This is a genomic window from Pseudomonas sp. LB-090624, from assembly GCF_003205205.1.
GTDB lineage: Bacteria > Pseudomonadota > Gammaproteobacteria > Pseudomonadales > Pseudomonadaceae > Aquipseudomonas.
Window position 1 is genome coordinate 284,869 of sequence record NZ_QJRL01000002.1, and the last position, 56,029, is coordinate 340,897.

Here is a 56,029-nt window from a genome sequence, read left to right on the forward strand (position 1 = left end):
GTAGCTGTCGACCGAAGATATCCTCTGCAAGTTTTGCGACTTCGATCAAGGCGTCGAGATTGACGCCAGTTTCAATACCCATCTCCTCACACATGAATACGAGGTCTTCGGTGCAGATGTTCCCTGCAGCACCGCGATGGCCTGCGAATGGGCAGCCACCCAGCCCCGCACAGGAACTGTCGTATTTCGCAACGCCCAGCTTCAGCGCGGCGTACACATTCGCCAAACCTGTCCCCCGAGTGTCGTGAAGGTGGAGACCTAACGCCAGGTCGGGCCACTTCTCGCGAATGGCGCCAATCGTCCTTTCCATCATCAATGGATTTGCCCAGCCAACGGTGTCAGCAAGGTACACACCCTTGAGCTGTACATCGGCTTCGGTCGCCAGATCCAGCACCTCTCCCACCATTCGGACAACCTGGGGGATGGGCATATAGCCTTCGTAGTTGCACCCGAAAGCAGTCATGACGTAGCCCCACTCAACCGGAACACCATGCTCTGCGTACGACTTCAGCCAAGCGCGCTGCTCATCGAGCGTCTGCTCGATGTTCTTGTTGGTGTTGTTGACTGAAAACGCTTCGGACGCAGTTACCCGGATCGCGCCGATGATATCGAGCTGAGATTTGTAAGCACGCTCTAGCCCTTGCTGGTTCAGCCAGAGACCGGTGTAGCGCACGCCAGGCTTCTTGTTGATGGCAGCCGCCAGCTCATCAGCGTCCGCCATCCCTGGAACGCGCTTCGGATTGACGAAAGAAACGCAGTCAATCTGCTTCAGGCCCGTCTCAGCGAGCGCTTCAATCAGCTCAGTCTTCCGATGCAGTGGGATAGGATTGGCTTCGATCTGGAACCCTTCACGGGGCCCCTCTTCGTTGATCAAGATTTTCTTTGGCAGGTCGCTCATTTGTTTACTCCAGATTCTGACCAGCGTGTACGCCTTCCAGGAACTTGTTCGGGCGAAGGAAGAAGGAAAGCACCAGCGCCCCATTGGGCGATCGCGCCAGATGCTGATTACCGCGAGGACGCCAAACGAAGTCGCCTGCGACCACCTCACCCTCGTCATCTACGATGCTGCCTTCCAGCACGTAGGTCTGCTCCACCTCGACATGCTCATGCAAAGGAAGCCTGGTGCCAGGCGCCCAACGGAATAATGCAGTGAGCAGGCCGCTTTCCTTATCCTGCAATAGAATTTTCATGTCGATGCCAGGTGTTGGCGTAGGCTTCCAAGGGAGTGATTCAACGTTGATATAGCGCGACGCCAGTTCAGCGAGACCTTCAATGCCCGGCACGTTGGGTGTGGTAACAGCCATGACGATCTCCTCTTAAGCTTGTTGTTCTGCGGCGACAGCGAACAGGCTTTCGCTGTGCTCATCAATGAAGCGAGTGTGAACCTTTGCTTCGAGATACGCAGGTTCAGCCAACACGCGGAGCAGGAACTGACGATTGGTTTTCAGGCCGGAAATCTTGAGCTCGGAAAGTGCTTTTTTGAGGCGAGAAACTGCCTCTGCACGGTCTTTCCCATGAGCAATTATTTTCATGATCATCGGGTCGTAGAAAGGCGTGATTCGATCACCGGCTACGAACCCGCCATCAATCCGAACGCCCTCGACCTGAGGCATCTCGAGCGCTTCGATCAGGCCTGGAGCAGGCATGAATTTCTTCTCAGGAGACTCCGCGTAGAGACGGGCCTCAATGGCGTGCCCATTGCGCTGGATCGATTGCTGCGTCAACTCAGCCTCCACGCCCTCCCCCAGCGCATGACGAATTTGAGCTTCAACCAGGTCTACCCCAGTCACAGCCTCCGTGACAGGGTGCTCTACTTGAATACGCGTATTCATCTCAAGGAAGAAATACGATTTCGATTTGTCGTCGTAGAGAAACTCTACGGTACCGGCACCATCGTATCGGCAGAGTTTGGCGAGGTTTACGGCAGCTTCCGCCATGTGCGCCAGGACATCCGACGGCACGTTCGGCGCGGGAGACTCTTCAAGCACCTTTTGGTAGCGGCGCTGGATCGAACAATCGCGCTCAAAGAGGTGCACAGCCTCACCATTGCCAAAGCCAAACACCTGCACTTCGATGTGGCGAGCACTTTCAATCAGCTTTTCCAGGAAGACAGTCCCATCGCCGAAAGCACGCTCGGCCATTCGCTGTGTTGCAGCGACCGCCTCAACCAGGTCAGCAGGCGAATGAACAGGCTTGAGCCCGATACCGCCACCACCCGCTGAAGCTTTGACCAAGAGTGGGTAACCCACCACTCTGGCGGCATTGATCAGCGCCTCAGGATCTTCGGCAGTCACGTTTTCCGCGGCGGGTTGCACAGGAACACCCGCTTTGATGGCCAGGTGACGGGAGCGCTGCTTGTCCCCCATTGCCTTGATCACCTCAGCGGTGGGGCCAATGAAGGTAATGCCGGCAGCAGCGCAAGCGTCGGAGAAGTCGGTGTTTTCAGACAAGAAGCCATAGCCGGGGTGTACCAGTGTTACACCGTTCTCTTTGGCAACTCGCAACACCTTCTCCGCATCTAGATAGCTTTCCGCCGCTTTGGACGGGCCAATCAGAAACGCCTCATCAGCAGCCTTCACGTGCTGAGATTCGGCATCTGCTTCGGAATACACCGCAACGGTAGGAATTCCGAGAGCCTTGGCGGAGCGAATCACCCGGCATGCGATCTCGCCGCGATTCGCGATCAGTAGTTTTTGTTCTGTCACGATCATCTCCTAAAACTAACAGTTGTAAGTCACTAGCATCGATACGTCCGTCTCTGCTTGCGTCCCGCTATCTCTGGGCAACGCGACCATAAGCTGAAAAACGACGACCAGGCTTGTGCTGGAAACAAAGCCTAGCTATATTCTCGAAAACTAACAACGGTTAGTAAAACAAAAAGGAGAATCCCTTGAGCACAACGCAGCTCCTGGTCGAGCGCCAAGGCCCCCGCGCCACCATCATCCTGAGCAATCCTGCCAAGCGAAATGCGATCGCCACCGCAACTGCCAGGAACCTGGTCGACACGTTGATACAGCTGGATGGTGAGCAGGACATCCGAGTCATTGTCATCACGGGTGAAGGCGAGTGCTTCTCCTCTGGCGGTGACCTCGACGAATTCCTTTCGACTGTCGATGCAGGTGGTACCCAGCTGTGGGAAACCGGCGAACCTTGGCAGCGCCTTTTCAGCGTAATTCCGACCCTGAGTAAGCCGGTGATTGCCCGCGTCGTTGGCCCAGCCATGGCTGGAGCGTGCGGCCTGGTCGCTGCGTGCGACTTTGCGTATTGCACCGAAGGCGCCAAGTTCGGCTCTCCGGAAGTGAAGATTGGCCTCTTCCCGCTTTTCATCCTTCCGGCGCTTCTAGGTCGGCTGGGAGAGCGCCACGCCCTGGATCTGGCCCTCACCGGCCGCACCATCGATGCCCAGGAGGCCTACCGCATGGGCCTCGTCAATCACGTTGCGACGGCTGATGAAATCGACACGCTGGTAGACCAGCTGGTGAAAACCTTCACACATCTGGAGCCCGCCACTGTCCGTCGGGGCAAGCACGCGTTCAACAAAATCTCGTCCGTCGGCCTGATTGAAGGCTTGGAACTGGCCCGCGGCCTGCGTCCTGCCTTCATGTGCTCCGAAGAGCTTCGTCGCGGTATCGAGAAATTTTTTGCCAAGAAAGAGGTGAAGGCATGAGCGGCTACGAAAACGTAAAAGAACTGCAACGTCGCGTCGAAATTGCACGCGCCGGCGGTTCAGACAAAGCAAAAGAAAAACACCAGGCTCAAGGTAAGATCCTGGTCCGCGACCGTCTCAACATGCTCTTCGACAACGGTGAGTACCTTGAGGACGGTTTGCTTGTCGGCGCATCTCGCGGAATGCCTGGCGACGCCGTGGTAACTGCAATTGGCAAGATCAACGGCCAAGAAGTCGCTGTCATTGCAAACGACATGACTGTCAAAGCGGGCACTTGGGGCTACCACACCTTCCGTAAAATCGTTCGCATGCAAGAAATTGCTGTGGATGCCAAGATGCCAATCATCTACCTCGTGGACAGTGCTGGCGCTCGTATCGACAGTCAGTTCGATTGCTACCTCGGACGGATCGCATGGGGCAACATTTTCTACACGCAAGTGCAAATCTCGGGGGTAGTACCCCAGGTCTGCGTCATGTTCGGCCCCTCTCCCGCGGGTTCTGCCTATGTACCAGCGTTGTGCGACCTGGTCATCATGGTCGACAAACAGGCAACTGCTTACCTGGGTTCTCCGCGGCTGGCTGAAGCGGCAATCGGCGAGAAGGTAACCGAAGAGCAAATGGGCGGTGCTCGTATGCACTGCGCCATGAGCGGGCTCGGCGACTACCTGGCGCAAAATGAAGAAGAAGCACTCAAGGCAGCTGCTGACTACCTTCGCTTCTTCCCAAGCCACAACAGCCAGCTTCCTCCTCTGCGTGAGCCGAAACAGCCCGCGTCCAAACGTTCGATCACCGAAATCGTCCCCGCAGACCAGAACCGTCCGTTTGAGGTGAGGGAGCTCGTTGAATCGCTTGTGGACGAAGACTCGATCTTTGAAGTGAAGGCGCTCTTTGCCAAAGAGATCTACACCGCGTTCGCTTACCTGGGCGGCCGCCCTGTCGGGATTATCGCGAACAACTCGAAGAACAAAGGCGGTGTTCTGTTCAACGACAGCGCAGACAAAGCTACCCGTTTCATCTGGGCGTGCAACGCCTTCAACATTCCACTGCTTTTCCTGCAGGACATCAGTGGCTACATGATCGGTAGCGCCGTAGAAAAAGCGGGGATCATCCGTCACGGCGCCAAGCTGCTGCATGCCGTGTGTGAGGCGAAGGTGCCGCGCATCTCCGTCATGGTTCGCAAAGGTTACGGCGGTGGCTACCTGGGTATGTCGGGTGGTCCGACCATGCCTGACGCACAGCTCGCCTTGCCGGGTGCAATGCCGGCTCTGATGGGCCCAGAGGCTGCCATCAACGCCATCCACTACAACGAGATCCAGGCCCTGGAAGGTGAAGCGCGAGCTGCGTTCATCGATGAGAAGCAGAAGGCCTACGCCAAGGACATCAACGCGTTCGATCCTGCGGATCAATTCTCCTTCGAAGCGGTTATCGATCCAGACGATCTGCGTGACGAGCTGATCAAGCGCTTTGCCTTGTACAGCCGCCGTGAAATTCCTCGCATCGATCGCCGCAACGGCATCTACCCGGTTTAACCCCAGACAATTAGAAAGGATTTAGCTGATGAGCGAAATCAAAGCACCCATGGCCGGCAACATTTGGAAGATCAACGTTCAGGTTGGGCAGGAGATCAACTTCGGCGATGAAGTCATCATCATGGAATCGATGAAGATGGAGATACCGGTAGAGGCCGATGACTCGGGCGTCGTCAAAGAAATCAAGGTCGTAGAAAACGACACCGTCGACGACGGGCACGTTCTCATTGTCCTGGGTTAATCCTGAGAGATTTTGTCCATGAAAATTGCATCCTTCATCTATGACGGGCGCAGTTCGTACGGTGTCGTTGATGGCGACACCGTTTCGGACGCCGGCGCAGTGCTCGGTCAATGTTATTCCGATTTGCGCTCCGTTCTAGCGTCCAGCAACGGCCTGGATGAACTCGCTGCGCTGCGCGATGCGCCGACGCTGAGCGTAGACCAGGTCCAGTGGCTGCCAGTCATCCCAAACCCCGACAAGGTGCTGTGTGTTGGCCTGAACTACCTGAAGCATATAGTCGAGACTGGCCGCGAAGTACCAAAGCACCCCACCCTGTTCACTCGATTCGCGAGTGCCCAGGTTGGTCATGATCAGCCACTCATCCAACCCAAGGCCTCTGCTGCTTTCGACTTTGAGGGCGAGTTGGCGATCGTAATCGGCAAATCGGGTCGGCACATCTCGAAAGAGAATGCGCTTCAGCACGTCGCTGGTTACAGCCTCTTCAACGACGGATCCATTCGTGATTGGCAGCGCCACACCCTGCAGTTCACAGCAGGTAAGAATTTTGTCGGGAGCGGTAGCTTTGGCCCTTGGCTCGTCACCCAGGATGAAATCACCGATATCGACAGCCTCGTCCTGGAAACGCGCCTGAACGGCGAGGTGGTTCAGCGTGAAGGCCTTGATGATCTGCTGTTCAAGATTCCTGAGTTGATTGAATACATCTCAACCTTCACCGAGCTTCTGCCGGGAGATGTGATCGCAACTGGAACCCCCGGTGGCGTGGGTGCATTCCGTACCCCGCCATTGTGGATGAAACCTGGTGATGTTGTTGAAGTTGAAGTGGAGGGAATCGGAACACTCAAAAATACCGTAAATGCTGAGTAATACTTGAATGGTGGAAGGCGTCCACGCGCGCCTTTCATTCGAAGTCCGCACAATAACAACACTGGACTCACCATGAAATCGACGATCGACGCCTCCAGCTGGCGCCTTGCTGAAGCTACCGCAATCAATCGTGTGCTGTTTCGAAAAATAGCACTGCGGGTTATCCCTCTGATCTTTGTCGCCTACATCTTCGCCTTCCTTGATCGGGTGAACATCGGCTATGCGAAGCTTCAGATGCTCCCCGACCTAGGCTTGACCGAAAGCCAATACGGCTTCGCGGCGGGCATCTTTTTATTGGCTACGCGCTGTTCGAGATCCCAAGCAATCTACTGCTAGACAAGATAGGCGCCCGCAAAACCATGACGAGAATCATGGTGCTCTGGGGCCTTGCATCGGCCGCCACCATGCTTGTCACGACCGCACAGCAGCTCTATATCTTACGGTTGCTGCTTGGCATCTTTGAAGCTGGATTCTTCCCCGGCGTGATTCTCTATCTGAGCTACTGGTTCCCAAGCTATATGCGCGGTCGAGTCACCGGCACGCTTCTGCTTGCCACACTTGTTGCGCCCATCCTGGGTGGCCCAATCTCCGGCATCATCATGGAGTCAATGAATGGTGTTTCGGGCTTGGCGGGATGGCGGTGGCTGTTCTTGCTTGAAGCTGTACCCATCATCTTCATCGGGATCGCCTGCTTCCTGTTGCTTTGCGATAAGCCCGAACAGGCGCACTGGCTCAGCACCGATGAGAAGGCTCTGCATCAAGAGCTGATGGCTCATGACAAGGCAACGCTCGACCCGGATGCGGTCAACCCACACAGTGGCCAGGCGATATTCAGCGCGCTCATCGACCCGAAAGTCTATGTGCTGGCATTCCTCTATTTCAGCTCCGCTCTCGGTACCTACGCGTTCAATTTCTGGCTGCCGACCACGATCCAAAAGCTCGGTGTTTCCAGCATCACCCACATTTCGCTCTACGCAATGATCCCCTTCACCTGCGCCGCCCTTGGGATGATGTTGATCGGTCGCAGCTCTGACCTGCGACGCGAGCGACGCATGCATTACTGCATCAGTATCTTGTTCGGGGCAGCAATGCTGTCCCTCTCTACCCTCTCTACTTCCCTCCCCCTGTCCCTCGCCTTGTTGGGTGGAGCAGCGTTCGGGTTCAGTGGGGCAATCATCGTCTGCTGGGCAATTCCAGCGACATACCTTAAAGGCAAAAGTGCGCCGGCAGGGATTGCATTGGTCAGCTCGTTGGGCTCGCTCTGCGGTTTCGCTGCACCTTCGATCATTGGTCTTGCGCGCGAATTGACTGGAAAGGATCACGCGGGCATGTATGCGATCAGCCTGATCATGGTGATCGCAGCGCTCTGCATGCTCACGCTCATGCCTAAGCATGCCCTTGCGGTCGGTAAACCTGACTGACTGATTTCCTTTCCAGCGGCCGGGAAGGCACGTGGCCCCGGCTCCTTCGCAATCAATAAGCCCAGGAGATTAGGATGTTTTTGAACCTATCCGAAGAAGAGCAGCTGTACTGCGATGCCGTGGAAGGCACGCTCAACAGGGTGGCTCCCGTTGAGCGTGTACAGAAGCTGGATAATGCCAAGAAATTTGATTTCGACCTGCATAAAGCACTGGCTGAGCTTGGCGTCTGGGGCGTGGGTATCGACGAAGACTTGGGGGGCTCCGGGGGAACGCCCAAGCTTCAGGTTCTGACCCTGGAGGCGCTAGGCCGCAGGGCCACCTCCATGGCAGTCTTCGGCGTCGTTCAGTTCATGGCTACGCGACTGCTCAGCCAATACGGGACGCCACAGCAGCAAGATCAATACCTGGCGAGACTTTGCGCTGGCGAGATCAAAGCATCGTTCTGCCTGACTGAAGAAAGTGGTGGCACTGACATCCTGCAGGCAATGCGCACCAAGGCCAAGCGAGTTGATGACGGTTGGCGACTCACCGGTGGCAAATATTGGATCAGTGGCGCGATCCACGCTGACCTGCTCATTGTCCTCGCTCGCACCGGCGACCACCGCTCGCGCGGCGTAACCATGTTCCTCGTCGATAAGTCAGCACCTGGCGTTTCGGCCTCAGAGATCAATACCTTCGCTATCAACAGCTACGACACCTGCTCTGTTGCCTTCGACGACGTAAAGCTCTCGGATGACGCAGTGCTGGGCGAAGTCGATCAGGGTTTTATCCAAGTGTTGAGCACGCTCAACGCTGAGCGGCTGAACGCCGCTGCAGTTGCCGTTGGAATTGGTCGAGGCGCTCAGCAGCTGGCAGTTGAGTACGCCAAGGATCGCAAAGCGTTCGGGCGACCTATCGGTCAGTTCCAGGCGCTACAGCATCGCCTGGTGTATGCCGGCGTCGCGCTGGAGCAGGCATGGCTCACGACCCAAATGGCTGCGATTGCAGAGGAGCAAGGCCATCAGAATATCGAAATTTCCAGCGCCGTCGCCAAGCTTGCCGCCAGTAAAGCTGCCAACGAAGCGGTCAGGGTTGGCATGGAGTCGATGGGGGGAGCTGGGTTTGATCTGGAATATCCGATGCAACGCTACTATCGCGATATTCGCCTCTACTCTTTTGCGCCACTGACCGACGACATGCTTGCAAACCTGCTGGGTGAGCGCTGGCTTGAGTTGCCTCGATCATTTTGAAATCAAAACCTCGCGATGGGTACTAGAGCGTCGTTATGACAGCTTCAATGCCGCAGGCATGCGTGCATGCCTGCGTAATAGTACACACGCGCACACGAATGAATGAGCAACCTCAAACGACAATTCGTGGCCATAAAACTCTCACAAACATGCGTTACCTCCCCAAACAACAACAATAAGGAAGGTACATAAAATGTCACGCCATTGCGCAATGCTGATGGGCGCTCTCTGCATCTCCTCATTTCAGGCAAATGCAGCGGAAAACCCATTCTTTGATGACGCAAGACTCCGGCTTACCCATAAGAATTTTTTCTTCCACCGAGATTTTCGTAACGGCAGTTCAAGTGCAACCGGCACAAACGCCTTCAAGCCCGTTAACGAAAGAAATGGTTACGCACAGGAGTGGGCCCAAGGCTTTCTTCTGGATTATCAGTCCGGTTTTACACCCGGAGCAATCGGTATTGGGGTAGATGCCAATGCCATCTTAGGCCTCAAGCTGAGTGCAGGAGGCGGTACGGCAGGCTTGCGACTGCTACCCATCGACGGCGATGGCAAGCCTGGCGATGAATATTCCAGGGTGGGTGCCGCGCTAAAGCTTCGTGCATCAAAAAGCACGCTGAAGTATGGCGAACAGATGCCAATGACACCTGTACTGGCGGTGAACACTGTTCGGCTATTCCCCAGCGCCGCCACGGGCCTTCAGTTGAACGTCAACGAATTTGACAACTTCACTGTGGAGGCAGGCCACTACACGAGACAGACCGGCGTGGACGCCTCCAACAGCGACGACAAATTTACGACTGACTACGCCCTCAAGCGTGGAGGGACTGCCATCACCTACGACTCGGCTAGTTTTATTGGCGGCCGATACCAGCAAGATAATTTATCGTTAGCTCTCTATGCAGGTCAGTTGGAAGAGGCTTGGCACCAATACTACGGCAACGGTAAGTACGCTTACGCCATTGATGAAGGCCAAAGAATCGCTTTCGACTTCAACATTTACCGTACCTTAAACTATGGCAAAAGCATCGCGGGCCCCATCAACAACACGTCCTGGTCATTTTCCAGTGCCTACACTACCGGCGGCCATACATTCTCAGTCATTCACCAGCGGGTCAACGGTGACGAACCCTTGGACTGGATCGGCTTTGGCACCATGGGCGGAACCATTACCATCGGAAATGCGGTCCAGTACGCGACGTTCACCGAGGCCAATGAGCGGTCCTGGCAACTGAGATACGACTTCGACTTCGCAGCCCTAGGCATACCGGGGCTTAGCTTCATGACGAGATATGTCAGGGGGGATGGTATGAACAACGCGCACAGTCATAATCCCTTCTACACCGCTCGCCACGTGTACGACAACGACAAGGATAACAAGCATTGGGAGAGAAATTTCGATATCAAGTACGTGATCCAGTCTGGGCCGGCGCGCGATTTATCATTTCGTCTCAGGCAATCCACTCACCGGGCTACCAGCGGTTACAGGTACCTCGACATCGATGAGGTCAGGCTGATTACCGAATTTCCATTGAATATTTTCTAAGCTCGGGCGCCGTAGGCGCCCAGGCCATAAGGGATCTCAGGAAGCACGTCTTCAAGTTGAATTGATGGCGCCTGTGACCCCTTAGCGGGTGAACCCGCGCCCACCGGGCCGGCCTATTCACCCCTCGTCCCGCATACTCACACACAACTCCAGAAACCGCGCCGCCGCCCGCGACGGCGTCGCCGCATGCGGCATCAGGATGGAAAACCGCCTGACCAACCCGTGCGGCAATACCTGCAAACGGTGCAGAGCCCCATCCTCATGGCGGATCGACATCGCCGAGACAAAACCGATTCCCATCCCGGCCCGCACCGCCTCCTTCACGCCTTCCACCCCGGCGATCTCCAAGGCCACCCGCATCGCCACGCCATCACGGGCAAACGCGCGTTCGACGATTTGCCGCACCCCCGAACCGCTCTCGCGCAGCACCAATGGGTAGGCCCCCAGCGATGCCAGCGTGTGCTGGCCCTTGTCAGCCAGTGGATGGCCACTCGGCACAATCGCCACGATCTCGTCCTCGCGCCATGCCGTCAACGCCGTACCCAACGGCAACTCCTGGCCAGGCGGGCCTTCGATCAGGGCGATATCGACACCGTTCAGGGCAGCGACTATCTCCGCCGTGTTGCCCTGCGTGGTGGTAACCAGCACGTCCGGATAACGCCCATGAAAATCAGCGATCAGATAAGGCAACAGGTAGCTGGCCGGGGTGGTACTGGCGCCGATGCGCAAAGTGCCACGCTCCAGCCCCTGCATGGCCTCGCGCAGCGCTTGGGCCTGACGGAAGGTTTCACGCAGGCGTTCGGCATGCGCCAGCAACTGCTCGCCAGCCGCCGTCAGCCGCACGCCGCGGCCGGCACGTTGGTAAAGGGGCTCGCCAAACGCTTCCTGCAGCAGCTTGAGCTGGCCGGACACTGCCGGCTGCGACAGGTGCAGGGCCTGAGCCGCATGGCTGATGTTGCCGTGCTCGGCAACCGTGGCGAAAGTTATCAGTTGTTCCGGGGTCATGATGAGAAAATATCAGCTATTCGGATATTTGCCATTTTAAATTACGATTTTTTATAAGCTTATAACCGTATTAACGTAGCCCTTGTCGAAACACCTTTCCGGAGGACTCACATGGCCACGGTTCCGTCCAACCCTGCTTATGCCCCTACCCTTTCTACCAAAGGGCGGCTCAATGGCATTCTGTTCGTCGCGCTGTTCGCGCTGGCGGTCACGCAACTGGCGGCCATGCCCGCTATCGCCAACCTCGGCATCAGCCCGCTGATCGTCGGTATCGTTGCCGGTGCACTGTATGGCAACGCGCTGCGTGACGGCGTACCGGCAAGCTGGGCGGCAGGTATCAACTTTTCGGCTCGCGGCCTGTTGCGCATCGCCGTGGCGTTCTTTGGCCTGCGGGTAAGCCTGCAGGAAATTGCCGAAGTCGGCTGGTCGGGGCTGATCGTGTCGCTGCTGGTGGTTGGCAGCACCCTGCTGATCGGCCTGTGGTGCGGCATGAAAGTGTTCAAACTGGACCGCGACACCGCCTTGCTGACTGCCGCGGGCAGCGCCATCTGTGGTGCCGCCGCCGTCCTGGCCTTCGAATCGGCGCTGCGCAGCGCCCCGCACAAAAGCGCCATGGCAGTGGGTAGCGTGGTGTTGTTCGGCACTTTGTCGATGTTCCTCTACCCCCTGGCGATCAACGCCGGCTGGCTGCACCTGGACACCATGGGCGCCGGGCTGCTGCTGGGCGGCACCCTTCATGAAGTCGCACAGGTGGTCGGCGCCGCCAGTAACGTCAGCCCCGAGGCCACGCATATCGCCACCATCGTCAAGATGACCCGGGTCATGCTGCTGGTGCCGGTGTTGCTGCTGGTGGGCCTGTGGATCAGCCGTTCGCGCCAGGCCGGCCAGGCGCAGGGCAACGGGCGCATCGCCATGCCCTGGTTCGCCTTCGGCTTCCTCGCCCTGGTGCTGGTGAATTCGCTGCAGGTATTGCCTGGCAGCGTGACCCAGGCGGTCAACAGCCTGGACACCTTTGCCCTGACCATGGCCATGACGGCCCTGGGCATGGAGACCCGTTTCAGCCAGATCCGCCAGGCCGGGCCACGGGCGCTGGCTACCGGGGCACTTCTCAACCTGTGGCTGATGGGTGGTGGCCTGGCGATTACGCTGGGGGTACAGAACCTGTTGGGCTGACTCGATCCCAAGGTTTTTTACAGCCCCCCTCGTTGCCGTCCACTTTTCTAGGTATGGTGTTGTCAAAGAAGGATGTTTTACCCGCACAGGAAAGACTTAGATGCCTCAACGCCATGTCATCAATGCATCCGTCAGCCCCAAAGGCAGCCTGGAGACGCTGTCACAACGTGAAGTGCAGCAATTGAGTGAAGTCGGTACCGGTAGCCTTTACACCCTGTTCCGCCAGTGCGCCCTGGCCATCCTCAACACCGGCGCTCATGTCGACAATGCCAAAACCATTCTCGAGGCCTATCAGGACTTCGAGGTGCGTATCCACCAACAGGACCGAGGCGTACGCCTGGAGCTGCTGAATGCCCCGGCTGACGCGTTTGTCGATGGCGAGATGATCGCCAGCACCCGCGAGATGCTGTTCAGCGCCCTGCGCGACATCGTCTACACCGAAAGCGAACTGGCCAGCCAGCGCATCGACCTGGAAAGCTCCCAGGGCATCACCGACTACGTATTCCACCTGCTGCGCAACGCCCGCACCCTGCGCCCCGGTGTGGAGCCGAAGATGGTGGTGTGTTGGGGCGGCCACTCGATCAGCAGCGAAGAGTACCAATACACCAAGAAGGTCGGCCACGAGCTGGGCCTGCGCAAGCTGGACGTGTGCACCGGCTGCGGCCCGGGTGTGATGAAAGGCCCGATGAAGGGCGCCACCATCGCCCATGCCAAGCAGCGCATGCACGGGAGCCGCTACCTGGGCCTGACCGAGCCGGGCATCATCGCTGCCGAGGCACCCAACCCGATCGTCAACGAACTGGTGATCCTGCCGGACATCGAGAAGCGCCTGGAAGCCTTCGTGCGTGTCGGCCACGGCATCATCATCTTCCCCGGCGGTGCCGGTACGGCGGAGGAGTTCCTCTACCTGCTGGGCATCCTCATGCACCCGGACAACCGCGACGTGCCGTTCCCGGTGGTGCTCACCGGCCCGCGCAGTGCCGAGCCTTACCTGCAACAGCTGCACGCTTTCGTTGGCGCCACCCTGGGAGAGGCGGCACACCGCCTGTACGAGATCATCATCGACGACCCGACGGAAGTCGCCCGGCGCATGGTCGAAGGGCTGAAGGCGGTGAAGCAGTTCCGCCGCGAGCGCAATGATGCCTTCCACTTCAACTGGCTGCTGAAGATCGAGGAGAGCTTCCAGCGCCCATTCGACCCGACTCACCAGGCCATGGCTGAACTGGACCTGCGTCGAGAGCTGCCTGCGCATGAGCTGGCGGCCAACCTGCGCCGGGCGTTTTCCGGGATTGTTGCCGGTAACGTCAAGGACAAGGGGATCCGCCTGATCGAGGAGCACGGCCCTTATCAAATCCACGGCGACAGTGCCGTGCTCGACCCGCTGGGCCGGCTGCTGCAGGCGTTCGTCGACCAGCACCGGATGAAGTTGCCGGGTGGGGCGGCCTATGTGCCCTGTTATCAAGTCGCAACCTGACCCATCTCGTCCAAGGTCTTGATCGTCGCGCTTTCAGTAGGCCTGTGTTCGGCCTACTGAAGTCGCATTCCGTATCGCTAGGGCTACCGCACCCTTGGCAGCCAGGGCGAAGGCGAAAAGTGCAGGTCACTGGCCCAGGTCGGCCATCGGGCGCTCGACAAAGCGGATACTGTTCCGCCCGCCCCGCTTGGACTGATACAACGCCACATCGCCCTGCTCGATCAAGGCAGCCAGGCTCGCCGGTGGCTGGTCGAACAGGTTGGCACCGATACTCAAGGTAACCGCCTGGGGTGTAGGCACAGTCTTGCCAGCATACTGATGAAACTGCTCGCGCAGCACCCCACCCAGTTCCATCACCCGCTCACTGCTGGCCCCACTCAGCAGGATGACGAACTCGTCCCCGCCCAAGCGCGCCGCCAGCGACCGCTCCGGCAGCACCGTGCGAATCATCTCGCTCAGTGCAATGAGCAAACGGTCCCCGGCAATATGCCCATGCAGGTCGTTGACCAGCTTGAAGTTGTCGATATCGATCAGCAGCAATGCCCCAGGCTGCACCGGGCTGACGTCCTTGAAGAAATGCGTCGCCCGCACCTCCAGCGCTCGCCGGTTGTAAAGCGCGGTCAGCGGGTCGCGCGCCGCCAGCCGGGCAATCCGTTCTTCACGTCGGTAACGCACGGTACCGGTCATCGACAGGGCAATCAGCATGATTGCCATCGCCCCTTCCACGAGCGAAACCTGAATGATCAGCCCACCAAAGGTCGCCAGGTCAATCAAGGTGCCCGGGGTGATCGCAATGATTGCCTTCACCACATAGAACAGACCATGAATCAACAACACATAGCGCAACTGCACCGCGCCAACGCTCAGCGACTTGCCATGCGGCCGCAGCAGCAAACTGGCCTTTAGCGTCAACGCCGCGACCAGCAATGAGTTGACCATCAGCATCACCTTCGACCACTGCGGCCCTACGGGCAACAGCAGCAAGGCGAACCAGACCACCACGATCATCAGCCAGGACCGCGACAAGCGCTCCTGGGTAAAGCGCAGCACACCCATCAGGAAAAACCCGTGTGCCACCACCAACAAGCCATTGGCAAACCAGATACCGATGAACAGCAAACCGATCCCGCGCAACAAAGCCAGGATGCAACCGACAGTAATTGTGGCGAAGCCCGCGCTCCAGAACAGCAGCGAGGGTTCGCGGACACTGCGCCATTCAATCGCCAGGTACAGGGCAGCTGCTGCCGCCAGGGCGACCGAAATGGTCAGCATCGTGGGTGGATCTAGCGCCATATACGCTTTGGCCTATCTGGTTAACGAGGAAAAGGCGCGATTGTATGCGCTCGTGATGACTTTTCGGAGAGGCCGTGGTCGGCTGCCTGCAAATGATAGCTGAGCTTCAAGGTTGCCCTGCCAGCATAGATATCATATTGCTATCACTGCTTGCTGGGTAGCCAACCTGACGATCAGTCACCCTTCATGGCGCTTACCCAAAACAGCTGCATTGAACTGCCGCCCCGACAGGAAGCTGATCAGTTGCCGGCCGTGTGAACTCAGGCGCTCCCAATCACGGAAGCACAAGCGTAGCTCCAATGTTGCCCAGGTTTCCGCCAGGGCCACCCTGCGCACCGGTAATTCCTGTTCGGCGCGCACGGCGGCGGTTTCTGGCAGCATCGCCACGCCTGCACGCTGTGCCACCAGCTGTGCGATGGCTTCGAAGCTGGGGGCGCGCACCCGCACCTTCAGCGGCATGGCCAGGTTCATCGCCAGCTCCTCGACAAAACGCTGCATCGGCCGCGCGGACGGCAGGCAGATGAACGCATAGCCCAGGGCATCAATCAGGCGTAGCTGTTCGCGCCCGGCCAGTGGATGGTCGGCGGGTACCAGCATCACCAGCCGCTCGGTGCGAAACGGCAGCGACACCACACCCCCGCTAGGCAGAATGCCGTCGTACACGCCAATCTCGCACTCGTTGGCCAGCACTACCCGCAGCACGTCCACACTCTTGTGCTCCATCAATTGCAGGTCGACTTCCGGGTAATCCGCCAGAAACGGCCCCAGGATCGCCGGCAACAGTGTGCTGTTGGACACCGTGGAGGCCGCCAGGCGCAACGTGATGCGCTGCTCGCCAACCAGTTGCTGCAAGGTTTCCTGCAATTTCTGCGCCTCGCCCAGCACGTTGCGCGCGCCCTCCAGCACCAGGCGACCGGACGGCGTGAGCTGCATGCCATCGGCCATGCGGGTGAACAACATCAGGCCACAGCGCTCTTCAAGCAAGCGCAGGCGATTACTGGCAGCCGACACGGCCACCGGGAAGGTGGCAGCTGCCTTGCTCAGGCTACCCGTGGCGGCAATGGCAAGCAGCAGACGCAGATCAGTCAGGTCGAATGGCATGCCTTTCTCCAAAACAGAAAGCCCTATTCGCTAAAAAGCGATTCTAGCGCGACAGCCTTCTGTTCAGAATAAGCCATGCCTTTTTTACTGCCACAGGTACCCCATGGACGCACTCCGCAGCTTGATTCACCGCCAGTTGCAAAGCGGCGCCCTTTACGCCGTGCTGGCAGCCTTGGGTTTCAGCTTCAAGGCCATCTTCGTCAAGCTGGCCTACGCGGCCGGGCCGGTCGACGCCATCAGCCTGCTGGCCCTGCGCATGGGCCTGGCGCTGCCGCTGTTCGCCTGGCTGGTATGGGCCAGCCGTAGCCAGGGCAGCACCCCGCTCAACCTCGGTGATGGCTTGCGCGTCGCCTTGCTGGGGTTGCTGGGCTATTACCTGGCCAGCCTGTTCGACTTCTATGGATTGCAGTACATCAGCGCCGGGCTGGAGCGGCTGATCCTGTTCACCTATCCAACCTTGGTTCTGGTGTTCCAGGCTGTCGCCTTGCGCGAACGGCCAAGCCTACGCACCTTGTCGGCGATGGGCCTGTGCTACCTGGGGCTGGGCATTGCCTTTGTCCACGACGTCAGCGTGGCCGGGGTTGGGCAGCAAGTGCTGCTGGGCTCGCTGTGGGTGTTCGCCAGTGCGGTGACTTACGCGCTGTACTACGCCGGCACCGGGATGATGCTCAAGCGCATGAACTCGATGCGCCTGGCCGGGCTATGCGGTACAGCGTCCGCACTGATGGTGCTTGCACACTACCTGCTGGTGGCGCCGCTTGGGCACTTGTGGCTGTTGCCGGCAGCGGTCTGGGCCAATGCCGGGTTGATGGCGATTTTCTCCACCGTGTTGCCCGTCTACTGGGTGGCGCTGGCTATCCAGCGCCTGGGGCCGACCCACACGGCGGCGGTGGGCAATCTCGGGCCGGTACTCACCGTGCTGGCATCGTGGGCACTGCTGAGTGAAGAGATTTCGCTGTACCAGATCATCGGGCTGGCGGTGGTACTGTTTGCCGTATCGCGGCTCAAGACCAAAGGCAAGCAACAAGCCGAGGTGGCACCCACCAAAGGTGCCACGGCCTGATGCCTCGGCTGGCTGCACTGGCCTTCGCTTGCCGGCGACGGGCCCTATGCAGGTGACGTCACAACACCCGCTTGATCAGCGGCTCTAGCCGGCTGTAGCGCAAACGCCGCAAGAATTTGCGCACCTCCTTGGGGTGCTCTGCCTTCTCGCCAAGCGCCTCAGCCGAAGCGATCGGCGGCGCAAAGCGGCGCAAATCATTCAGTTCCGCCTCGCGTGGCGCCAGCCACTGCCCTTGCGGGTCATCGATCAGCAGGCCGTTTTCCAGGTCCAGATTAAAGCCCCGCGGGTTGAGGTTGTTGCCGGTCAGCAGTGAATAGCGCTGGTCGACCCACACGCCCTTGGCATGGAAGGTATGCCCGGGATCGTTCCAGATCCGTACCTGCAGCTGGCCACTGGCAATCGCGGCATGCCGCCGCCGAACGAAGGCGCGCAGGTTGTCCTCGTACAGGTAGGGCAGCGCACCGCTGGCGCTGAACGGTTCGCCCGGGGCGATGTAGAAATCGTTGGCCGTACGATCACCGACGATCAACTCCACCCGAACACCTCGTGCCAAGGCATGCTCGAGTTCACGCATGACAACCCGTGGCGGGTTGAAATACGGCGTGCTGATGATGATCTGCCCATGCGCCGCCGCCAGCAAGGCGCAGAGCGCCCGGTTCAGTGGGTTGCCCCTGCCCACCCCTAGCAACGGAATCACCCGCAGGCCCTGCCCTGCCACGCTGGCCGGCGCCTCATAAGCCATGCGCCGCAACCGCGCGCGCAAGCGCCGAATGTCACCACGCAGGCTACGGGTGGAGGGTGGTGCGGGCAGGTCAAGGCGCGGTGTGGCGGTGTGATGCAGCAAGCGCTGCACCAACGCGACCATGGCATCAGCCAGTGCCGGTGACTGGAAAAGGTGATAGCGGTCCAGGCGATAACGGTCGAAGCGGTGCAGGTACACGTTATTCAGGCTGGCACCGGTGTAGATCACGCAGTCGTCGATAATGCTGCCCTTCAGGTGCAGCACCCCGAACAGCTCGCGGGTCTGCACAGGGACGCCATGAATGGCGATGTCCAGCCCACGCAATTGGCGCTGGGCCTGGTACCAGGCAGCGTTGCCCGGCTGGCGCCCGGCGCCGAGCAGGCCACGGCGGGCACGAAACCAATCGACCACGATGGTGATCTGCAAGCCTGGCCGCGCGGCCTTGGCCTGGTACAGGGCATCCAGCACCTCTTGGCCAGCCTCGTCTTCTTGCAGGTAAAGGGCGACGATGACGATGCGCCGGGTGGCCGTACGGATACGTTCAAGCAGGCAGGCGCGGTAGGCCTTGGCATCCGGCAGCACCTGGATCGACTCGGGCGCGATGGGGTAGCCTGGCAGGCCTGCCAGCAAGGATTCGGGGTTCACTGACGATCACCTTCTCTGTGCAATCACTGTCGGCTCTACCAATTGGCGGAGCCATTCCTGGCCGCTGTACCCGGGGTGTAAGATCGACCCGGCAACGACCCATAACAAAAAGAACCACGCGAGGCCCTGTTTTCTCACTGCCCCTGACAAACCATGCCTCAGCTTGCACAGGAACAGCGCAATGGTCCACCCCGCTTCTGCAAACCTATCGCCCTCTAGTGTAAAGAGTTGTTCAGTAAAGACCTTCGGCTTCCTGATTTTGCCCAATTTCACCACCATCGGCCTGGCATCAGCAGTAGAAACCTGCGCATGGCCAACCTGGCCGCACGCAAGCCGCTGTTTCGCAGTGTGCTGATCGCGGCGGACGACGCCCCGGTGGTGGCCAGCAACGGCATGCGCGTGCTGCCCGACTACAGCATTGCCGACGCCCCGGCGCTGGATGCCCTGCTGGTGGTCGGTGCCAACCCGATCGACCGCGGCCGTGGCAACCGCCCGCTGATCGATTGGCTACGCCAACTGGCTCGGCAGCGCTTGCCCTTGGGCGGCATCTGCACCGGCAGCTACTTACTGGCCAAGGCCGAGCTGCTCAAGGGCTACCGCTGCACCATCCACTGGGAAGACCTGCCAGCGCTGCAGGCGCACTTCCCTGGCATCGTCATCTCCAGCCAGCTGTTCGAACTGGACCGCGACCGTTACACCTGCTCGGGCGGGGTAGCGGCAATGGACATGATGCTGCAACTGGTGGCCCGCGAACCCGGCGGCCAGGACATCGCGGCCAAGGCCGCCGAACTGCTGCTGTGTGACCGTGTGCGTGGCGAACGTGAGCGCCAGCGGGTGCCGCTGCGCACCCTGCTCGGCAGCGGCCAGCCCAAGCTGAGCCAAGTGGTGGCAATCATGGAGGCCAACCTGGAAGAGCCGCTGGCGCTGGAGGAACTGGCCAGCCTCAACGAAGTGACGGTGCGCCAGCTCGAGCGGCTGTTCCACAAGTACCTGCAGCGCACGCCCAGCCAGTATTACCTGGAACTGCGCCTGTCCCGGGCGCGGGAACTGCTGCTGCGCAGCGATGTGCAGGTGCGCGAGGTGGCGCTAGCCTGCGGGTTCAGCTCGCCCGCGCATTTTTCCAAGAGCTACAGCCGGTTCTTCGGCTTGTCGCCCTTGGGGGAGCGGCGGCAGGCCTCGCTCCACTGACCCGGGTCAGCTAACGGCTTCGTTGGCCTTTTCGCGAGCACGCCCGCGCAAAGGCCAGCACAGCTCAATCAATCTTCAAGGGCCGAGTGCGCCGTCTCTCGGCACATCAGCATGGCCACCAGCGCCACCAGTGCCGCCGCCAGCAAATACCCGGCCGGCGCCAGTTTGCTGCCGGTCACCTGGATCAGCCAGGTGGCAATGAACGGTGCCGTCCCGCCAAACAACGCATTGGCCACATTGAAACTCAGGGCGAAGCCGCTGAAACGCACCCGGGTCGGGAAGATTTCTGCCAGCAGGCACGGCAAGGTTCCGTCGTTCATCGCCAGCATCGCCCCGAACAATAGCTGGATCGCCAGGATCACCAGCAGCGGCTGCCCATCCAGCAGGCGGAACAGCGGCACCGTCAAGCCCAGGAATAGCAGCGAGGCCACTACCAGCATGGTCTTGCGCCCGAACTGGTCGGACAGCCGCCCCATCAGGAAGATCAACCCGATGTAGGTGGCCAGCGACACGGTCGAAGCAATGAACGAATCGCGCTCGCTCATGCCCATTTCACTGGACAGGTAGGTCGGCATGTAGCTCAGCAGCAGGTAGAACGCCACCGCGTTCAGGCAAGTAACGCCAATGCCGATGGCCAGGCTGCGCCGGTGCTGCCCCAGCAACTCACGCAGCGGCGTCGGGGCCAGGCCGGCTTTGTTTTCCAGCCGTTGCTCCATCTCCAGGAACTTGGGTGTGTCCTGCAGGCTCATGCGGATATAACGCCCCACCAGGCCGAACGGCGCCGCCAGCAAAAACGGCAGGCGCCAGCCCCATTCGTGCAAGGCTTCAGTGCTGAGCAGTTCGTGCAACAGGGCGACGAACGCCGCACCGAACAGCAAACCCGCCGCCGTACTGGCCGGCACAATGCTGGTGTACAAGCCCCGCCGGCCGGGCGGCGCGTATTCGGCCAGGAACGCTGCGGCCCCGGCATATTCGCCCGATGCGGAAAACCCCTGCACCAGGCGAATCACCAGCAGCAGGCACGGCGCCCACAGGCCGATTTGGGCATGGCCAGGAAGCAGGCCAATGCAAAATGTAGAGACCGACATGATCAAGATCGACCACGATAGTGCGTTGCGGCGGCCATGGCGGTCGCCGAAATGGCCCCAGACAATGCCCCCCAGCGGCCGCACTAGGAACGACAGGGCGAACACCGCAAAGGTTGCCAGCAGGCCAGTGGTCTTATCGGTTTGTGGGAAGAAGATGGCGGCGATGATGGTGGCGAGATAGCCGTAGGCGGCGTAGTCGAACCATTCGACGAAGTTGCCCATGAAACTGGCCCGGGCGGCCTTGCGCAGGGCCTGGCGTTCAGCGTTGTGCGCGGGGCCGGCGACAGCGGATGGGTCAAGGGTGGTGCTGGTCATGACGGGTACCCTCTGGTTCTTTTAATTGGCGGCAGGGTCTGGTGGTCATACGGGCTATTTTTTTGTTGTCTGTGCTGGCCTCACGCTGCAAGCCAGCGCCCACAGGGTACTGCGCAAGTCCTGGATAGTGCGCAGCACCTGTGGGCGCTGGCCAGCCAACGATGAGGCCAGCATGGGTGCTTATGTGCGGATGATGTTGTGCTCTGGCCCATACGGGAAGCGGGTGATGTTTTCGGCACCACTGTCGTTGACGATCAGGATGTCATGCTCGCGATAGCCGCCCGCACCCGGCCGCCCTTCGGGCAGCATGATCATTGGCTCGATCGACACCACCATGCCCGGTTCCAGCACCGTGTCGATGTCTTCGCGCAGCTCCAGCCCGGCCTCGCGACCGTAGTAGTGGCTCAATGTGCCGAACGAGTGGCCGTAACCGAAGGTGCGGTACTGCAGCAGGTCATGGCGCAGGAAGATCTCGTTCAGTTCACGGGCGATATCGCTGCAGCGCATGCCCGGACGCACCAGTTTCAAGCCGGCCTCGTGGACTTCGACGTTGGCCTCCCACAGGCGCAGGTACTCATCCGGGCAGTGGTCGAGGAACAGCGTGCGCTCCAGCGCGGTGTAGTAGCCAGCAATCATCGGGAAACAGTTGAGGCTGAGGATTTCGCCCTTGCCCACCCGACGGCTGGTCACCGGATTGTGCGCGCCATCGGTGTTGAGCCCGGACTGGAACCACGTCCAGGTGTCCATCAGTTCTGCATCGGGGAAACGCCTGGCAATTTCCCGCACCATCGCCTGGGTGGCATGCAACGCCACCTCGTACTCGGGCACATGCTCGCGCAAGGCCTCGACCACCGCCGCGCCGCCGATATCGGCCACCTGTGCACCGTGACGGATCAGCGCCTGCTCCTGCGCCGACTTGATCATGCGCATGCGCATGCAGGGTGCACCGATGTCCACCAGTTCGGCCCTGGGGTAGCAGGCAGCCAGTTTGCCGTGGTTCTGCAGGTTGAGGTGGTCGTACTCTACGCCGATGCGCGAGGCCAGTGGCAGTGCCTGCTGGATGGCGACGAAGTAGTTGTCGCGCTGCCAGTCGGTGTAGACGATGTTGTCCGTGCCGACCGTGCGCCGCCAAGGTTGCCCGCCATCGATGTTGGCACTGATCGAAACCACTTTGTCCTGGGTGATTACCAGGGCATATGGGCGGCCGAACGAGCAGTACAGGAAGTCGCTGTAATAATTGACATTGTGGTACGAGGTAAAGATCGCCGCCTCGATGTCCTGCTCGGCCATGTAGGCCCGCAGCCGGGCGTGGCGGGCGGCATATTCCTGGGCAGTGAAGGTTGGCTGCACCTTGTCGCCGTTGCGGATTTTCAGGGTCTTGGGCATTTGCATGGTCGGGGTTCCTTGTCGTTGTGAGCACGCTGTTCAGGCCGGCCGCCTGAGAAGCATTGCAACAGAACCGACGAGGGCACTTTTGTATCTATCCGACCTGGAATTGGCGGGATCGCCGCGGGTTTGGGGGCGCAGGGCGCCCCCAAATTCAATGCAGCTATTTCAGGTCGAAGCGATCCAGCTCCATGACCTTCTCCCAGGCAGCCACAAAGTCCCGCACGAACTTGTCGCCACCATCACCACTGCCATACACCTCGCTCAACGCCCGCAACTGGGCATGCGACCCGAGCACCAGATCCACCCGGCTAGCAGTCCACTTCACCTGCCCGGTCTTGCGGTCGCGTCCTTCAAAGGCCTCGTTGTCCGCCGATGTCGGCTTCCATTCCACGCCCATGTCCAGCAGGTTGCGGAAGAAGTCGTTGGTCAGGGCACCAACCTTGTCGGTGAACACGCCCTGGGTGTTGCCGCCATGGTTGGCCCCCAGCACCCGCAGGCCACCGATCAGCACGGTCAGTTCCGGCGCGGTCAGGGTCAGCAGTTGGGCTTTATCCAGCAGCAGCTTCTCGGCCTTCACGCTGTAACGGCCCTTGCTGAAATTGCGGAAGCCATCGGCCAGCGGTTCCAGCACGGCGAACGACTCGACGTCGGTCTGCTCTTGCGAGGCATCGGCGCGGCCCGGGCGGAACGCCACGCTGAGGTTGTGCCCGGCGTCCTTGGCCGCCTTCTCCACCCCAGCGGCGCCGGCGAGGACGATCAGGTCAGCCAGGGAAACCTTCTTGCCGCCGGCATTGAACTCGGACCGGATCTGCTCCAGCGCCGCCAGCACCTTGCCCGTGCCCTGGTTGGCCGCCCAGTCCTTTTGCGGTGCCAGGCGCAGACGGCCGCCATTGGCCCCGCCACGCTTGTCCGAGCCACGGAAGGTCGAGGCCGCCGCCCAGGCAGTGGCCACCAGCTCGCCAACGCTCAGCCCCGTTGCCAGCACCTTGGCCTTCAGCGCTGCAACGTCCTGCTCGCCTATCAGCGGGTGGTCGACTTGCGGGATCGGGTCTTGCCACAGCAGTTCTTCATTGGGCATTTCCGGCCCGAGGTAGCGCGCCAGCGGGCCCATGTCGCGGTGGATCAGCTTGTACCAGGCGCGGGCGAAGGCATCTGCCAGTTGCTCAGGGTTATCCTTGAAGCGACGGGCGATCGGCTCGTAGATCGGGTCGAAGCGCAGCGCCAGGTCGGACGTCAGCATCGATGGCGCGTGGCGCTTGGCCGGGTCGTGGGCATCCGGCACGGTGCCCGCCCCTTTGCCCTCTTTCGGCGTCCACTGGTGGGCGCCCGCCGGGCTCTTGGTCAGCTCCCATTCAAAGTTGAACAGATTGTTGAGGTACTCGTTGCTCCACCGGGTCGGCGTCGAAGTCCAGATCACTTCCAGGCCGCTGGTAATGGCATCGCCACCTTTGCCGGAGCCAAATTTGTTGGCCCAGCCCAGGCCCTGGAGTTCCAGGCCGGCTGCTTCGGGCTCGGGGCCGACGTTGTCTGCCGGGCCGGCGCCATGGGTCTTGCCAAAGGCGTGGCCACCCGCGATCAGCGCCACGGTTTCTTCATCGTTCATGGCCATGCGGCCGAACGTTTCACGGATGTCCCTGCCCGAGGCGACCGGGTCAGGGTTGCCTTCCGGCCCTTCCGGGTTCACGTAGATCAGGCCCATCTGCACAGCGGCCAGCGGGTTCTCGAGGTTGCGCTCGCCACTGAGGTCCCGGCTTTCTTCCTCCGGGTGCTTGGCGGGCTCTGCCACCAGGTCACCCTGCCCTGGCGGCTGGGCCTTGACCTGTTCCTTGCCATAGCGCGTATCACCGCCCAGCCAGACTTTTTCTGAGCCCCAGTACACATCTTCGTCCGGCTCCCACACATCGGCACGCCCGCCTGAGAAGCCGAACGTCTTGAAGCCCATCGATTCCAGGGCGACGTTACCGGTCAGCACGATCAGGTCTGCCCAGGAAATCTGGTTGCCGTACTTTTGCTTGATTGGCCACAGCAGGCGCCGGGCCTTGTCCAGGCTGACGTTGTCCGGCCAGCTGTTGAGCGGAGCGAAACGCTGCTGGCCTGAACCCGCGCCACCGCGCCCATCGCCAATGCGGTAGGTACCGGCGCTGTGCCAGGCCATGCGGATGAACAACGGTCCGTAGTGACCGAAGTCGGCCGGCCACCAGTCCTGCGAGTCGGTCATCAGGGCGGTCAGGTCTTTTTTCAGCGCCTGGAAGTCGAGGCTCTTGAACGCCCTGGCGTAGTCGAAATCCGGGTCCATTGGGTCGGACTTCGACGAGTGCTGGTGGAGAATTCTCAGGTTGAGCTGGTCAGGCCACCAGTCACGGTTGGTGGTGCCGCCACCTGCGGTTTGATGGAACGGGCATTTCGATTCGTTCGACATCTGCGGGTACCTTCGGGTCGGTTATCCAGATTTCCGGTCTATGCCAGGTGTTCTTTCAGCCGAGCGCGTGCGCTCGAGCTACCCCTCATCAGGTGTACACGGGGCTTGCGAAGCTGTCACGGCGCGCGGGTAAGGTCTTGCACGCAGGTGCTGACACCCTGCCCGTTCGCGGAATTCGCGGGGCCAGGGAAAAGACTAGCCGAGCTTGGGCAGAGGTCTAATAGAGTGGCTATTAGAGGGTGATAGGTTGGCTCTGTCAGGTTGTCCTGTGCCAGCGGCTGCGCGGCTTCGCCTGCGAAAGGGCCGGCACAGGGATTCTTCCTGTCAGTGCTGAGCAGCAGCCGGCATTAGCTCATACGGATGCTTCCAGCCAGGCAACGCCTGAATCCGCGCCTTCCATGCCTCGATGTGGGTGAACGCTGACAACTCGATTCCGGTGTCCTCGGGCATGAACACATACCCGGCCAACGACAGGTCGGCGATGGTCAGGCGCCCACCCACCATGAACGGCGTTTTCGCCAGGTGCGCGTCGACGATGCGGTAGGCCGCCGTGGCCCGCTCGCGCAAGAAGTGGGTCACATCGGTTTCGCCCGTTTTCTTCAGGCAGAACAGAAAACGCAACGCGGCGTAATAGCTGGTGAATTTGTGGTTGTCGAACAGCATCCAGCGCCAGATCTCCCGCTTTTCGTCCTCGTCACGGGGGCCGAACTGCCCGGTTTGCTCAGCAAGGTATTCGAGGATCAGCGCGGACTGGGTCAAGGACTTGCCGGCGTGTTCCAGCACCGGCACCTCGCCCTGCTCGTTGACCTCGTCACGCCAGGCTTGCTCACGGGTCTGGCCATTGAAAAAGTCGACGAACACCGGCTGCCAGTCTTGGCCAGTGAGTTCAAGCATCAGCGCGGCCTTGTAGGCGTTGCCGGATTCAGCGAAGCAATGCAGCGTGTAGTCGGGCATGGGCGGACCTTCATTTTCCTTTGAATGATCATGCTGCCCGAGCAGATCACGCCCGCCCCTGCGCCGTCAATCCAGCCCGAGGCGATTTGCACATGGCGCCCCAGGGCGCAACTTCGGCTTCGCCATCGTCGTGCCAGAGCCGAGTGTGCTCGAGGTGCGTGATTACGACCAAACGTTCGGGCGTGCGGCTGCTTTGCAATATCCAGACGAACAAGGGAACTACCACCACCCCATGCTTTCTTAAACACTGAGTGTTTTATTTCCCTGTGCTTCACGCTACTGGAGAACAAGACATGCGCCACCTACTCCTCGCCCCTGCGCTGCTGCTCCTGCTGCCTGCCGGTGCCGCCCTGGCCCGCGTCGATGCGGGCGACGTCGCCACTTCGGCCGGTGTTTCCGCCTCGCTCTACTCTACCTTCAAGGACGACAAACGGATCATCCCGGCCCGTGACGAGCTTTCTGCCTTCGTCGCCAGTGGCGGTGAGATTCGCGGCGCCTATGTTGAAGCGGCGTTGGAGCAAGCGCGCAAAGACCATCCAGGGCTGCAAGCCAATGATGAAGAGCTGGCCAGGGCCATCCTGTCGCAGGATGACCGCATAGCCGACCACTGAGGCTGACCTGCACCGGCCCTGTCGCGGGCTTACCCGCAATGGGGCCGGTGCAGGCTCATTACCCCCAGCCATCCATGCGCATGGTCGCCCTGATCAAGCGCTGTTCTTCCTGCTCGATCTCCCGCAAATTGTCACGAATGCCATTGATGTGTTCGCGCGCCGCCCGCTGGGCTTGTTCAGGAAGCTGCTCCATGACCGCGTGGTACAAGCGCGCATGCTGCCGATCGATCTGGCGCTTCTGCGCCGGCCGGCAATACAGGTTGTTGACCGAAGCGAACACCGTGCTCAAGGTCAGGTCACTGAGCGATTGCAGCGTATGCACCAGCACTGGGTTGTGCGACGCCTCGCTGATCGCCCGGTGAAAAGCATGATCACGTCGGGCATGCTCGCGGGCATCGAGCGGCTCGGCAGCCTCGTGCGCCGCCAGCATGTCTTCGTAGCGACGGCGGATCAACAAGCGGTCGACCTCGGTGGCGCGCAATGCCGCCAGCCGCGCCGACTCAGCCTCCAGCAACGCCCGCACCTCCAGCAGGTCGAACAGCGTACGGGGCTGCGAGCTGAACAAGTGCATCAATGGCGTAGCACCCACCTGCCCTGTCAGGTCGGCGACGAACGAACCGCGCCCCTGTTCGGTATCGATGATGCCGCGCCCACGCAGAATGCGCAGGCCCTCGCGCAGCGCTGAACGCGAACAGCCAAGCTTCTCCACCAGGCGCCGCTCCGAAGGCAGGGCCTGGCCGACCTTGAGCACACCTTCGACAATCAGCCGTTCGACCCGCTCGGCCACCTGATCGGCAACCTTGGCCTTGCCTTCCGTACCCACTGCGCACCCTCCTGCTGGTAGGACCACTTCGACCACTCCCTCCAATCTAGCCGGCCAAAGCCGCCAATCACCAGTACCCACAGCATAAAGTGGTAGGACCAGCTGCGCCTGCACTCGACCTCCACCACCGCCACGCGCAGGCTGCTACGGTGAACGCTTTGCCAACAACAATAAAAACCGTTGCCGAGTGAGCCGATGAATATCCTGTACGACGAGCGCGTCGACGGCGCGCTGCCCAACGTGGACCGAGCAGACTTGTTACAAGCGCTGCGCGCCGCCTTGCCCGACCTCGAAATCCTGCACCGCGAAGAAGACCTCAAACCCTACGAATGCGACGGCCTGTCGGCCTACCGCACGGTGCCGATGCTGGTGGTGCTGCCGGAGCACCTGGCGCAGGTAGAGACCCTGCTCAAGCTTTGCCATCAGCGCGGCGTACCGGTGGTAGCACGGGGGGCCGGTACCGGCCTGTCGGGCGGCGCCTTGCCGTTGGCCAAGGGCATCCTGCTGGTGATGGCACGCTTCAACCGCATCCTCGAAGTGAACCCCCAGGGCCGGTTCGCCCGCGTACAGCCTGGCGTACGTAACCTGGCCATCTCCCAGGCTGCCGCCCCTCATGGTATGTACTACGCGCCAGACCCGTCCTCACAAATCGCCTGCTCCATAGGCGGTAACGTCGCCGAAAACGCCGGTGGCGTGCATTGCCTGAAGTACGGGCTGACCGTGCACAATCTGCTCAAGGTGGAAATCCTCACCGTCGAGGGCGAACGCCTGACGCTGGGCAGCGATGCCTTGGACAGCCCAGGCTTCGACCTGTTGGCCTTGTTCACCGGTTCCGAAGGCATGCTCGGCATTGTCACCGAAGTTACCGTGAAGCTGCTGCCCAAGCCACAGGTGGCGCGGGTGCTGCTGGCCAGTTTCGACAGCGTCGAAGACGCCGGGCGGGCCGTTGCTGACATCATTGCCGCCGGCATTATCCCCGGCGGGCTGGAAATGATGGACAACCTGGCGATCCGCGCCGCGGAAGATTTCATCCACGCCGGCTACCCGGTGGACGCAGCGGCGATCTTGCTGTGCGAACTGGATGGCGTCGAGGCCGATGTGCACGACGACTGCGAACGGGTCGCCGCCGTACTGGCAGATGCCGGCGCTCGCGAGGTGCGGCTGGCCTGCGACGAGGCCGAACGGGTGCGCTTCTGGGCCGGGCGCAAGAACGCCTTCCCGGCGGTGGGGCGCATTTCCCCGGACTATTACTGCATGGACGGCACCATTCCACGGCGCGAACTGCCACGGGTACTCAAGGGCATCAGCGACCTTTCCAGCGAATACGGCCTGCGCGTGGCCAACGTGTTCCATGCCGGCGACGGCAACATGCACCCGCTGATCCTGTTCGATGCCAACCTGCCGGGCGAGCTCGAGCGCGCCGAAGCCATCGGCGGCAAGATCCTCGAACTGTGCGTGGCCGTCGGCGGCAGCATCACCGGGGAACATGGCGTGGGCCGCGAGAAGATCAACCAGATGTGCGCGCAGTTCAACAGCGACGAAATCACCCTGTTCCATGCGGTAAAGGCCGCATTCGACCCGCAGGGCCTGCTCAACCCCGGCAAGAACATCCCGACCCTGCACCGCTGCGCTGAATTCGGCGCCCTGCATGTGCACCATGGGCAGCTGCCCTTCCCTGGGCTGGAGCGCTTCTGATGAGCACGGACCGCGATAACAGCCAGGCCCTGCTGGAGCAGGTCAACCAGGCCCTGAACCAGGGTACGCCACTGCGCATATTGGGCAGCAACAGCAAGGCCATGCTCGGCAATGCGGTGGCCGGTGAGGTGCTCGACACCCGCAGTCACCGTGGCATCGTCAGCTATGACCCGACCGAACTGGTGCTGACCGCTCGCGCCGGCACACCGCTGCGCGAAATCGAGGCGGTCCTGCACGGAGCCGGCCAGATGCTGCCGTGCGAACCACCCCACCTTGGGCCTAATGCGACATTGGGCGGCATGGTCGCAGCCGGTTTGTCAGGCCCCAGGCGGCCGTGGGCTGGGTCGGTGCGGGACTACGTGCTGGGTACACGCGTCGTCACCGGCCAAGGCAAGCTGTTGCGCTTTGGTGGCGAGGTGATGAAGAACGTTGCCGGCTACGATGTGTCACGCCTGATGGCGGGGAGCTTCGGGTGCCTGGGGCTGTTGACCGAGGTGTCGCTGAAGGTGCTGCCACGCCCGCGCCAGTGCCTCAGCCTGCGCCTGCCGATGGGCCGCCACGAGGCGCTGGCCGAGTTGGCCGAATGGGGGCAGCAGCCGCTGCCGATCAGCGCCGCCTGCCATGACGGCGAAGCACTGTACCTGCGCCTGGAGGGCGGCGAGGGCTCGGTGCAGTCGGCACGCCAGCGGCTGGGGGGTGAACCACTCGATAGCAGCTTCTGGAGCGACCTGCGCGAACAGCGCCTGGCCTTTTTCAAGGGCCCTGACCCGCTGTGGCGCTTGTCCGTGCCCACCGCCTGCGGTGAGCTGGAGCTGCCCGGCCAGCAGCTGGTCGACTGGGGCGGCGCCCAGCGCTGGCTCAAGTCCAGCGCACCGGCACACGCCATTCGCGACCAAGTTGCCAAGGTGGGCGGTCACGCCACCGGTTATGCCCTCGGTGCGGCCAGCAGCGCGCCACTGACCGCCGGCCTGATGCGCTACCACCGCGCCCTGAAGCAGCAGCTCGACCCCCAGGGCATATTCAACCCTGGCCGCCTGTACCCGGACCTGTGAGGCCAGACCATGCAAACCAACCTCAGCGAAACCTCCCGCCGCCTGCCCCGCGCCGACGAAGCCGAGAGCATCCTGCGTGCCTGCGTGCACTGTGGCTTCTGCACCGCCACCTGCCCCACCTACCAGTTGCTGGGCGACGAACTGGACGGCCCGCGCGGGCGCATCTACCTGATCAAGCAAATGCTCGAAGGCGAGCCGACTACCGCCAGCACCCAGTTGCACCTGGACCGTTGCCTGACCTGCCGCAACTGCGAGACCACCTGCCCTTCCGGGGTGAAGTACCACGACCTGCTGGACATCGGCCGCGCCGTGGTCGAGCAGCAGGTGCCACGCCCGCTCAGCCAGCGCCTGTTGCGCCAGTGCCTGCGTGCGGTGGTACCGCGGCCGGCACTATTCAAGGCGCTGACCCGCAGCGGCCAGGCCCTGCGCCCGCTGCTGCCGGCTACGCTCAAACACAAGCTGCCGGCGCGCATCACACCGCCCGGCCAGCGCCCTGTGCCGCGCCATGCCCGCCGGGTGCTGATGCTCGAGGGCTGCGTGCAACCCGCGCTGTCGCCCAACACCAACGCCGCAGCCGCGCGGCTGCTCGACCGTCTGGGGATCAGCGTGCAACCGATCCGGCAGGCGGGTTGTTGTGGCGCAGTGGACTATCATCTCAACGCTCAGGAGCAAGGCCTGCAAAGGGCCCGGCGCAATATCGACGCCTGGTGGCCGGCCATCGAAGCCGGTGCCGAGGCCATTGTGCAAACGGCCAGCGGATGCGGCGCATTCGTGCGGGACTACGGCCATCTGCTGGAAAAAGACCCCCAGTACGCCGCCAAGGCCGCACGGGTCAGCGCCCTGTCCCGCGATCTGGTCGAAATACTGCGCGATGAGCCGGTCGAGCAACTGGGCCTGTGCGCCGAACAGCGCCTGGCCTTCCATTGCCCGTGCACCTTGCAACATGCCCTGAAGCTGGGCGGCGCGGTGGAGGCTTTGTTGACGCGCCTGGGCTTTAGCCTGACCGCGGTGCCCGATGGCCACCTGTGCTGTGGTTCGGCGGGCACCTATTCGCTGACTCAGCCGGAGCTGTCTTTGCAACTGCGCGACAATCGACTGAATGCCCTGGAAAGCGGCAAACCGCAAGTCATCGCCACTGCCAATATCGGCTGCCAGAGCCATCTGGACGGGGCTGGGCGCACGCCAGTGCGGCACTGGATCGAAATCGTCGAAGCAGCCCTGAACCCGGAGACCTCCCATGCATAGCAAGTTCGTGATCGGCCAGTCCGAAATAGCCCGAGTACTGACCGCCGCCCGTCAGGAAGCCCTGACCCAGAACTGGAACGTGACCATCGCCGTGGTCGATGACGGTGGCCATCCGCTGGCACTGGAACGGCTGGACGGTTGTGCGCCGGCCAGTGCCTACATCGCCCTGGAGAAAGCCCGTACCTCGGCGCTGGGGCGCAAGGAAACGCGGGATTACGAAGCTATGGTCAACGGCGGGCGCACCGCCTTCGTGACCGCGCCGCTGCTGACGTGCCTGGAAGGTGGCGTGCCGCTGAAGCTGGAAGGCCAGGTGGTCGGCGCCATTGGCGTGTCCGGGGTCAAGCCCGAACAGGATGCCCAGGTGGCCAAGGCCGGGGCTGCCGCCCTCTGAGCCCGGTGCCGGCGATTGCGCCAGCACAGGCTGCATCAACCCTGTGAATCCACCACCACGGCCTCGCCAATCGCATAAAAATGCCCACCCGCCACGTAGTGCAAGCTGCGCCACTGCGGGTCGGCATTCTCATAAGCCCAATGGCCATCGCGGAATACCCGGTCATCGGCCCAGGCCGCCACAACCTCGCCAATGAACAGGTCATAGGTGTGCTGGTTGTGCGGCTCATCGATCACCCGGCACATCAACCAGGCCGAGCAGCCCTGCACCAACGGCGCCGTGTATCCCTCGACCCGCGCCAGCTGCACCCCGATGCTGGCCAGCTTGTCGGGCTGGTCGAACAGGCTGCGTGTCCCTACCTGATGGGTCAGTTGCGCCTGAGCCGCGGTCGGCACCTGGATCACGAAGTAGCCACTGCCCTCTACCAACTGCCGGGTGCGGGCAATCTTGTCGAGTACCACGGTCACCTTTGGCGGGTCGAAATCCAGGGCGCAGGCCCAGGCCGCCGCCATTACGTTGTCCACCCCATCATGGCTGGCCGATACCAGCACCGTCGGGCCGTGGTTCAGCAGGCGATAGGCCTTTTTCAGGTCGACGGGTTGGAAATGGCTGTGCATGGCAATCCTCGGCAAGGCAGGTCGCAAAAGGACGATTGTGCCGCAGGCACCGCAGACTCGCCACATTCGAGCAGCTTCAGAATTTCCCTACAACACGCACAGACGCGTCCTACTTGCTGCCTCAGCCTGGAGAAAACAAGATCTGCACAGGATGACCATCCAGGGGAAATGCCGCATGCACCTGTACGCCCGCTCCATTGCCGAACTCCGCAGCAGCCTGCGCGAAATGCTGGACCATGAGATCAGCAACCCTGATGAAGACCCGCACCTGTCGGGGGTGATGTTCTTCTGTGCGACCGATGAACAGACCCGCTTGCTGATCGAGCGCATCGAGCTACTGGCCAGCGAGGTGTTTTTCGCCCCGAACGGGCGGGTTATTACCGAGCATATGCGAGCGGCGGCAGTGGATGGCGTGTGCATCAAGCGCAACCGCAAGGCACCGGCGGACGAGACGGTGATCCGCATCGCCCTGGCAGATAAAGGCTATATCACAGTGAGCACGGCCCGGTTCTGATGGCCATTGCTGGGGCCGCTGTGCGACCCCATGCTGTTGCCCAGCCAATCCGCTATCCTGTGCACACCCCTGCCCCGGACCGTCCCATGGAACTGCACATTCGGCTGGATGGCCGCAAAGGCCTGGCCGACCAGCTTTACCAGCAATTGCGCGCCCGTATCGACAATGGCCATCTGGCTGCCGGCACTCAACTGCCACCCACGCGGCTGTTGGCCGAACAGCTGGGGGTATCACGCAAGACCGTGGCCGAAGCCTATTCGCGCCTGACCTATGACAACCTGCTCAGTGGTGTGGTCGGCCGTGGCACCTTCGTCACCCCGCGCCAACCTCTGCGCAGCAGCGAACCCGCCGCCATCGCCCTCGCTGGCGCCGCATCGCTCGAACGTTGGCAACAGCGCGCCACGGTGCTTGGCCAACGCCAGCTGCAGGCCCCGTCACGCTTCGACTTCATCGGGGGTGCCTCGAGCAAGGCACAGTTCCCGTTCGACCAGTGGCGCAGTTGCCTGAACTACGCTTTGCGCCGCAGCCAGCGCCACCCCGAGCGGCAGTTCGCGGCCCAAGGCCTGCCGGAGCTGCGCGAAGCCATCGCCCGCCACATTGCCTACGCCCGCGGCGTACATTGCAGCGCCGCCGACCTGCTGGTGTGCAACGGCGCCCAGCAGGCACTGGACCTGATCGCCCGGGTGCTGGTCGAACCCGGCTGCCGGGTGGCCATGGAAGACCCTGGCTACCCGCCGGCACGCCAACTGTTCCTGGCTTTGGGCGCTCGCCTGCAATCGGTACCGGTGGACGCTGAAGGGCTGTGCGTGGAGCAGATCGCCGATGGCACCCAACTGATCTACGTCACGCCGTCGCACCAGTTCCCCCTGGGCATGCCGATGAGCGAGCCGCGTCGCCAGGCCCTGTTGGCGCGGGCTGCCGAGCTGGGGGCGCTGATCATCGAAGACGATTACGATTGCGAGTTCCGCTACCATGGCCCAGCCTCGGACGCCCTGCAGCGCCTCGACCGGCATGGCCTGGTGGCCTACGTCGGGACATTTTCCAAGACCTTGCTGCCTGAGCTGCGCCTGGGTTACGCCGTGTTGCCGCCTGCGGTGCTGCAAGCCGCCTGCGTGGCCAAGCACCTCAGCGACTGGCACAGCCCGACCCTGCTGCAATGGGCGCTGGCGCGCTTTCTTGGCGAAGGCCACCTGAACAAGCACATTCGTCGCTGCCACGAGGTCTACAGCGCCCGCCGCGAGCGCATCCTGGCGCGGCTGGGGGGCGATCTGGCACCGTGGTTCAGCGCCATCCCCGCCAGCGCCGGCTTCCATCTCAGCGCCTTGGCCAGGCCCGGGGTCGATGTGGAGTTACTGGCCAACCTGGCGCGCAAGGTGGAGGTTGGCCTGTACTCGCTGGCACCTTTCTTCAGCGAAGCGCCGGTACGCCCGGGGCTGCTGATGGGCTTTGGCGCCATCGAGCTGCTGGATATCGACCCGGCACTGGACCGGGTACGCGATACCTTGCAGCGTCTCAGCTGACCGGTGCAGCCTTGCCCGCCACTGCCCGGCGGGCGATGACGGCCGCATAACCGCGCGGGTTGAAGCACGCGGTCACCAGCAACATGGCCAGCACGGTCACGGTCAGCAGCGTCCAAGACGCCTGAAAGTCGCCACTGACATCGCGCAGCCAGCCAGTGATGTACGGCACGATGCCGGTGATGATGAAACCGATGCCCTGCACGAACGCCGCGAGGCTGCCAGCCTCGGCCGGGTTTTTCAGGTGCTCCAGGGTCAACGTCAGGCATTGGCTGAAGCAGGCACCCAGGCCAAAACCGATCATCGCCACCCACAGCCCCGACGCCACTGTTGGCGCCAGCAGCAGGCCGAGGAAGCCGGCCAGCTGAATCCCCAGCGCCAGCCACAGCCCCGGGCGCCGGTCTGCCAAGCGCCGTAGCAGCAGCGGCAGGCCCAGCGCGCCGGCCACCTGGAAGACGGTCATCAGGCCCACCAGGTCGGCGCCACTCTGGGCGCTGCCGCCGTGCTCGATGTGGTAAGCCGGCAACCAGGCCACCATGCTGGTGTAGCCGCCATTGATCAGGCCGAAGTACAGGGCCAACAACCAGGCCCGGCGGGTGCCGAACCAATGCCCGCCCGTAGCCCCTGGCAGCGCTGGCGCGCCCTGGCGTGGCCGCAGCACGACCCAGGCCAGCACGGCCAGCACCGCCGGAATCGCCCACAGCCCAAGGCCGGCCTGCCAGTGGCCGAAGTGGCCGCTGATGTGTGGCCCAAGCACTGCTGCCAGGCCACCGCCGGTCATCAGCGCCGCCGAATACAGGCCCATGGCCCCGGCCAGGCGCCCCGGGAACCAGCGGTTGACCAGCCCCGGCATCATGCCCTGCACCAACGCCACGCCCAGGCCGGCCAGCACCGCACTGGCGATCAACGCCCAGGCACTGTCCAGTTGCAGACGCCACAGGCAAGCCAACGCGATCGCCGCCAGCCCGCCAAGCATGCCGCCATGCTCGCTGATCCAGCGCCGCAGCCAGGGCTGTAGCAATGGCACCAGGCCCATGCACAGCACCGGCAGCGCGGTCAGCAGGGCGGCCTGCTGGTAACCCAGGCCGGTGCTGGCGCGCATGGGCTCAAGTAACGGGCCGATACTGGTCAGGATCGGCCGCAGGTTCAGCGCCAGCAGGATCACCAGCAACAGGTTCAGTGCAGCTCTCATTGTCGATCGGTTCTCTTCTGGCAAGACCTGGTCATTATCCCGGCTTGGCTGGCCTGGCAGAAATGAAGAGATTGGATGCTTGTCAGTGGCCGGCTGAATGCACGATTGGCCTCCCGCTTATGTGCGGAATTGGCTATCGGGGTAGCCATTGTGCGGCGCTACAGTGACGCCATCGCCACCCCACACCTTTTTTGGAGACTGCCGTGCATAACCGTATCGAATGGGCCAAACACGCACCCGAAGCCTACAAGGCCATGGTCGGCCTCGAACAGGCCCTGGCCAACAGCGGCCTGGAAAACTCGCTGCTGGAACTGGTGCGCTTGCGCGCCTCGCAGATCAACGGCTGCGCCTACTGCGTCAACCTGCACGCCAACGATGCGCGGAAGGCCGGTGAGACCGAAGCGCGCCTGCAGACCTTGTGCGTATGGCAGGAAACGGCCTACTTCACCCCGCGCGAACGCGCAGCGCTGGCCTGGGTCGAAAGCCTGACGCGCTTGCCTGAACAAGGCGCACCGCAGGGGGAGTATGAAGCCTTGCGGGAGCACTTCGAGCCGGCCGAGATGGCCAACCTGACCTTGGCGATTGCCACCATCAATGCCTGGAACCGGTTCGGGGTCGGGTTTGCCATGGTGCCGGCCTGAGCATTGCCAGCCAGCCTTGACCGGCCTCTTCGCGGGCAAGCCCGCGATGACGCCAGTACAGGTCGTAGCTACCGCCCGACCAAGCGGGCCCGGTAGCTGCCGGGGCTCTGCCCGGTCCATTTCTTGAACGCCCGGTGAAACGCACTGGGCTCCTGGAAGCCGGCCTGTTCGGCGATTTCTGCAATGCTCAGCACCCCTTCGCGCAACCGCTCGAAGGCCATGGCCCGGCGCACCTCATCCTTGATCTGCTGGTACGACCGCCCCTCGCGCTCCAGCTGTCGGCGGAAGGTGCTGGCGCTGATCCCCTGCTGCTGCGCCAGTGCCGCCAACGTCGGCCACTGCCCATAACGCCGCGCCCGCAGGTGCCGGTAAACCTCGGCCACCAGGCCGTTCTGGTTACGAAAGCGAATCACCAACCCCTGTGGCGCACTGCGCAAGAACGTCTTCAGCGCTGCCACATCCTGCACCACCGGCAACCGCAGGCAGGCGCTGTCGAACTCCACCTCGGTACGCCCACTGCCCAAGCGCAGGTCCGGCCCCCACAACAGCAGGTCGTCTTCCTGGGCCGGGCGCGACACCGACAGCTCGGTGCGATCGATGGTGATCCGTCGCCCGCCCAGCCAGCACAGGATGCCGATCATCAGCACCAGGTAGGTTTCCTCGGCATACACGCGGGTCAACGGGTCGGCGATGGTCGATTGCACACTGATCAGCGCGCGCCCACCACGCACCGTCAGGCTGCCGCGCAAGTCGCGCAGAAACAAGCCGAAACCGCCCATGCACTGGCGCAAGGCCTTTTCCAGGTTGGGCTCAAGGATCAGCCCGCGACAGATCAGGGCGAAACTGCCCAGCGGCATGCCATGGCTGTCGAGGCGAAAGAACTCATCGTCCAGGCGCTGGATCAGCGCCAGCCACAGCTCGGCGAAGGCCTTGGCCGGCACCCGCGCCTGGGGCTGAGCGAGCAGCTGCGGCTCGATGCCCACCGCGCGCAACTGCGCATCACGCTCGACAGGGCTGTCGCGCAAAGCGTGGAGCATCGCATTGAGGAAGTACACGGCGACCGAATCGCTATCGCGCATGGCGGTTTTCGCTGTCTATGCTGAGTGGCAAAAAGTGCCAGGTTGTTTGAACAGTTCCGGCATAGGCTGCAACAGAGCCTTTGCCTAGACTCGGACCCACTCCGGGATCTCTCCGGCCATTCTCGCAGAGCCTGGCCCGGTCCCGCCATGCCTTCGCAATCGGAGCTACCATGAGCAGCGCAGAAATCTATGTCGTCAGTGCCGTCCGTTCAGCCATTGGTGGCTTTGGCGGTTCCCTCAAGGATCTGCCACTGGCCGACCTGGCCAGCGCCATCACCCGCGCCGCCATCGAGCGGTCGGGCCTGGCCGCCGAACAGGTCGGCCACCTGGTAATGGGCACTGTCATCCCTACCGAACCCCGCGACGCCTACCTGGCGCGGGTAGCCGCAATGAACGCCGGCATCCCCAAGGAAACCCCGGCCTTCAACGTCAACCGCCTGTGCGGCTCTGGCCTGCAGGCCATCGTCTCGGCGGCCCAGGGCCTGTTGCTGGGCGACACCGACGTGGCCATTGCCGCCGGTGCCGAATCCATGAGCCGTGGTCCTTACCTGCTGCCGCAGGCACGTTGGGGCGCACGCATGGGTGACCTGCAAGGCATCGACTATACCGTCGGCGTACTGCACGACCCGTTCGAGCACTTCCACATGGGCATTACCGCTGAAAACGTGGCGGCCAAACATGGCATTACCCGCGAAATGCAGGACGAACTCGCCCTGAGCAGCCAGCGCCGCGCCGCCCGCGCCATTGCCGAAGGCCGCTTCGCCAGCCAGATCGTGCCGCTGGAACTGAAAACCCGCAAAGGCAGCGTGCAGTTCAGCGTCGATGAACATGTGCGCGGTGACGTGACCGCCGAGCAACTGGCCGGCATGAAGCCGGTGTTCAAGAAGGACGGCACCGTCACCGCCGGTAACGCCAGCGGCATCAACGACGGTGCCGCCGGCCTGGTGCTGGCAACCGGGGACGCCGTACGGCGCCTGGGCCTGAAGCCGCTGGCTCGCCTGGTCGGCTACGCGCATGCGGGGGTGGAACCGGAGCTCATGGGCCTGGGGCCAATCCCCGCCACTCACAAGGTACTGGAGAGGACCGGCCTCAAGGTGCAGGACCTGGACGTGATCGAGTCCAACGAGGCCTTCGCCGCCCAGGCCTGCGCCGTGGCGCGCGAACTGGGCTTCGACCCGGAAAAGGTCAACCCCAACGGCTCCGGCATTTCACTGGGTCACCCGGTCGGTGCCACCGGCGCGATCATCGCTACCAAGGCCATCCATGAACTACAGCGCATCCAGGGTCGCTACGCCCTGGCCACCATGTGCATCGGTGGCGGCCAGGGTATCGCCATCGTCTTCGAGCGCGTTTGAGGGAGCAACACATGAACATTGAACACATTGCCGTGATCGGCGCCGGTACCATGGGTAACGGCATCGCTCAGGTGTGCGCGATCGCTGGCTTCCAGGTGTTGCTGGTGGATGTCTCCGACGCGGCACTGGAGCGCGGCGTAGCGACACTCGGCAAAAACCTGGAGCGCCAGGTTAGCAAGGGCACCCTCGACGCCGACAAGGCCGCAGCGGCGAAAACACGTATCCGCACCAGCACCGACTATGGCCAGCTCAACACCGCGCAGTTGGTGATCGAAGCGGCCACCGAGAACCTGCAACTCAAGCAGCGCATCCTGCAGGAGGTAGCGGCCAACGTCACGGCCGACTGCCTGATCGCCACCAACACGTCTTCGCTGTCGGTCACCGAGCTGGCCGCCAGCATAGCGCACCCCGAGCGCTTCATTGGCGTGCACTTCTTCAACCCGGTGCCGATGATGGCGCTGGTCGAGATCATTCGTGGTCTGCAAACCAGCGACAGCACCTACGCCCAGGCGCTTCTGGTGACGGAAAAAGTGGGCAAGACCCCGATCACCGCCGGTAACCGCCCGGGCTTCGTGGTCAACCGCATTCTGGTGCCAATGATCAACGAGGCGATCTTCGTGCGCCAGGAAGGCCTGGCCAGTGCCGAGGACATCGACACCGGCATGCGCCTGGGCTGCAACCAGCCGATCGGACCGCTGGCGCTGGCCGACCTGATTGGCCTGGACACCTTGCTGGCGATCATGGAGGCCTTCCATGAAGGCTTCAACGACAGCAAGTACCGCCCTGCCCCGCTGCTCAAGGAAATGGTCGCGGCCGGCTGGCTGGGGCGCAAGACCGGCCGCGGTTTCTTCACCTATTGAGGAGCTGGCGCCATGCCCCCGATCAATGCGGCGATGCGCTGTGCCAACTTTGAAGAGCGACGTGACCGGGCCATGGCGCTGTTCGCCGAGAAGGGCTTTGGCCAGGTCAGCATGCGCGAGCTTGCAGCCCATGTCGGGCTGACTGCCGGCTCGCTGTACCATCACTTCCCCAGCAAGCAAGACCTGTTGTTCGACTTGATCGAGGAGTTGTACGAGGAGCTGCAGGCCACCCTGGACCAAGGGCGGCGGGCCATGGCCCGGGGAGTTTCGGCGTTGAGCTGCCTGATTGCCGCGCATTGGCAATTGCATGCCGAACGGCCCCTGCAGTTCCGTTTGGCAGAGCGGGATCTGTGTTGCCTGAACGACGACCAGCAGGCGCGCCTGGCCGCGTTGCGCACGCGCTATGAGGCGGGGTTGCTGAGGTTGATCGCACCTCAGGCGAAGTTACAGGGCGAGGCGCTGGTGGCCACCGCGCATGTGGTAGCGACACTGCTGAACCAGCTGCCGGGGTTGTTGAAGGCCTTGCCCGAAGAGCAGGGCCTGGGGCTGATGGAAAGCATGCTGGTGGGCGGGCTGGAGCGGACCCTGCGCTAGACGCGGAGAACACCCTGATGAATGGCACGGGCTTCGCCCGTGTTCGCGGGACAAGCCCGCTCCCACAGGGAGTGCGCTGGATTCTAGAAATTGAGCAAGACAGTTGCTTCCAGCTACCCGGAAATTTCAGCGCAGCAGCGACTGGATCTGCTCGTGCAGGGTATCCAGGTCGAACGGCTTGGCCAAAATCGGTGCCTTGCGGGTGATCGGGCTGCCAGACTCGAGAATCTCCGCCGGGTAGCCGCTGATAAAGATTACCTTCAGGTCCGGTCGCAGCTTCACCGCAGGCTCGGCAATTTCCACCCCTGAAATACCACCCGGCAAGCGGAAGTCGGTGACCATCAGGTCCAGGTGCGGCTTGCTCGCCAATATGGCGAACGCCTGCTCACCATCCTCGGCGACCAGCACGTGGTAACCCTCGCCGGCCAGATAGTCTCGCAAAATCATGCGGATCGCCGGTTCGTCCTCGACCACCAGCACCACGTCTTGTGCATCTTCACTCATGTTAACGCCTTGAAATTCTTACAGTTGGCCATCAGACCCCAGGCTCACGCAGAGGTTGCCCGCGCCTGGTCGTTTTGTTGTTCGAATGTTGCCAGTGGCAGTTGCAAGGTGAAAGTGGCGCCTTTGCCCTCTTCACTTTCCACCAGGATGAGCCCGCCATGGGCGTGCACGATCTGTTCCGAGATATACAGCCCCAGACCCAGGCCACCACTGGCATGCTGGCTGGCGACCCGCTCGAACTGCTGGAAGATGCGCTGCTGGTTGGCCATGCCGATACCGATACCTTGATCCTGCACCTGCACGCAGGCCAGGCCATCCTCCTCGTACACACGCACCTTCACAGGCTTGCGCTCACCGTACCGCAAGGCATTGGACAACAAGTTCGCCAGTACTTGCTCAATCCGGAACTCGTCCCATTCCCCTTGCAGCGGCGCGCAGCAGTGCAACTCGATATGGGTGTCCAGTGCCGCGGCCTGGGCGGCAAAATTCTCCACCAAGCCGCGTACCAGCTGGCTCAGGTCAAATGCCTTGGGCCGCAGCGACAGTTTGCCGGTACGAATGCGCGAAACATCTAGCATATCTTCGATCAGGCGGATCAGGCTGTTGATCTGCCGCTCGTCGCGCTCGACCATGGCCTGCAACTTGTCGCCACTGAACGCGGCCAGGTTGCCACGCGCAAGGTGCAGCTTGCGCAGCTGGGTTTCCAGAATCAAGCCGTTCAGCGGCGTACGCACTTCGTGGGAAACGATCGACATGAAATCATCGCGCATGCGCACCGCGTGCTCCAGTTCACCACGCGCCACCTGCAACTGGGCCAGCAGCACTTCCTGCTCCTGGCGGCTGCGCTCCAGTGCCTGCAACTGGCGATCAAGCACCTTGCGTTGCCGGTAAAGGTCGACAAAAACCGACACCTTGCTTTTCACCGCCATGGTCTCGAGCGGTTTGTGCAGAAAGTCCACGGCACCACTTTCATAGCCCTTGAAGGCGTAGTTCATCTCGCGCCCGGCAGCGGTGACGAAGACGATGGGAATGTTGCGGGTTTTTTCCGTGCCGCGCATCAGCTCGGCCAGCTCGAAACCGTTCATCCCCGGCATCTGCACATCAAGAATGGCCAGGGCGAACTCGTGCTCCAGCAACAGCGACAGTGCAGCCTCGGCAGACTGGGCCTGGTGCACCTCGCGGTCTTCACCCTGGATCAAGGCAGCGAGGGCCAGCAGGTTTTCCGGCAGATCGTCGACGATCAGCAGCTTGGCGATGGTGTGGCTTAGCATGCGCTAGGTCCCAAGGCGGCGAGCAACTGCTCGATACCACTCAGAGTAAGAATATGGTCGGGCTGGTGCAGGGCCAGCGCGGCCTCCGGCATCAGCGCCACCTGTGCGTCGCGGGGGTCCTGGACAATGGTCCGGCCGCCGCTGTTCTTGATATAGGCAAGCCCTTGGGCACCGTCTTCGTTGGCCCCCGTGAGCAGCACGCCAAGCAGGCCGTCGCCATAGGCATCGGCCGCAGAGATGAACAGGTAGTCGATGGCCGGCCGGGAAAAATGCACCGGCGGCTCCTGGCTCAGCGACAGGGTGAAGTCACGCTCCACCGACAGGTGGTAGCCCGGCCCCGCTACGTAGATTTGCCCCGCACGCAAGGGTTGCTTGTCACGCGCCTCGCACACGGGGCGGTGCAGGCGGCGCTGCAGCACCTCGGCCAGCTGGCTGTGGCGGTCATCCGGCAGGTGCAACACGCACAGCACCGGGATGGCGAAGCCGGGCGGCAACGCGCCCAGCACCGTGAACAGCGCCGTCACGCCGCCAGCCGAGGCGCCGATCACCACCGCGCGCACCCCGTTCATGATTTGCGGTAGATCCGTTCAGGCTTGACCAGCGGCTCGAAGTGCTGGCTGTAAGCCGAAAAGTCCACCGACTCCTTGCTGCCCAGCACCAGGAAGCCGCGGTGGCACAGCGACTCGTGGAACAGCCCCAAGGCGCGATCCTGCAGCGCCTTGTTGAAGTAGATCAGGACGTTGCGGCACGACACCAACTGGGTTTCGGAAAACACGCTGTCAGTGGCCAGGCTGTGGTCGGCGAAGGTCACGTTGTCGCGCAGCGTGCTGTCCATGATGGCATTGCCATAGGCCGCCGTGTAGTACTCGGCAAAGTCACGCCGGCCGCCGGCGATGCGGTAGTTTTCGGCGTACTCACGCATGCTCTGCATCGAATAGATACCCTGCTTGGCCTTGTCCAGTGAATGCGGATTGATGTCGGTGGCGTAGATGATGGTGCGCTCCAACAGGCCCTCCTCGCGCAGCAGGATGGCCATCGAGTACACCTCCTCACCCGTGCTGCAGCCGGCAATCCAGACCTTGATCGAAGGCCAGGTACGCAACAACGGCACCACTTCGTTGCGCAGCGCCAGGAAGTGCCCCGGGTCGCGGAACATCTCGCTGACCGGGATCGTCAGGTACTGCAGCAACTGCATGAACATGCCAGGGTCGTGCAGCACGCGCTCCTGCAGCGCCGACACCGTCTGGCATTCGAACTGGCGCAGCGCATGCAGGATCCGGCGCTTGATCGAAGCGCCGGAGTAGTTGCGAAAATCGTAGCTGTACTTGAGGTAGATGGCCTCGATCAGCAAGCGGATCTCGATGTCGGTGTTACGTTCGCTAGTCAAATTCGCTCCAGTTGCGGCAGCCATACACGGATCAGCGAGAACAGGCGGTCCAGGTCGATCGGTTTGGCCAGGTAATCATTGGCACCTGCCTGCAGGCAACGCTGCTGGTCATCTTTCATCGCCTTGGCGGTCACGGCGATGATCGGCAGCTTGCGCCAGCGGGCTTGCTGGCGAATCAGGCGGGTGGCCTCGAAGCCGTCCATTTCCGGCATCATCACATCCATCAGCACCAGGTCGATGTCGTCATGCTGCTCCAGGCGCTCGATGGCCTCACGGCCGTTACGGCCGATCTCGACAATCGCCCCCTTGTGCTCCAGCGCACTGGTCAGGGCGAAGATATTGCGTACGTCGTCGTCCACCAGCAGCACCTTGCGGCCTTCGAACACCTTGTCGCGGCTGCGTGCAGTCTTGAGCATGCGCTGGCGTTCGTTGGACAACTGCGATTCGACCTTGTGCAGGAACAGCGTCACTTCGTCGAGCAAGCGCTCTGGCGAGCGGGCGCCCTTGATGATGATCGAACGCGAGTACTTGAGCAGGTCGGTTTCTTCTTCGCGGGTCAGGTTGCGCCCGGTATACACGATCACGGGCGGGAAGGCGCGGATATCTTCGGCGGTCATGCGCTTGAGCAGTTCGTTGCCCAGCATGTCCGGCAGCTTGAGATCGATGATCATGCAGTCATAGATGTTCTCGCGTAGCAGCGCCAGGGCGTCCTGGGCCATGCCCACAGCGGTGATCTCGACATCGTCATCGCCGATCAGGCGTGCAATGCTCTCGCGCTGCAGGTCGTCGTCTTCGACCAGCAGGATGTGCTTGAGCTTCTGCGTGAGCTTGGCCTCCAGGCGAGCGAACACTTCCTTGAGTTCTTCTCGGCTGGTCGGCTTGACGGCGTAGCCGACGGCGCCCATGTGCATGGCGGCCTCGACGCGGTCTTCCACAGAAATGATATGCACCGGGATATGCCGGGTATCGGCCTGCTCTTTCAGGCGTTGCAGCACGGTCAACCCGGAGTGGTCGGGCAAGCGCATGTCCAGCAGGATTGCATCAGGGATGTATTGGGCAGCCAACTCGAAGCCTTCGTCGGCGCCGTGCGCCACCAGGCAGCTGTAACCCAGCTCATGCGCCAGGTCGAACAGGATGCGGGCGAAGTTCGGTTCGTCTTCGATCACCAATATGCAGCGGTTGCCGAACGGTGCCCGTTCGCGGTCGTCGGCAAATGCCAGCACCGGGCGTTTCGGCGCAGCGACGGCCGCCACCTGCGGCACGGGCGGCAGCGCGTCGACTGCCGGGCGCAGGCTCAACGGCTCGACGTCCTGGGCCTGGTTCTCGAAGCGCTCCGGCAACACCAGGCTGAAAACACTGCCCTGCCCCGGGGTGCTTTCTACACTGATCTGCCCACCCAGCAAATGCGCCAGGTCGCGGGAGATCGACAGGCCCAGCCCAGTGCCGCCGTAGCGCCGGTTACTGGTGCCGTCGACCTGGTGGAAGGCACCGAAAATCGCCTGTTGCTGATCGGCCGCAATGCCAATGCCAGTATCACGCACGGCAAACACGATACCGCTGTCCGGCTGGTAGCCGATATTCAGGCTGACTTGGCCACGCTCGGTGAACTTGATGGCGTTGGACAGCAGGTTTTTGAGGATCTGCTCAAGGCGCTGGCGGTCGGTGAACAAAGTGGCCGGCACCTGCCCTTGGGCAGTCACCTCGAAAGCCAGGCCCTTTTGCCCGGCCAACGGTTCGAACATGCCGCGCAGGCCCTCGACCAGGCGCGCCACCTGGGTGCTCTCGGGCCGCACTTCAAGCTTGCCGGCCTCGACCTTGGCGATGTCGAGGATATCGTTGATCAGGTTGAGCAGGTCGTTGCCGGCCGAATAGATGGACTCGGCGAACTTGACTTGTTCGTCGCTGAGGTTGCCCTCGCCGTTCTCCGCCAGCAACTTGGCCAGGATCAACGAGCTGTTCAGCGGCGTGCGCAGCTCGTGGGACATGTTGGCGAGGAATTCGGATTTGTACTTGCTCGAGCGCTGTAGCTCGTCGGCCCGGGCCTGCAATTGCTCCTGGGCCTGGAGCAGTTCGTCGTTCTTGCGGTCCAGCGCTTCGGTACGTTCGGACAACTGCTCGTTGGTCTGCTCCAGTTCCGCCTGCTGGGTTTCCAGGTGGGCCTGGGATTCCTTGAGTACGCGCGATTGCTCTTCCAGCTCTTCGTTGGCGGTTTTCAGCTCTTCCTGCTGCACTTGCAGCTCTTCGTTCAACTGCTGGGTCTCGGCCAGCACCTCCTGCAAGCGCTGACGGTAGCGGGCGCTCTCGATGGACATGCCGAGGTTGCCCTCGACCCGCTGCAGCAGTTCATCGTCGCGCTCCTGCAATGGCCGCAGGAAGCCCAGCTCCACCACACCATTGATCTGCCCCCCATCGCTGGCCGGCATCAGCATGGCACTGCGCGGCAGCCCCTTGCCCAGGCCTGAGCTGAAGTGGAAATAATTTTCCGGGAGATCGTCCAGGCGCAGCAGCCTTTCTTCACGCACGGCCTGGGCCAGCAGGCCTTCGCTATTGCCGAGCACTTGCTCGCGGGCCTGCTCTTCGGCATCCAGGCCGTAGGTGGCCACACGCACCATCCGGCCATGCTCGTCACGCACATACAGCGCCCCGACCACACTGCCCAGGTAGCCGGCAAAGAAACGCAGGATATTGTCACCCAGCATCGGCAGGGTCAGCTGGCCCAGGACCTGCTCGGCCAGTTGAGTCTGCCCGTTGCGCAGCCAGGCCTGGTGCTCCAGGCGCTCGGCCGAGCGCTGCTGGGCCTTCAGATTCTCGTCATAGCTGTCAGACAACGCCATCAGGTCGCGCCGCCCAAGGTAGGCCAGCAAGGCGCTGAGGCCGACGATCAGCAGCACGAAGGCCGAAATCGCCGTCACGGTGACGGTGCTGACCTTCTCGTTCCGGGCCGTGCGCAATTGCTGCTCGATACCGATGAGGTTGTCGAACTCTTTCCGGATTTCATCGGTCAGGCGCTTGCCTCGGCCATTGCCGATCAGCTCCCGATAGGCGCCGTTATTGCGACGCAGGGTAATCATGTTGCTACCGAATTCGTTCCACGCCTGCTGCAACGCAATCAGCCTGTCGATGCGGTCGACTTGCTGTGGGTTGTCTTCGACCAAGCTACGCAAGCCTTGCAGGCTGCTGAGAATACGGGGTTTAGCCACCTCGTACGGGTCGAGGAAGCGCTCGTCACCGGTCAGCAGGAAGCCGCGCATGCCGGTTTCCATGTCGATCGACAGCTTGACCGTTTCGTTGGCATTGCCGATCACCCGGTCGGTGTGCTCGACCCATTGCATGGCCGAGAGCAGGTAGTTGATTACCGCGACAAAGGCCACGGCACCCAGCAGGCCCACACCCAGAGGAAGGCCGACATTGCGGCTCAGCAGTTTGCGGAAGCTTCGCTGGTCCATCGAGGCTGCTTGAATCATGAGAAAACGCCCGAGCAAGAAAAGTCCATTGAAAAGAGTGGCGGATCAGTCGTTGTAGTTATCTGCCACTGCACCGTCCTGTTAAGCGAGTCTAACCAGCTTTGCCGGGTCTGGCAGGGCATTTAGCCAGTATTTGAAAGGTGGGGTCGACAATCGTTCCATCTATTTGCGCGTATCGGTATCCTCGGGAACTTCTGCTGCCGCCCAGAGCACAGATTAAAGACATTCATTTGCACAGGAACCCAACCATGCACCTTCTGGTAGTCGAAGACGACGACATCGTCCGTATGTTGATGGTCGAAGTGCTCGACGAACTGGGCTACGAAGTCCTTGAAGCGGAAAATGCTAGCGCGGCGCTACGCATTCTCGGAAACGCTGAGCAGGCCTTGGCCTTGATGATGACCGACGTAGGGCTGCCGGACATGCGCGGCGAAGTACTGGCGGGCAAGGCCCGCGAACTGCGGCCGCTGTTGCCGGTGCTGTTTGCCAGTGGTTATGCAGACAGCATCAATGTGCCGGAAGGCATGCACATGATCGGCAAACCGTTCACCATTGACCAGCTACGCGACAAAGTCGTGGCCATACTGGGCACCCCCTGAAGTCGGTGGGCATCATGTTCATTTTTTCTCTTCACCTGTAAAGCAGCATTGGGCTGCGAAGGCGCCACCCTTGTCGGCACAGATTGTTGCCCAGGCTGGCCTCTTCGCAGTCCAAGGCCGCGCCTACAGCTCCCTGCGCAACAGGTAGGTATCCATGATCCACCCCTTGCGCGCCCGCGCCCGCTCACGCACCTCCAGAATCTGCGCTTTCACGCTAACCAACGGGCCGGCAATCAGCACCTCATCTTCAGTGCCCAGATAAGCGCCCCAATAAATCATCAGCGCCGGGTCATTGACCTCGGCAAACGCGCACCGCCCGTCGAGCATGACCACCACGTTGTCGATATCCCCCTGCCCGGCCAGCCGGCGCCCCGCCAGCACGGTCAGCGGCTCGCCGACACGGTTGAGCGCAACCTGGTGCCGCGCCGCCAGTGCCTGCACGCTGCTGATACCGGGGATAACCTGCAGGCGCAGGGCCAGGCCGCGGTCGCGGACCAGGTCAAGAATCCGCAAGGTGCTGTCATACAGCGTAGGCTCGCCCCACAGCAGAAAGGCGCCGATTTCGCCGTCGCCAATCTCCTGCTCGAGCAACTGCGCATACAACACCGCACGCCTTCGGTGCCAGTCCTGCACTGCGGCCAGGTAGTCCTGCGCCTGGCCATCGCGCAAGGGGTCGGCCACCTGTACCAGCCGATAGCCGCCCTCGGGGCGGTAGCGTTGCAGGATGGCCTTGCGCAGATGCAGCAGTTCGTCCTTGTCGCTGCCCTTGTCGAGCACGAAGAACACACTGGCGCTGCGTAGTGCATCGACCGCCTCATAGGTGACCTGACGCGGGTCACCCGGGCCGATGCCGATCAACAACAGGTCTTTCATTGCCCTGCCCTTTACCGGAACACGCAACCATTGTCAGGCGGCCGCGGGTATTTGGCAAAGCGACCGCTCAGAGGATCGAAAAGTTGTAGCTGACGATGACGCGCGTCTCATCCATGTCACGCGCCCACTTCTCGTAGTTGCTGCGGTAAGTGGAATTACGCAGACGCACGCTGACGTCCTTGAAAGTGCCACTTTGCACCTGGTACTTGAATTCGGTGTCGCGCTCCCACTCTTTACCTTCGGCGCTGCTACCCGGCACCTTGATGTGGTCACCGTTGATATAGCGGGTGAAGAACGTCAGCCCGGGGACACCCAGTGCCTTGAAATCATAGTCATAGCGTAACTGCCAAGAGCGCTCCCGGGCAGCGGCGAAGTCGTTCACCTGGGCGTAGTTGACCAGGTACGGGTTACTGCCATCCAGGTAAGGCATGGCGCTGTCGCCGTACATGCGCTGCCAGCCGGCGCTGAGCTTGTGGCCCCCCAGACTGTAGCCAAGCATGCCGCTGAAGGCATGGTGGTCGATGGCGCCAGCACGGGCATTGCCAATGTCATCACTCTTGATCATGCGCAGGTCGGCCGACAGGCTGCCCACCGCCAACGGCTGGCTTGCCACCAGGCCGAGGAAGTGCTGGCGGTAGATACTCTCCAGCTTGGACACCTGGTACTGGGCACTGAAGCGCTCGTTGAAACGGTAATCGACACCGGCAAGGTCAAAGTGGTCGGCTTCGGTATCGCAGGCATAACGCTTGTTCTTGCAATGCACGCGAATGTCCTGGCGGTCGGTGGAGTCGCGCGCGGTGTACTTGTCCAGGCGGGCCAGGGTGAACTTCAGGTCGTGCAGTTCTTCGGAGGTCAGCATGGCGCCATGGAACATGGTCGGCAGCAAGCGGCCATCGTTGTACTTGAGCAGTGGCATATCCGGCATCATCGAGCCGAACTTGAGCACCGTGCTGGACACTTTGACCTTGGCCGCCAGGCCCATCTTCGCGTACTGGTCCGCAGCGTGTCGCGGGTCGTGACCGGAAGACGGCAGCAAGCCGCTGTTACTGTCGGCCGGGCTGGAATCCAGTTTGAAACCGAACATGCCCAGTGCATCCAGCCCGAAGCCGACCGGGCCCTGGGTATAACCCGACTGAACATTGAGAATGAAACCTTGGGCCCATTCTTCGCGCTTGGAAGCCCCCTGGCTGGAACTGCTGTGGCCGTCACGAAAGTCCCGGTTGAAATAGACATTGCGTGCTTCGACCTTGGCGCTGCTGTCTTCAAGAAAACCGGCGGCCTGGGCATTGGCGCCGGCACACAACAGGAACAAGCCGGCAACACGACGCCCTGGGGCGAGGGGGAAAGGGGCAAACATGCGAGAAACATCCAGAAATAAGGCGGGTTAACAACCTGTGGCACGGCTTGAGCACGCTACTGCGGCAGGGCCGAACTTCAGCCGGCAATCATCTGAAATTTTCTCGCGATGGCTCTGGCACGGGCCATTGGACCATGGTCTAAGCGCGCCGACGGGGCCCCAGAGAAAACGCGGAAAATACCGCACGCAAAACTAGGAAAGTTCCTGGCTTACTTACAAAAGTTTGCAGTTTACCCAGTTCCCATGAGTGACTACACTCGATATCAGCGAACAGCAAAACCCAACCGCGTGGCCGGCGTTTTCATTCTTCTTCAATGTTCGTCACGCCTTGCCACGACCGACGTACAGGAGTGATTACAGTGTCCAGACTTGCAGAGTTTCGTGCTGCCGAAAAAGCGCTCCAGGAACAGATGGCGCAACTGGAAGCGTTGAAAAAGGATGCCGGCCTCAAACGCGAAATCGAATTCGAGCAGAAACTAGTCGGCCTGATGAAAAGCTATGACAAGAGCCTGCGCGACATCATCGCCATCCTCGACCCGAAAGCCGTGGCCCGCGTTTCCAGTGCCGCCCCCAAGCAACAGCGCCGCCCGCGCGTGGTAAAGGTTTACCAGAACCCGCACACCGGCGAGCGCATCGAGACCAAAGGCGGCAACCACCGCGGGCTAAAAGCCTGGAAGGAAGAATATGGCGCCGCGACGGTGGAAAGCTGGGTCCGCTGATGAAACATCAACGTCCACTTCACACTTTTTTCACAAGGGCTGGCTCAGTATCGAGACAGCTAAAGGACTAGCGACCCCATCACGCGCCCGCACATGCGGGCCTCTAATTCCAGCGCCCTGCCTTGTGCAGGGCGCTTTCATTTGCGCAATCGGCACACTGCCGTATCATGGCCGCCTGTCTGTTTTTGCCGGTGCCCTGCGCCCGGCCCCGACTCAGGAGTTTCCATGAGCCTGCACGATCTGAACACCCTGCCTGGCGTCACCGCGCAACCTGACGCCGCGACCGCACAGTTTGTCTTCAACCACACCATGCTGCGGGTCAAGGACATCGAGAAGTCGCTGGACTTCTACACCCGTGTGCTGGGCTTCCGCCTGGTCGACAAGCGTGATTTCCCTGAAGCCGCTTTCAGCCTGTATTTCCTGGCCCTGGTCGACCCTGCGCAAATCCCTGCCGATGACGCCGCACGCCACCAGTGGATGAAGTCGATCCCTGGCGTCCTGGAGCTGACCCACAACCACGGCACCGAAAACGACGCCGAGTTCGCCTATCACAACGGCAACACCGACCCGCGCGGCTTCGGCCACATCTGCATTTCGGTGCCCGACGTGCGCGCCGCCTGCGCGCGCTTCGAAGCGCTGGAAGTACCGTTCCAGAAACGCCTGCAGGACGGGCGCATGAACCACCTGGCCTTCGTCAAGGACCCGGACGGTTACTGGGTAGAAGTGATCCAGCCTACCGAGCTGAAAGGCTAGGCGTTCGTCGCGGTTCGCTCGTCGGGCCGGGAACTCCCGGCCCCTCGCTGTGGTATATGAAGGTAACTGCTTCACATGCCACAGCGAGGTAAGGACGATGCAATCTCTTCACTGTGAATACCGCGAGCACACCATCACCGCCAGCGTGATGCCCCACCCCGACTCTCCCCTGCCCTATGCCGCAGGCTGCCTGATCACAGCCCCCGACGGCCACACCAGCAAGCGCATGTCGATGCCGATGAAGTTCTTTTCCGACCTTGAGAATGCGCAGCATGTGTCGCTGGCCCATGGCCGGGCACTGGTTGACCAGCAGCTGGATGACGGACAAAAAGTGTTCTGATCTGGTTTCCGCCTGTGCTTGCCACTTCGCAGGCAAACCCGCGAAGTGGCCGGTGCAGATGCACTAGATATCCCGCGCGTAAGCCACCGCCGCGTCCACCTGCGCCCGCGTCGGCCTTACCCCGGTATACAGCACGAACTGCTCCAGCGCCTGCAGCGCTATCACCTCTAGCCCGGTAATCACCGGTTTGCCCAACGCCTGCGCCTGGCGAATCAAGGGTGTCTGCGCCGGCATCGCCACCACATCGAACACCCGCTCCGCTGCGGCGATGGCATGCTCGGAAAACGCCAATTCCTCGGCTTCCGGGCCACCCGCCATGCCGATCGGCGTGACATTCACCAGCATCGGCGGGCAGATGTCGCCCAGCTCAGGCAACCATCGGTAACCGCAAACATCCGCCAACTGCCGCCCAGCCTGCTCGTTACGCGCAACAATGACACCTTCGGCAAACCCGGCATCGCGCAGGGCACTGGCCACGGCCTTGGCCATGCCACCACTGCCCCTCAGGGCAAAGGCCGTGGCCGGGTCGACCCTGTGCTGCGCCAGCAATTGGCGCACCGCCAGGTAATCGGTGTTGTAGGCCTTGAGATGGCCCTGGTCGTTGACCAGGGTATTGACCGACTCGATGGCCGCCGCCGACGGATCGATTTCGTCGACCAGTGCCATGCAGGCCTCCTTGTATGGCATCGACACCCCACAACCCCGTATGCCCAGGGCGCGGATACCCGCCACCGCCGCCGGCAGGTCATCGGTGCGCATGGCTTTGTAGTAGAAGTCCAGGCCCAACTGCTGGTACAGGTGGTTGTGAAAGCGTACGCCGAAGGTACCAGGGCGGCCGGCCAGGGAAATGCACAGCACCGTGTCCCGGCTGGGAGTTAGCGACATAACCTGCTCCTCTGTCATGACTGAAACGTTTGTGCAGCGTAACAGAGGCAACCACTGGTCGTCCCTTACACAACCTTTACCGTTTCCCTGTGCTCAGCTGACGGAGACTGGAGTCATATTAGCAGGACCCCACACTGGGGGTTTTCCTGCGAGGTTGCCTTATGAACCGTCATATTCCCGGAATCGTCCTGCTGGTCGGTGCCCTGGCCATCAGCGGGCCTGCTGCTGCCCATGGTTACGGCGGCCATGGCGGCGGCGGTTGGTATGGCCCGGGCCCGTTGCTGGGCGCCGCCGTGGTGGGCGCAGTGGTTGGCGCAACGGTTTATGGCGGGCGTGACCGTACCGTGTATGTCGAGCGCCAGCCTGTGTATTACCCAGCGCAGCCAGTGTACGTGCAGCCACCGCCACAGCCGGTGTACTACCAGCCGTACTACGCGCCAGCACCGCCACCACCGGGCTATCGCGCCTACTATGGCCCGCCACCGGTGTATTACGGCCCGCCACGTTGGTAATGGTTGATAGAACTAATGACCACTATCGAGGAAGTTGATTTCAAACCGCTGCGGCTGCTGCGTAAGGTAGAGCCATGTTTCACAGGAGGTCCACATGGCCACTATCCATATCATGTCCGTTGTCGGTAGCGCCGTCCCTGCTTCACTGCGTGAACAAGGGCTGCTGGCGTGCTGGTACCTGGTACGCAATGGCGAAGCCGTCAGCGGCCCGATGCCTACCCTTGCCTCGGCCCAGGCCTTGGTTGAACAGTTGCAGCCAGGCACCTTGGTTGCCTGACCCGAATTTGTTGTGCGTTGCTCCCTACGCCCTTATGGCCCGCCGAACTGGCGGGCTTTTTTTTGCATTCTGGCTGGCTGGGGCACGGCATCGGCCAATTGGCTGGTCAGCGCCACGACCTTGCCTTGAAGCCGGCCTACGGTTATCACCAGCTGATTGCGTTCCTTGGCGAAATGCTCAGCCTTGGCTTCCGCCTCCCTGCGGGCATCCCGCTCGATATCAAGCAGCTCTGTCAGGCGGCGGACGACTGCAATGTCTGCATTGTCCATCGCACGGTCTGCGGCATCCCTGGACAGCCATTTGCGCAGCCATAGAAATGCCCCCAGCAACACGGTGCCCGTACCGCCCAGCCAAGTGACGGTGCCCGGGCCGAGGTCAGTCGGATCCATGTAAACCTCATCGTTCGAAGTAGTGTGATACCCGCAGAAAAATGTCCCGGCGGCTTTTCTTCTGAATGAAATAAATTTAGCCTTTGGCTAAATCTACTGCAAGGGTAAATTTAGCCATGCGTACATTTAGCAGAAAGCTAAATACTGGCATGCTTCGCCTCATGGACATTTATGAAATACGCAAGCACAACCTGGTCAAGCTAATCGGCAGCCAGAGAAAAGGATCCTGTGCAGAACGCTGGGGGATGGCCCCTGCGCACCTGAGCCAGATCCTTTCTGACAAGACCGTCAAGAACCTGGGTGACGACGTCGCCCGGCGCATCGAGGCCATAGAAGGCTTGCCACGCGGCTGGTTCGACGCAATGGCGGCTGGCGAATACGCCCAAACAGCAGCCGAGCCTGCCGAAAGCAAGCTGTCTGCGGCCGACCTGGTCAAGCAGATGCTGGCCAGAAGCGGCAAAGGTATCCCTGAAGAAACCCGGCAACGGTTGCTGGCCGCCGCTGCCGAGCCCGCCGATGCCGTTCTGCTGAAGGCCGACCTGAGCCGCCCCGGCCTGGTCGGGGATGAAGTCTGGATCGCCCACTACGATGTGCGCGCTGCCATGGGCGGTGGGCAGATTCCCCACGACTACCCCGAAATGTTCAAAGACGTGCGCGTCAGCCCCAGCCACCTGCGTGAACTGGGCGTGGAATTCACCGAGCACCACCACCTGAAGATGGTCACCGGCTGGGGTCAGTCGATGGAGCCGACCATCCGGCATCGCGACCCGCTGATCGTTGATGTCAGCATTCGTGAATTCGTCGGCGACGGCATCTACTTCTTCTCCTGGGGCGAGCACATCTACATCAAGCGCCTGCAGATCGCCGACGAGGACCATTTCGAGATGATTTCCGACAACGCGCGACACAAGGACCGCATGATTCGTCGGGAAGAAACCTACATTCAGGCCAGGGTGCTACTGGTATGGAATGCCCACCTGGTATAGCCCTCAGCCCGGTCACCCCGGCGCGTTTGTCGATCATCAGAATGGCGCCGCCAAATCGACCTGCTCTTCGCTGTCGTGCGCGATGACGAAGTCGTCGCGCTGCTCCACACTGCTATGCGCCCAGCGCACCATCACGCTCTCGTCATCGTTGAAGGTCAGGTCCAGCTCTGGCGTGTCCTTCAGCAGGCCCATCACCTCCTCCCATTCCGCATCACCATCAGTATCCAGGCGATGCACCAGAACCCAGCGCTGCGTTTGTGCCACCGGGTGGTTGATCATCGATGAGACGCGCAGGCCAAGCCGCTCTACGCCGGTGAGTTCCTGCTGATACGGGGGTGTCGACTTCATGTGCTTAGGCATAACTTCATCCTGATAGCTGTATATTCGTACAGTGCTCAGGCAAAGCTTATCGCACCGCCAAATCCAGCGTAAACCCCCAGGGTGGAAAAATTTCGCCAACAGGTAATTTGTCGTTAAGCGAAATTTATTTAGCTTCAGGCTATTGACTGAATTTTAGCTTGGGGCTAACTTTTACGTGGCAGCCAGCTACACGGCTGCCAGGCAATCGCCAGACAACCCTACTTTCGTCAGGAGCGCCAACATGGCCGTAGATATCAGCAACCTCATCATCGCCACCCCTGTGGCCGTCTCAGCAACCAACCCCGTTGCACTCGAACTCAACGGCGCCGAAGCCATCGCCCGCTTCCCCAGTGTGGTCACCGTGCTTAGCGACGGCTCGATCCAGTTTTCCGCCCCCACCAAAGGTGCATCCAGCAAAAGCACCCGGCGCACACGCTGCGAGTGGACAGAAACCCAAAGCTGGACGCTTGCAAGTGCCCAGAACCACTGGAACCGCCAGACCATGGCGCTGACCAAGGTGAACGCTGCGCTGAAGGTGGTCATTGCGCAGATGCACGTGCGCGGGGACGACAGCCCACCGGTAAAAGTGTTCTGGAAGAAGGGTGATATCACCCTGGGGTTTCGGCAGACCTACGACCAGCCAGACCCGGTGAACTCGACGGTGCTCAAAGGCGTGCCGCTGGGGGCGAAGTTCGATGTGAGCATTCACACCACCCGCGACGGCCTGGTTACGGTGACAGCGAGCTGTAACGGGGTGTCCGGGTCTTCAGGCGGGCTGCAACTCGACAGCAGCTGGGCTTCGCGGCTGTTCGAATTCCACG

At 61.7% G+C, this 56,029-nt stretch carries 55 protein-coding genes and 1 pseudogene (2 of these 56 running past the window's edge); 31 read left to right on the forward strand and 25 right to left on the reverse strand.

Going from position 1 to position 56,029, the window contains the following annotated elements:
• The 3 genes in view from DMX11_RS03265 to DMX11_RS03275 are tightly spaced (at most 12 nt apart) and all read right to left on the reverse strand, a layout consistent with a single transcriptional unit that may run on beyond the window.
• Positions 1–898 carry the 5' portion of a hydroxymethylglutaryl-CoA lyase gene (locus DMX11_RS03265; protein ID WP_110743193.1) on the reverse strand. The gene continues 50 nt to the left of window position 1, outside the view, so only the first 898 of its 948 coding nucleotides appear in the window; its start codon is at positions 896–898; the stop codon falls past the left edge of the window.
• Positions 899–902: 4 nt separating this feature from the next.
• On the reverse strand, positions 903–1,304 hold the full coding sequence (locus tag DMX11_RS03270; protein ID WP_110743194.1) for a cupin domain-containing protein: 402 nt from the start codon (positions 1,302–1,304) through the stop codon (positions 903–905).
• 12 nt (positions 1,305–1,316) lie between these two features.
• Positions 1,317–2,705 (reverse strand): acetyl/propionyl/methylcrotonyl-CoA carboxylase subunit alpha, encoded by a 1,389-nt coding sequence (locus tag DMX11_RS03275; RefSeq protein WP_110743304.1) that lies wholly within the window; start codon positions 2,703–2,705, stop codon positions 1,317–1,319.
• A gap of 185 nt (positions 2,706–2,890) precedes the next feature.
• Here DMX11_RS03275 and DMX11_RS03280 point away from each other — a divergent pair, with 185 nt between their 5' ends.
• The 8 genes from DMX11_RS03280 (at position 2,891) to DMX11_RS03310 (ending at position 10,497) form a co-directional block, all read left to right on the forward strand.
• Entirely contained in the window at positions 2,891–3,667 is a 777-nt protein-coding gene (locus tag DMX11_RS03280) for an enoyl-CoA hydratase/isomerase family protein (protein ID WP_110743195.1), read from the forward strand.
• Positions 3,664–5,196 (forward strand): acyl-CoA carboxylase subunit beta, encoded by a 1,533-nt coding sequence (locus tag DMX11_RS03285; RefSeq protein WP_110743196.1) that lies wholly within the window; start codon positions 3,664–3,666, stop codon positions 5,194–5,196. Before DMX11_RS03280 ends, DMX11_RS03285 begins: the two co-directional genes overlap by 4 nt.
• Positions 5,197–5,224: 28 nt before the next feature.
• Positions 5,225–5,437 (forward strand): biotin/lipoyl-containing protein, encoded by a 213-nt coding sequence (locus DMX11_RS03290; protein ID WP_047602697.1) that lies wholly within the window; start codon positions 5,225–5,227, stop codon positions 5,435–5,437.
• 18 nt (positions 5,438–5,455) lie between these two features.
• Positions 5,456–6,301, forward strand: a complete 846-nt coding sequence (locus DMX11_RS03295; protein WP_110743197.1) for a fumarylacetoacetate hydrolase family protein — start codon at positions 5,456–5,458, stop codon at positions 6,299–6,301.
• Between the two features lie 72 nt (positions 6,302–6,373).
• Positions 6,374–6,637 (forward strand): hypothetical protein, encoded by a 264-nt coding sequence (locus tag DMX11_RS26150; protein WP_256590492.1) that lies wholly within the window; start codon positions 6,374–6,376, stop codon positions 6,635–6,637.
• Between the two features lie 5 nt (positions 6,638–6,642).
• On the forward strand, positions 6,643–7,722 hold the full coding sequence (locus tag DMX11_RS03300; protein ID WP_256590496.1) for an MFS transporter: 1,080 nt from the start codon (positions 6,643–6,645) through the stop codon (positions 7,720–7,722).
• Between the two features lie 74 nt (positions 7,723–7,796).
• Positions 7,797–8,951: an acyl-CoA dehydrogenase family protein gene (locus tag DMX11_RS03305; protein ID WP_110743198.1), complete on the forward strand. Its 1,155-nt coding sequence runs from the start codon at positions 7,797–7,799 to the stop codon at positions 8,949–8,951.
• Between the two features lie 193 nt (positions 8,952–9,144).
• A complete protein-coding gene (locus DMX11_RS03310; RefSeq protein ID WP_110743199.1) occupies positions 9,145–10,497 on the forward strand; it encodes an OprD family porin in 1,353 nt (450 codons plus the stop codon).
• Positions 10,498–10,614: 117 nt separating this feature from the next.
• On the opposite strand, the gene DMX11_RS03315 is transcribed toward DMX11_RS03310, so the two are convergent.
• Positions 10,615–11,502 (reverse strand): LysR family transcriptional regulator, encoded by an 888-nt coding sequence (locus tag DMX11_RS03315; RefSeq protein ID WP_110743200.1) that lies wholly within the window; start codon positions 11,500–11,502, stop codon positions 10,615–10,617.
• Positions 11,503–11,613: 111 nt separating this feature from the next.
• On the opposite strand from DMX11_RS03315, the gene DMX11_RS03320 reads away from it, so the two are divergent.
• Together DMX11_RS03320 and ppnN are read left to right on the forward strand one after the other, a co-directional pair.
• Positions 11,614–12,675, forward strand: coding sequence for a YeiH family protein (locus tag DMX11_RS03320; protein WP_110743201.1), 1,062 nt, complete (start codon positions 11,614–11,616; stop codon positions 12,673–12,675).
• 100 nt (positions 12,676–12,775) lie between these two features.
• The gene (ppnN, locus tag DMX11_RS03325; RefSeq protein ID WP_110743202.1) at positions 12,776–14,149 is read left to right on the forward strand and encodes a nucleotide 5'-monophosphate nucleosidase PpnN; all 1,374 of its coding nucleotides are present in this window, start codon (positions 12,776–12,778) and stop codon (positions 14,147–14,149) included.
• A 126-nt stretch (positions 14,150–14,275) separates the two neighbouring features.
• Here ppnN and DMX11_RS03330 read toward each other — a convergent pair whose 3' ends face one another.
• Both DMX11_RS03330 and DMX11_RS03335 read right to left on the reverse strand, forming a co-directional pair.
• On the reverse strand, positions 14,276–15,421 hold the full coding sequence (locus DMX11_RS03330; protein WP_110743203.1) for a GGDEF domain-containing protein: 1,146 nt from the start codon (positions 15,419–15,421) through the stop codon (positions 14,276–14,278).
• Positions 15,422–15,619: 198 nt separating this feature from the next.
• Positions 15,620–16,543, reverse strand: coding sequence for a LysR substrate-binding domain-containing protein (locus tag DMX11_RS03335; RefSeq protein ID WP_110743204.1), 924 nt, complete (start codon positions 16,541–16,543; stop codon positions 15,620–15,622).
• Positions 16,544–16,646: 103 nt separating this feature from the next.
• On the opposite strand from DMX11_RS03335, the gene DMX11_RS03340 reads away from it, so the two are divergent.
• Positions 16,647–17,606 (forward strand): DMT family transporter, encoded by a 960-nt coding sequence (locus DMX11_RS03340; RefSeq protein ID WP_110743205.1) that lies wholly within the window; start codon positions 16,647–16,649, stop codon positions 17,604–17,606.
• A 58-nt stretch (positions 17,607–17,664) separates the two neighbouring features.
• On the opposite strand, the gene pssA is transcribed toward DMX11_RS03340, so the two are convergent.
• Positions 17,665–18,993, reverse strand: coding sequence for a CDP-diacylglycerol--serine O-phosphatidyltransferase (pssA, locus tag DMX11_RS03345; protein WP_110743206.1), 1,329 nt, complete (start codon positions 18,991–18,993; stop codon positions 17,665–17,667).
• A gap of 181 nt (positions 18,994–19,174) precedes the next feature.
• On the opposite strand from pssA, the pseudogene DMX11_RS03350 reads away from it, so the two are divergent.
• A pseudogene (locus DMX11_RS03350) lies at positions 19,175–20,181 on the forward strand (GlxA family transcriptional regulator).
• Between the two features lie 68 nt (positions 20,182–20,249).
• On the opposite strand, the gene DMX11_RS03355 reads toward DMX11_RS03350, so the two are convergent.
• The 4 genes from DMX11_RS03355 to DMX11_RS03370 all read right to left on the reverse strand — a co-directional run bounded on the left by DMX11_RS03355 (position 20,250) and on the right by DMX11_RS03370 (position 26,346).
• The gene (locus DMX11_RS03355) at positions 20,250–21,584 is read right to left on the reverse strand and encodes an MFS transporter (RefSeq protein WP_110743207.1); all 1,335 of its coding nucleotides are present in this window, start codon (positions 21,582–21,584) and stop codon (positions 20,250–20,252) included.
• Positions 21,585–21,764: 180 nt separating this feature from the next.
• On the reverse strand, positions 21,765–22,976 hold the full coding sequence (locus DMX11_RS03360; RefSeq protein ID WP_110743208.1) for a M24 family metallopeptidase: 1,212 nt from the start codon (positions 22,974–22,976) through the stop codon (positions 21,765–21,767).
• A 157-nt stretch (positions 22,977–23,133) separates the two neighbouring features.
• On the reverse strand, positions 23,134–25,392 hold the full coding sequence (katG, locus tag DMX11_RS03365) for a catalase/peroxidase HPI (RefSeq protein WP_110743209.1): 2,259 nt from the start codon (positions 25,390–25,392) through the stop codon (positions 23,134–23,136).
• Between the two features lie 324 nt (positions 25,393–25,716).
• Positions 25,717–26,346, reverse strand: coding sequence for a glutathione S-transferase family protein (locus tag DMX11_RS03370; protein ID WP_110743210.1), 630 nt, complete (start codon positions 26,344–26,346; stop codon positions 25,717–25,719).
• A 293-nt stretch (positions 26,347–26,639) separates the two neighbouring features.
• Here DMX11_RS03370 and DMX11_RS03375 point away from each other — a divergent pair, with 293 nt between their 5' ends.
• Positions 26,640–26,957 carry a DUF2388 domain-containing protein gene (locus tag DMX11_RS03375; protein WP_110743211.1) on the forward strand — a complete coding sequence of 106 codons (318 nt, stop codon included), beginning with the start codon at positions 26,640–26,642 and terminating at the stop codon, positions 26,955–26,957.
• A gap of 58 nt (positions 26,958–27,015) precedes the next feature.
• Here the strand turns inward: DMX11_RS03375 and glcC are convergent, their stop codons facing one another.
• Entirely contained in the window at positions 27,016–27,780 is a 765-nt protein-coding gene (gene glcC / locus DMX11_RS03380) for a transcriptional regulator GlcC (RefSeq protein ID WP_110743212.1), read from the reverse strand.
• Between the two features lie 195 nt (positions 27,781–27,975).
• On the opposite strand from glcC, the gene glcD reads away from it, so the two are divergent.
• The 4 genes from glcD to DMX11_RS03400 are packed head-to-tail and all read left to right on the forward strand — an operon-like array spanning position 27,976 to position 32,163.
• Positions 27,976–29,475 carry a glycolate oxidase subunit GlcD gene (gene glcD / locus DMX11_RS03385; RefSeq protein ID WP_110743213.1) on the forward strand — a complete coding sequence of 500 codons (1,500 nt, stop codon included), beginning with the start codon at positions 27,976–27,978 and terminating at the stop codon, positions 29,473–29,475.
• A complete protein-coding gene (gene glcE, locus DMX11_RS03390; RefSeq protein WP_110743214.1) occupies positions 29,475–30,527 on the forward strand; it encodes a glycolate oxidase subunit GlcE in 1,053 nt (350 codons plus the stop codon). The genes glcD and glcE overlap by 1 nt, the downstream gene beginning before the upstream one ends.
• Positions 30,528–30,536: 9 nt before the next feature.
• Complete coding sequence (glcF, locus tag DMX11_RS03395; RefSeq protein ID WP_110743215.1) at positions 30,537–31,772, forward strand: glycolate oxidase subunit GlcF; 1,236 nt, start codon at positions 30,537–30,539, stop codon at positions 31,770–31,772.
• Entirely contained in the window at positions 31,765–32,163 is a 399-nt protein-coding gene (locus tag DMX11_RS03400; RefSeq protein ID WP_110743216.1) for a heme-binding protein, read from the forward strand. Before glcF ends, DMX11_RS03400 begins: the two co-directional genes overlap by 8 nt.
• Before the next feature lie 35 nt (positions 32,164–32,198).
• Here DMX11_RS03400 and DMX11_RS03405 read toward each other — a convergent pair whose 3' ends face one another.
• Positions 32,199–32,780, reverse strand: a complete 582-nt coding sequence (locus DMX11_RS03405; protein WP_110743217.1) for a flavin reductase family protein — start codon at positions 32,778–32,780, stop codon at positions 32,199–32,201.
• Between the two features lie 175 nt (positions 32,781–32,955).
• Between DMX11_RS03405 and DMX11_RS03410 the strand changes: the two genes are divergently transcribed.
• Complete coding sequence (locus DMX11_RS03410) at positions 32,956–33,294, forward strand: hypothetical protein (RefSeq protein WP_110743305.1); 339 nt, start codon at positions 32,956–32,958, stop codon at positions 33,292–33,294.
• Between the two features lie 86 nt (positions 33,295–33,380).
• Entirely contained in the window at positions 33,381–34,814 is a 1,434-nt protein-coding gene (locus DMX11_RS03415; RefSeq protein WP_110743218.1) for a PLP-dependent aminotransferase family protein, read from the forward strand.
• Here DMX11_RS03415 and DMX11_RS03420 read toward each other — a convergent pair.
• Positions 34,807–36,003 carry a cyanate transporter gene (locus DMX11_RS03420; protein WP_110743219.1) on the reverse strand — a complete coding sequence of 399 codons (1,197 nt, stop codon included), beginning with the start codon at positions 36,001–36,003 and terminating at the stop codon, positions 34,807–34,809. The two genes, DMX11_RS03415 and DMX11_RS03420, sit on opposite strands and share 8 nt — an antisense overlap.
• A gap of 203 nt (positions 36,004–36,206) precedes the next feature.
• Between DMX11_RS03420 and DMX11_RS03425 the strand changes: the two genes are divergently transcribed.
• Entirely contained in the window at positions 36,207–36,644 is a 438-nt protein-coding gene (locus DMX11_RS03425) for a carboxymuconolactone decarboxylase family protein (protein ID WP_110743220.1), read from the forward strand.
• 68 nt (positions 36,645–36,712) lie between these two features.
• Here the strand turns inward: DMX11_RS03425 and DMX11_RS03430 are convergent, their stop codons facing one another.
• The gene (locus DMX11_RS03430) at positions 36,713–37,723 is read right to left on the reverse strand and encodes an AraC family transcriptional regulator (protein ID WP_110743221.1); all 1,011 of its coding nucleotides are present in this window, start codon (positions 37,721–37,723) and stop codon (positions 36,713–36,715) included.
• A gap of 170 nt (positions 37,724–37,893) precedes the next feature.
• Here DMX11_RS03430 and DMX11_RS03435 point away from each other — a divergent pair, with 170 nt between their 5' ends.
• From DMX11_RS03435 to DMX11_RS03445, 3 genes are read left to right on the forward strand one after another with little or no spacing between them, the layout of a single operon-like run.
• Positions 37,894–39,078 (forward strand): acetyl-CoA C-acyltransferase family protein, encoded by a 1,185-nt coding sequence (locus DMX11_RS03435; RefSeq protein ID WP_110743222.1) that lies wholly within the window; start codon positions 37,894–37,896, stop codon positions 39,076–39,078.
• Between the two features lie 11 nt (positions 39,079–39,089).
• Complete coding sequence (locus DMX11_RS03440) at positions 39,090–39,938, forward strand: 3-hydroxybutyryl-CoA dehydrogenase (protein ID WP_110743223.1); 849 nt, start codon at positions 39,090–39,092, stop codon at positions 39,936–39,938.
• A gap of 12 nt (positions 39,939–39,950) precedes the next feature.
• Positions 39,951–40,532 (forward strand): TetR/AcrR family transcriptional regulator, encoded by a 582-nt coding sequence (locus DMX11_RS03445; protein ID WP_110743224.1) that lies wholly within the window; start codon positions 39,951–39,953, stop codon positions 40,530–40,532.
• Positions 40,533–40,658: 126 nt separating this feature from the next.
• On the opposite strand, the gene DMX11_RS03450 is transcribed toward DMX11_RS03445, so the two are convergent.
• The 5 genes from DMX11_RS03450 to DMX11_RS03470 are packed head-to-tail and all read right to left on the reverse strand — an operon-like array spanning position 40,659 to position 47,158.
• Positions 40,659–41,036, reverse strand: a complete 378-nt coding sequence (locus DMX11_RS03450) for a response regulator (protein ID WP_110743225.1) — start codon at positions 41,034–41,036, stop codon at positions 40,659–40,661.
• 44 nt (positions 41,037–41,080) lie between these two features.
• Complete coding sequence (locus tag DMX11_RS03455; RefSeq protein WP_110743226.1) at positions 41,081–42,307, reverse strand: hybrid sensor histidine kinase/response regulator; 1,227 nt, start codon at positions 42,305–42,307, stop codon at positions 41,081–41,083.
• Complete coding sequence (locus DMX11_RS03460) at positions 42,301–42,876, reverse strand: chemotaxis protein CheB (protein ID WP_110743227.1); 576 nt, start codon at positions 42,874–42,876, stop codon at positions 42,301–42,303. Before DMX11_RS03460 ends, DMX11_RS03455 begins: the two co-directional genes overlap by 7 nt.
• Positions 42,873–43,694: a protein-glutamate O-methyltransferase CheR gene (locus tag DMX11_RS03465; protein ID WP_110743228.1), complete on the reverse strand. Its 822-nt coding sequence runs from the start codon at positions 43,692–43,694 to the stop codon at positions 42,873–42,875. The genes DMX11_RS03460 and DMX11_RS03465 overlap by 4 nt, the downstream gene beginning before the upstream one ends.
• Positions 43,691–47,158, reverse strand: coding sequence for a response regulator (locus DMX11_RS03470; RefSeq protein ID WP_110743229.1), 3,468 nt, complete (start codon positions 47,156–47,158; stop codon positions 43,691–43,693). The genes DMX11_RS03465 and DMX11_RS03470 overlap by 4 nt, the downstream gene beginning before the upstream one ends.
• 248 nt (positions 47,159–47,406) lie before the next feature.
• Here DMX11_RS03470 and DMX11_RS03475 point away from each other — a divergent pair, with 248 nt between their 5' ends.
• Positions 47,407–47,757, forward strand: a complete 351-nt coding sequence (locus DMX11_RS03475) for a response regulator (protein WP_110743230.1) — start codon at positions 47,407–47,409, stop codon at positions 47,755–47,757.
• Between the two features lie 123 nt (positions 47,758–47,880).
• Here the strand turns inward: DMX11_RS03475 and cobF are convergent, their stop codons facing one another.
• Together cobF and DMX11_RS03485 are read right to left on the reverse strand one after the other, a co-directional pair.
• On the reverse strand, positions 47,881–48,630 hold the full coding sequence (gene cobF, locus DMX11_RS03480; RefSeq protein WP_110743231.1) for a precorrin-6A synthase (deacetylating): 750 nt from the start codon (positions 48,628–48,630) through the stop codon (positions 47,881–47,883).
• A 67-nt stretch (positions 48,631–48,697) separates the two neighbouring features.
• The gene (locus tag DMX11_RS03485; RefSeq protein WP_110743232.1) at positions 48,698–49,987 is read right to left on the reverse strand and encodes an OprD family porin; all 1,290 of its coding nucleotides are present in this window, start codon (positions 49,985–49,987) and stop codon (positions 48,698–48,700) included.
• 359 nt (positions 49,988–50,346) lie between these two features.
• Between DMX11_RS03485 and DMX11_RS03490 the strand changes: the two genes are divergently transcribed.
• The 3 genes from DMX11_RS03490 to DMX11_RS03500 all read left to right on the forward strand — a co-directional run bounded on the left by DMX11_RS03490 (position 50,347) and on the right by DMX11_RS03500 (position 51,799).
• Positions 50,347–50,706 (forward strand): histone-like nucleoid-structuring protein, MvaT/MvaU family, encoded by a 360-nt coding sequence (locus DMX11_RS03490; RefSeq protein WP_110743233.1) that lies wholly within the window; start codon positions 50,347–50,349, stop codon positions 50,704–50,706.
• A 225-nt stretch (positions 50,707–50,931) separates the two neighbouring features.
• A complete protein-coding gene (gloA, locus tag DMX11_RS03495) occupies positions 50,932–51,459 on the forward strand; it encodes a lactoylglutathione lyase (protein ID WP_110743234.1) in 528 nt (175 codons plus the stop codon).
• 97 nt (positions 51,460–51,556) lie between these two features.
• A complete protein-coding gene (locus DMX11_RS03500; protein WP_110743235.1) occupies positions 51,557–51,799 on the forward strand; it encodes a hypothetical protein in 243 nt (80 codons plus the stop codon).
• A gap of 63 nt (positions 51,800–51,862) precedes the next feature.
• Here the strand turns inward: DMX11_RS03500 and DMX11_RS03505 are convergent, their stop codons facing one another.
• A complete protein-coding gene (locus tag DMX11_RS03505; protein WP_110743236.1) occupies positions 51,863–52,684 on the reverse strand; it encodes a shikimate 5-dehydrogenase in 822 nt (273 codons plus the stop codon).
• Between the two features lie 161 nt (positions 52,685–52,845).
• Between DMX11_RS03505 and DMX11_RS03510 the strand changes: the two genes are divergently transcribed.
• Complete coding sequence (locus tag DMX11_RS03510) at positions 52,846–53,196, forward strand: hypothetical protein (protein WP_110743237.1); 351 nt, start codon at positions 52,846–52,848, stop codon at positions 53,194–53,196.
• A gap of 94 nt (positions 53,197–53,290) precedes the next feature.
• On the forward strand, positions 53,291–53,473 hold the full coding sequence (locus tag DMX11_RS03515; RefSeq protein WP_016711139.1) for a hypothetical protein: 183 nt from the start codon (positions 53,291–53,293) through the stop codon (positions 53,471–53,473).
• 32 nt (positions 53,474–53,505) lie between these two features.
• Here DMX11_RS03515 and DMX11_RS03520 read toward each other — a convergent pair whose 3' ends face one another.
• Complete coding sequence (locus DMX11_RS03520) at positions 53,506–53,862, reverse strand: chemotaxis protein (RefSeq protein WP_110743238.1); 357 nt, start codon at positions 53,860–53,862, stop codon at positions 53,506–53,508.
• A gap of 161 nt (positions 53,863–54,023) precedes the next feature.
• Here DMX11_RS03520 and DMX11_RS03525 point away from each other — a divergent pair, with 161 nt between their 5' ends.
• On the forward strand, positions 54,024–54,848 hold the full coding sequence (locus tag DMX11_RS03525) for a S24 family peptidase (protein WP_110743239.1): 825 nt from the start codon (positions 54,024–54,026) through the stop codon (positions 54,846–54,848).
• Between the two features lie 36 nt (positions 54,849–54,884).
• Here DMX11_RS03525 and DMX11_RS03530 read toward each other — a convergent pair whose 3' ends face one another.
• The gene (locus DMX11_RS03530) at positions 54,885–55,208 is read right to left on the reverse strand and encodes a DUF1654 domain-containing protein (protein WP_110743240.1); all 324 of its coding nucleotides are present in this window, start codon (positions 55,206–55,208) and stop codon (positions 54,885–54,887) included.
• A gap of 241 nt (positions 55,209–55,449) precedes the next feature.
• On the opposite strand from DMX11_RS03530, the gene DMX11_RS03535 reads away from it, so the two are divergent.
• Positions 55,450–56,029: the 5' portion of a polysaccharide lyase family 7 protein gene (locus DMX11_RS03535; protein ID WP_110743241.1), read on the forward strand. The gene runs 95 nt beyond the window's last position; the window shows 580 of its 675 coding nt (coding positions 1–580); the start codon lies at positions 55,450–55,452; its stop codon lies off the right edge, out of view.

Bases quoted from the DNA above. Each gene is read 5' to 3' on its own strand.
- DMX11_RS03270 (WP_110743194.1), bottom strand. From the start codon at position 1,304: ATGGCTGTTACCACACCCAACGTGCCGGGCATTGAAGGTCTCGCTGAA.
- DMX11_RS03340 (WP_110743205.1), top strand. From the start codon at position 16,647: ATGGACGCACTCCGCAGCTTGATTCACCGCCAGTTGCAAAGCGGCGCC.
- DMX11_RS03335 (WP_110743204.1), bottom strand. From the start codon at position 16,543: ATGCCATTCGACCTGACTGATCTGCGTCTGCTGCTTGCCATTGCCGCC.
- glcE (WP_110743214.1), top strand. From the start codon at position 29,475: ATGAGCACGGACCGCGATAACAGCCAGGCCCTGCTGGAGCAGGTCAAC.
- DMX11_RS03445 (WP_110743224.1), top strand. From the start codon at position 39,951: ATGCCCCCGATCAATGCGGCGATGCGCTGTGCCAACTTTGAAGAGCGA.
- DMX11_RS03370 (WP_110743210.1), bottom strand. From the start codon at position 26,346: ATGCCCGACTACACGCTGCATTGCTTCGCTGAATCCGGCAACGCCTAC.
- DMX11_RS03375 (WP_110743211.1), top strand. From the start codon at position 26,640: ATGCGCCACCTACTCCTCGCCCCTGCGCTGCTGCTCCTGCTGCCTGCC.
- DMX11_RS03505 (WP_110743236.1), bottom strand. From the start codon at position 52,684: ATGTCGCTAACTCCCAGCCGGGACACGGTGCTGTGCATTTCCCTGGCC.
- DMX11_RS03400 (WP_110743216.1), top strand. From the start codon at position 31,765: ATGCATAGCAAGTTCGTGATCGGCCAGTCCGAAATAGCCCGAGTACTG.
- ppnN (WP_110743202.1), top strand. From the start codon at position 12,776: ATGCCTCAACGCCATGTCATCAATGCATCCGTCAGCCCCAAAGGCAGC.
- glcF (WP_110743215.1), top strand. From the start codon at position 30,537: ATGCAAACCAACCTCAGCGAAACCTCCCGCCGCCTGCCCCGCGCCGAC.
- DMX11_RS03470 (WP_110743229.1), bottom strand. From the start codon at position 47,158: ATGATTCAAGCAGCCTCGATGGACCAGCGAAGCTTCCGCAAACTGCTG.
- DMX11_RS03310 (WP_110743199.1), top strand. From the start codon at position 9,145: ATGTCACGCCATTGCGCAATGCTGATGGGCGCTCTCTGCATCTCCTCA.
- DMX11_RS03430 (WP_110743221.1), bottom strand. From the start codon at position 37,723: ATGCGCGATAGCGATTCGGTCGCCGTGTACTTCCTCAATGCGATGCTC.
- DMX11_RS03440 (WP_110743223.1), top strand. From the start codon at position 39,090: ATGAACATTGAACACATTGCCGTGATCGGCGCCGGTACCATGGGTAAC.
- glcD (WP_110743213.1), top strand. From the start codon at position 27,976: ATGAATATCCTGTACGACGAGCGCGTCGACGGCGCGCTGCCCAACGTG.
- DMX11_RS03320 (WP_110743201.1), top strand. From the start codon at position 11,614: ATGGCCACGGTTCCGTCCAACCCTGCTTATGCCCCTACCCTTTCTACC.
- DMX11_RS03410 (WP_110743305.1), top strand. From the start codon at position 32,956: ATGCACCTGTACGCCCGCTCCATTGCCGAACTCCGCAGCAGCCTGCGC.
- gloA (WP_110743234.1), top strand. From the start codon at position 50,932: ATGAGCCTGCACGATCTGAACACCCTGCCTGGCGTCACCGCGCAACCT.
- DMX11_RS03420 (WP_110743219.1), bottom strand. From the start codon at position 36,003: ATGAGAGCTGCACTGAACCTGTTGCTGGTGATCCTGCTGGCGCTGAAC.
- DMX11_RS03510 (WP_110743237.1), top strand. From the start codon at position 52,846: ATGAACCGTCATATTCCCGGAATCGTCCTGCTGGTCGGTGCCCTGGCC.
- DMX11_RS03525 (WP_110743239.1), top strand. From the start codon at position 54,024: ATGGACATTTATGAAATACGCAAGCACAACCTGGTCAAGCTAATCGGC.
- DMX11_RS03330 (WP_110743203.1), bottom strand. From the start codon at position 15,421: ATGCTGACCATTTCGGTCGCCCTGGCGGCAGCAGCTGCCCTGTACCTG.
- DMX11_RS03415 (WP_110743218.1), top strand. From the start codon at position 33,381: ATGGAACTGCACATTCGGCTGGATGGCCGCAAAGGCCTGGCCGACCAG.
- DMX11_RS03290 (WP_047602697.1), top strand. From the start codon at position 5,225: ATGAGCGAAATCAAAGCACCCATGGCCGGCAACATTTGGAAGATCAAC.
- katG (WP_110743209.1), bottom strand. From the start codon at position 25,392: ATGTCGAACGAATCGAAATGCCCGTTCCATCAAACCGCAGGTGGCGGC.
- DMX11_RS26150 (WP_256590492.1), top strand. From the start codon at position 6,374: ATGAAATCGACGATCGACGCCTCCAGCTGGCGCCTTGCTGAAGCTACC.
- DMX11_RS03295 (WP_110743197.1), top strand. From the start codon at position 5,456: ATGAAAATTGCATCCTTCATCTATGACGGGCGCAGTTCGTACGGTGTC.
- cobF (WP_110743231.1), bottom strand. From the start codon at position 48,630: ATGAAAGACCTGTTGTTGATCGGCATCGGCCCGGGTGACCCGCGTCAG.
- DMX11_RS03500 (WP_110743235.1), top strand. From the start codon at position 51,557: ATGCAATCTCTTCACTGTGAATACCGCGAGCACACCATCACCGCCAGC.
- DMX11_RS03405 (WP_110743217.1), bottom strand. From the start codon at position 32,780: ATGCACAGCCATTTCCAACCCGTCGACCTGAAAAAGGCCTATCGCCTG.
- DMX11_RS03520 (WP_110743238.1), bottom strand. From the start codon at position 53,862: ATGGATCCGACTGACCTCGGCCCGGGCACCGTCACTTGGCTGGGCGGT.
- DMX11_RS03455 (WP_110743226.1), bottom strand. From the start codon at position 42,307: ATGCTAAGCCACACCATCGCCAAGCTGCTGATCGTCGACGATCTGCCG.
- DMX11_RS03285 (WP_110743196.1), top strand. From the start codon at position 3,664: ATGAGCGGCTACGAAAACGTAAAAGAACTGCAACGTCGCGTCGAAATT.
- DMX11_RS03360 (WP_110743208.1), bottom strand. From the start codon at position 22,976: ATGCAAATGCCCAAGACCCTGAAAATCCGCAACGGCGACAAGGTGCAG.
- DMX11_RS03450 (WP_110743225.1), bottom strand. From the start codon at position 41,036: ATGAGTGAAGATGCACAAGACGTGGTGCTGGTGGTCGAGGACGAACCG.
- DMX11_RS03315 (WP_110743200.1), bottom strand. From the start codon at position 11,502: ATGACCCCGGAACAACTGATAACTTTCGCCACGGTTGCCGAGCACGGC.
- DMX11_RS03530 (WP_110743240.1), bottom strand. From the start codon at position 55,208: ATGCCTAAGCACATGAAGTCGACACCCCCGTATCAGCAGGAACTCACC.
- DMX11_RS03475 (WP_110743230.1), top strand. From the start codon at position 47,407: ATGCACCTTCTGGTAGTCGAAGACGACGACATCGTCCGTATGTTGATG.
- DMX11_RS03305 (WP_110743198.1), top strand. From the start codon at position 7,797: ATGTTTTTGAACCTATCCGAAGAAGAGCAGCTGTACTGCGATGCCGTG.
- DMX11_RS03460 (WP_110743227.1), bottom strand. From the start codon at position 42,876: ATGAACGGGGTGCGCGCGGTGGTGATCGGCGCCTCGGCTGGCGGCGTG.
- DMX11_RS03485 (WP_110743232.1), bottom strand. From the start codon at position 49,987: ATGTTTGCCCCTTTCCCCCTCGCCCCAGGGCGTCGTGTTGCCGGCTTG.
- DMX11_RS03435 (WP_110743222.1), top strand. From the start codon at position 37,894: ATGAGCAGCGCAGAAATCTATGTCGTCAGTGCCGTCCGTTCAGCCATT.
- DMX11_RS03355 (WP_110743207.1), bottom strand. From the start codon at position 21,584: ATGACCAGCACCACCCTTGACCCATCCGCTGTCGCCGGCCCCGCGCAC.
- DMX11_RS03515 (WP_016711139.1), top strand. From the start codon at position 53,291: ATGGCCACTATCCATATCATGTCCGTTGTCGGTAGCGCCGTCCCTGCT.